The organism is Tepidimonas fonticaldi (assembly GCF_007556755.1).
GTDB classification, from domain to species: domain Bacteria; phylum Pseudomonadota; class Gammaproteobacteria; order Burkholderiales; family Burkholderiaceae_C; genus Tepidimonas; species Tepidimonas fonticaldi.
This window is the reverse complement of record NZ_VJOO01000005.1, coordinates 1-55732: the sequence shown is the minus strand read 5'-3', so window position 1 is coordinate 55732 and position 55732 is coordinate 1. Positions and strand designations below refer to the sequence as shown.

At 71.1% G+C, this 55732-nt stretch carries 53 protein-coding genes and 1 riboswitch; of the genes, 10 read left to right on the top strand and 43 right to left on the bottom strand.

Annotated elements, in window-relative coordinates:
* The first annotated feature begins 39 nt into the window (after window positions 1–39).
* The gene (locus Tfont_RS04210) at window positions 40–1500 is read left to right on the top strand and encodes a putative nucleotidyltransferase substrate binding domain-containing protein (protein ID WP_143968511.1); all 1461 of its coding nucleotides are present in this window, start codon (window positions 40–42) and stop codon (window positions 1498–1500) included.
* A gap of 39 nt (window positions 1501–1539) precedes the next feature.
* On the opposite strand, the gene Tfont_RS04205 is transcribed toward Tfont_RS04210, so the two are convergent.
* The 5 genes from Tfont_RS04205 to ppsA are packed head-to-tail and all read right to left on the bottom strand — an operon-like array spanning window position 1540 to window position 9533.
* The gene (locus tag Tfont_RS04205) at window positions 1540–3741 is read right to left on the bottom strand and encodes a 3'-5' exonuclease (protein WP_068609353.1); all 2202 of its coding nucleotides are present in this window, start codon (window positions 3739–3741) and stop codon (window positions 1540–1542) included.
* Window positions 3738–4112 (bottom strand): response regulator transcription factor, encoded by a 375-nt coding sequence (locus Tfont_RS04200; protein WP_143968510.1) that lies wholly within the window; start codon window positions 4110–4112, stop codon window positions 3738–3740. Before Tfont_RS04200 ends, Tfont_RS04205 begins: the two co-directional genes overlap by 4 nt.
* A 22-nt stretch (window positions 4113–4134) precedes the next feature.
* Window positions 4135–6879, bottom strand: a complete 2745-nt coding sequence (locus tag Tfont_RS04195) for an ATP-binding protein (protein ID WP_143968509.1) — start codon at window positions 6877–6879, stop codon at window positions 4135–4137.
* A gap of 22 nt (window positions 6880–6901) precedes the next feature.
* Window positions 6902–7111: a hypothetical protein gene (locus Tfont_RS04190; RefSeq protein WP_143968508.1), complete on the bottom strand. Its 210-nt coding sequence runs from the start codon at window positions 7109–7111 to the stop codon at window positions 6902–6904.
* Window positions 7112–7139: 28 nt separating this feature from the next.
* Window positions 7140–9533 carry a phosphoenolpyruvate synthase gene (ppsA, locus tag Tfont_RS04185; RefSeq protein ID WP_068609346.1) on the bottom strand — a complete coding sequence of 798 codons (2394 nt, stop codon included), beginning with the start codon at window positions 9531–9533 and terminating at the stop codon, window positions 7140–7142.
* A gap of 184 nt (window positions 9534–9717) precedes the next feature.
* Here ppsA and ppsR point away from each other — a divergent pair, with 184 nt between their 5' ends.
* On the top strand, window positions 9718–10536 hold the full coding sequence (ppsR, locus tag Tfont_RS04180; protein WP_143968507.1) for a posphoenolpyruvate synthetase regulatory kinase/phosphorylase PpsR: 819 nt from the start codon (window positions 9718–9720) through the stop codon (window positions 10534–10536).
* A gap of 24 nt (window positions 10537–10560) precedes the next feature.
* On the opposite strand, the gene Tfont_RS04175 is transcribed toward ppsR, so the two are convergent.
* From Tfont_RS04175 to cbiE, 20 genes are all read right to left on the bottom strand, one after another.
* Complete coding sequence (locus Tfont_RS04175; RefSeq protein WP_185974470.1) at window positions 10561–11439, bottom strand: lytic transglycosylase domain-containing protein; 879 nt, start codon at window positions 11437–11439, stop codon at window positions 10561–10563.
* A 56-nt stretch (window positions 11440–11495) separates the two neighbouring features.
* Window positions 11496–11855 carry a hypothetical protein gene (locus tag Tfont_RS04170; RefSeq protein WP_068609342.1) on the bottom strand — a complete coding sequence of 120 codons (360 nt, stop codon included), beginning with the start codon at window positions 11853–11855 and terminating at the stop codon, window positions 11496–11498.
* A 117-nt stretch (window positions 11856–11972) separates the two neighbouring features.
* The gene (locus Tfont_RS04165; protein ID WP_143968506.1) at window positions 11973–13826 is read right to left on the bottom strand and encodes a sodium:solute symporter family protein; all 1854 of its coding nucleotides are present in this window, start codon (window positions 13824–13826) and stop codon (window positions 11973–11975) included.
* 16 nt (window positions 13827–13842) lie between these two features.
* The gene (locus Tfont_RS04160) at window positions 13843–14103 is read right to left on the bottom strand and encodes a DUF4212 domain-containing protein (protein WP_068609338.1); all 261 of its coding nucleotides are present in this window, start codon (window positions 14101–14103) and stop codon (window positions 13843–13845) included.
* Between the two features lie 144 nt (window positions 14104–14247).
* Entirely contained in the window at window positions 14248–14835 is a 588-nt protein-coding gene (locus Tfont_RS04155; RefSeq protein ID WP_082955465.1) for a histidine phosphatase family protein, read from the bottom strand.
* 4 nt (window positions 14836–14839) lie between these two features.
* Entirely contained in the window at window positions 14840–15703 is an 864-nt protein-coding gene (locus Tfont_RS04150; protein ID WP_068609335.1) for an adenosylcobinamide-GDP ribazoletransferase, read from the bottom strand.
* A gap of 18 nt (window positions 15704–15721) precedes the next feature.
* Window positions 15722–16792 carry a nicotinate-nucleotide--dimethylbenzimidazole phosphoribosyltransferase gene (gene cobT / locus Tfont_RS04145; RefSeq protein WP_143968505.1) on the bottom strand — a complete coding sequence of 357 codons (1071 nt, stop codon included), beginning with the start codon at window positions 16790–16792 and terminating at the stop codon, window positions 15722–15724.
* Window positions 16793–16862: 70 nt separating this feature from the next.
* Window positions 16863–18332, bottom strand: a complete 1470-nt coding sequence (locus Tfont_RS04140; protein WP_143968504.1) for a cobyric acid synthase — start codon at window positions 18330–18332, stop codon at window positions 16863–16865.
* Window positions 18329–19429: an aminotransferase class I/II-fold pyridoxal phosphate-dependent enzyme gene (locus Tfont_RS04135; RefSeq protein WP_143968503.1), complete on the bottom strand. Its 1101-nt coding sequence runs from the start codon at window positions 19427–19429 to the stop codon at window positions 18329–18331. Before Tfont_RS04135 ends, Tfont_RS04140 begins: the two co-directional genes overlap by 4 nt.
* On the bottom strand, window positions 19426–20409 hold the full coding sequence (cbiB, locus tag Tfont_RS04130; RefSeq protein WP_143968502.1) for an adenosylcobinamide-phosphate synthase CbiB: 984 nt from the start codon (window positions 20407–20409) through the stop codon (window positions 19426–19428). Before cbiB ends, Tfont_RS04135 begins: the two co-directional genes overlap by 4 nt.
* Before the next feature lie 15 nt (window positions 20410–20424).
* Window positions 20425–21456, bottom strand: coding sequence for a biotin synthase BioB (bioB, locus tag Tfont_RS04125; protein WP_143968501.1), 1032 nt, complete (start codon window positions 21454–21456; stop codon window positions 20425–20427).
* An 89-nt stretch (window positions 21457–21545) separates the two neighbouring features.
* Entirely contained in the window at window positions 21546–22262 is a 717-nt protein-coding gene (gene bluB / locus Tfont_RS04120) for a 5,6-dimethylbenzimidazole synthase (RefSeq protein ID WP_143968500.1), read from the bottom strand.
* A gap of 8 nt (window positions 22263–22270) precedes the next feature.
* Complete coding sequence (locus Tfont_RS04115; protein WP_143968499.1) at window positions 22271–22915, bottom strand: vWA domain-containing protein; 645 nt, start codon at window positions 22913–22915, stop codon at window positions 22271–22273.
* Between the two features lie 17 nt (window positions 22916–22932).
* The gene (locus Tfont_RS04110; RefSeq protein WP_143968572.1) at window positions 22933–24069 is read right to left on the bottom strand and encodes an ATP-binding protein; all 1137 of its coding nucleotides are present in this window, start codon (window positions 24067–24069) and stop codon (window positions 22933–22935) included.
* A 5-nt stretch (window positions 24070–24074) separates the two neighbouring features.
* Window positions 24075–27827 carry a cobaltochelatase subunit CobN gene (gene cobN / locus Tfont_RS04105; protein ID WP_143968498.1) on the bottom strand — a complete coding sequence of 1251 codons (3753 nt, stop codon included), beginning with the start codon at window positions 27825–27827 and terminating at the stop codon, window positions 24075–24077.
* Window positions 27828–27842: 15 nt separating this feature from the next.
* Entirely contained in the window at window positions 27843–28910 is a 1068-nt protein-coding gene (gene cobW / locus Tfont_RS04100) for a cobalamin biosynthesis protein CobW (RefSeq protein ID WP_143968497.1), read from the bottom strand.
* Window positions 28911–28933: 23 nt separating this feature from the next.
* Window positions 28934–29503 carry a cob(I)yrinic acid a,c-diamide adenosyltransferase gene (gene cobO / locus Tfont_RS04095; protein WP_143968496.1) on the bottom strand — a complete coding sequence of 190 codons (570 nt, stop codon included), beginning with the start codon at window positions 29501–29503 and terminating at the stop codon, window positions 28934–28936.
* Window positions 29504–29530: 27 nt separating this feature from the next.
* Window positions 29531–30340 (bottom strand): precorrin-6A synthase (deacetylating), encoded by an 810-nt coding sequence (gene cobF, locus Tfont_RS04090; RefSeq protein WP_143968495.1) that lies wholly within the window; start codon window positions 30338–30340, stop codon window positions 29531–29533.
* A complete protein-coding gene (gene cobM / locus Tfont_RS04085; protein ID WP_143968494.1) occupies window positions 30337–31110 on the bottom strand; it encodes a precorrin-4 C(11)-methyltransferase in 774 nt (257 codons plus the stop codon). The genes cobF and cobM overlap by 4 nt, the downstream gene beginning before the upstream one ends.
* A complete protein-coding gene (cbiE, locus tag Tfont_RS04080; RefSeq protein ID WP_143968493.1) occupies window positions 31107–32324 on the bottom strand; it encodes a precorrin-6y C5,15-methyltransferase (decarboxylating) subunit CbiE in 1218 nt (405 codons plus the stop codon). Before cbiE ends, cobM begins: the two co-directional genes overlap by 4 nt.
* Here cbiE and Tfont_RS04075 point away from each other — a divergent pair.
* Complete coding sequence (locus Tfont_RS04075; RefSeq protein WP_143968492.1) at window positions 32323–33108, top strand: cobalt-precorrin-6A reductase; 786 nt, start codon at window positions 32323–32325, stop codon at window positions 33106–33108. The genes cbiE and Tfont_RS04075 overlap by 2 nt on opposite strands.
* A 41-nt stretch (window positions 33109–33149) precedes the next feature.
* Here the strand turns inward: Tfont_RS04075 and cobJ are convergent, their stop codons facing one another.
* From cobJ to Tfont_RS04010, 13 genes are read right to left on the bottom strand one after another with little or no spacing between them, the layout of a single operon-like run.
* Window positions 33150–33887, bottom strand: coding sequence for a precorrin-3B C(17)-methyltransferase (cobJ, locus tag Tfont_RS04070; RefSeq protein ID WP_143968491.1), 738 nt, complete (start codon window positions 33885–33887; stop codon window positions 33150–33152).
* Window positions 33884–34624: a precorrin-2 C(20)-methyltransferase gene (gene cobI, locus Tfont_RS04065; RefSeq protein WP_143968490.1), complete on the bottom strand. Its 741-nt coding sequence runs from the start codon at window positions 34622–34624 to the stop codon at window positions 33884–33886. Before cobI ends, cobJ begins: the two co-directional genes overlap by 4 nt.
* Complete coding sequence (locus Tfont_RS04060; RefSeq protein WP_221934262.1) at window positions 34624–35253, bottom strand: precorrin-8X methylmutase; 630 nt, start codon at window positions 35251–35253, stop codon at window positions 34624–34626. Before Tfont_RS04060 ends, cobI begins: the two co-directional genes overlap by 1 nt.
* Window positions 35254–35264: 11 nt before the next feature.
* A complete protein-coding gene (locus tag Tfont_RS04055; protein WP_143968489.1) occupies window positions 35265–36497 on the bottom strand; it encodes a precorrin-3B synthase in 1233 nt (410 codons plus the stop codon).
* A complete protein-coding gene (cobA, locus tag Tfont_RS04050) occupies window positions 36494–37291 on the bottom strand; it encodes a uroporphyrinogen-III C-methyltransferase (protein WP_143968488.1) in 798 nt (265 codons plus the stop codon). Before cobA ends, Tfont_RS04055 begins: the two co-directional genes overlap by 4 nt.
* Entirely contained in the window at window positions 37281–37958 is a 678-nt protein-coding gene (locus Tfont_RS04045; RefSeq protein WP_143968487.1) for an energy-coupling factor ABC transporter permease, read from the bottom strand. Before Tfont_RS04045 ends, cobA begins: the two co-directional genes overlap by 11 nt.
* On the bottom strand, window positions 37933–38859 hold the full coding sequence (locus tag Tfont_RS04040; protein WP_260682251.1) for an ABC transporter ATP-binding protein: 927 nt from the start codon (window positions 38857–38859) through the stop codon (window positions 37933–37935). Before Tfont_RS04040 ends, Tfont_RS04045 begins: the two co-directional genes overlap by 26 nt.
* The gene (locus Tfont_RS04035) at window positions 38856–39917 is read right to left on the bottom strand and encodes an iron chelate uptake ABC transporter family permease subunit (RefSeq protein WP_143968486.1); all 1062 of its coding nucleotides are present in this window, start codon (window positions 39915–39917) and stop codon (window positions 38856–38858) included. Before Tfont_RS04035 ends, Tfont_RS04040 begins: the two co-directional genes overlap by 4 nt.
* Window positions 39914–40876 (bottom strand): ABC transporter substrate-binding protein, encoded by a 963-nt coding sequence (locus Tfont_RS04030; protein WP_143968569.1) that lies wholly within the window; start codon window positions 40874–40876, stop codon window positions 39914–39916. The genes Tfont_RS04035 and Tfont_RS04030 overlap by 4 nt, the downstream gene beginning before the upstream one ends.
* Window positions 40876–41439, bottom strand: a complete 564-nt coding sequence (locus tag Tfont_RS04025; protein ID WP_068609296.1) for a bifunctional adenosylcobinamide kinase/adenosylcobinamide-phosphate guanylyltransferase — start codon at window positions 41437–41439, stop codon at window positions 40876–40878. The genes Tfont_RS04030 and Tfont_RS04025 overlap by 1 nt, the downstream gene beginning before the upstream one ends.
* Complete coding sequence (locus Tfont_RS04020; protein WP_143968485.1) at window positions 41432–42295, bottom strand: cobalamin-binding protein; 864 nt, start codon at window positions 42293–42295, stop codon at window positions 41432–41434. The genes Tfont_RS04025 and Tfont_RS04020 overlap by 8 nt, the downstream gene beginning before the upstream one ends.
* Complete coding sequence (locus Tfont_RS04015) at window positions 42292–43683, bottom strand: cobyrinate a,c-diamide synthase (RefSeq protein ID WP_260682250.1); 1392 nt, start codon at window positions 43681–43683, stop codon at window positions 42292–42294. The genes Tfont_RS04020 and Tfont_RS04015 overlap by 4 nt, the downstream gene beginning before the upstream one ends.
* 9 nt (window positions 43684–43692) lie before the next feature.
* Window positions 43693–45558 carry a TonB-dependent receptor domain-containing protein gene (locus tag Tfont_RS04010; RefSeq protein ID WP_143968484.1) on the bottom strand — a complete coding sequence of 622 codons (1866 nt, stop codon included), beginning with the start codon at window positions 45556–45558 and terminating at the stop codon, window positions 43693–43695.
* 78 nt (window positions 45559–45636) lie between these two features.
* Window positions 45637–45881, bottom strand: a riboswitch (cobalamin riboswitch).
* A gap of 35 nt (window positions 45882–45916) precedes the next feature.
* Between Tfont_RS04010 and Tfont_RS04005 the strand changes: the two genes are divergently transcribed.
* From Tfont_RS04005 to Tfont_RS03995, 3 genes are all read left to right on the top strand, one after another.
* Window positions 45917–46126: a DUF904 domain-containing protein gene (locus tag Tfont_RS04005; protein ID WP_143968483.1), complete on the top strand. Its 210-nt coding sequence runs from the start codon at window positions 45917–45919 to the stop codon at window positions 46124–46126.
* Between the two features lie 11 nt (window positions 46127–46137).
* Complete coding sequence (locus Tfont_RS04000) at window positions 46138–46500, top strand: cell division protein ZapA (RefSeq protein ID WP_143968567.1); 363 nt, start codon at window positions 46138–46140, stop codon at window positions 46498–46500.
* Window positions 46501–46807: 307 nt separating this feature from the next.
* Window positions 46808–47620 carry a sulfite exporter TauE/SafE family protein gene (locus tag Tfont_RS03995; RefSeq protein WP_143968482.1) on the top strand — a complete coding sequence of 271 codons (813 nt, stop codon included), beginning with the start codon at window positions 46808–46810 and terminating at the stop codon, window positions 47618–47620.
* Here Tfont_RS03995 and rraA read toward each other — a convergent pair.
* Complete coding sequence (gene rraA, locus Tfont_RS03990; protein WP_143968481.1) at window positions 47599–48102, bottom strand: ribonuclease E activity regulator RraA; 504 nt, start codon at window positions 48100–48102, stop codon at window positions 47599–47601. The two genes, Tfont_RS03995 and rraA, sit on opposite strands and share 22 nt — an antisense overlap.
* A 179-nt stretch (window positions 48103–48281) precedes the next feature.
* Between rraA and Tfont_RS03985 the strand changes: the two genes are divergently transcribed.
* Window positions 48282–48671 carry an SWIB/MDM2 domain-containing protein gene (locus tag Tfont_RS03985; protein ID WP_068609287.1) on the top strand — a complete coding sequence of 130 codons (390 nt, stop codon included), beginning with the start codon at window positions 48282–48284 and terminating at the stop codon, window positions 48669–48671.
* 98 nt (window positions 48672–48769) lie between these two features.
* On the opposite strand, the gene Tfont_RS03980 is transcribed toward Tfont_RS03985, so the two are convergent.
* From Tfont_RS03980 to Tfont_RS03965, 4 genes are all read right to left on the bottom strand, one after another.
* Window positions 48770–49945 carry a branched-chain amino acid ABC transporter substrate-binding protein gene (locus Tfont_RS03980; protein ID WP_143968480.1) on the bottom strand — a complete coding sequence of 392 codons (1176 nt, stop codon included), beginning with the start codon at window positions 49943–49945 and terminating at the stop codon, window positions 48770–48772.
* 117 nt (window positions 49946–50062) lie between these two features.
* Window positions 50063–50467 carry a hypothetical protein gene (locus Tfont_RS03975; protein ID WP_143968479.1) on the bottom strand — a complete coding sequence of 135 codons (405 nt, stop codon included), beginning with the start codon at window positions 50465–50467 and terminating at the stop codon, window positions 50063–50065.
* Window positions 50464–50943, bottom strand: a complete 480-nt coding sequence (locus Tfont_RS03970; RefSeq protein ID WP_068609283.1) for a DNA polymerase III subunit chi — start codon at window positions 50941–50943, stop codon at window positions 50464–50466. The genes Tfont_RS03975 and Tfont_RS03970 overlap by 4 nt, the downstream gene beginning before the upstream one ends.
* Window positions 50944–50965: 22 nt before the next feature.
* On the bottom strand, window positions 50966–52483 hold the full coding sequence (locus Tfont_RS03965) for a leucyl aminopeptidase (protein ID WP_143968478.1): 1518 nt from the start codon (window positions 52481–52483) through the stop codon (window positions 50966–50968).
* A 30-nt stretch (window positions 52484–52513) separates the two neighbouring features.
* Here Tfont_RS03965 and lptF point away from each other — a divergent pair, with 30 nt between their 5' ends.
* The 3 genes from lptF to Tfont_RS03950 are packed head-to-tail and all read left to right on the top strand — an operon-like array spanning window position 52514 to window position 55685.
* Window positions 52514–53617 (top strand): LPS export ABC transporter permease LptF, encoded by a 1104-nt coding sequence (gene lptF, locus Tfont_RS03960; RefSeq protein ID WP_143968477.1) that lies wholly within the window; start codon window positions 52514–52516, stop codon window positions 53615–53617.
* The gene (gene lptG / locus Tfont_RS03955) at window positions 53614–54723 is read left to right on the top strand and encodes an LPS export ABC transporter permease LptG (protein ID WP_143968476.1); all 1110 of its coding nucleotides are present in this window, start codon (window positions 53614–53616) and stop codon (window positions 54721–54723) included. Before lptF ends, lptG begins: the two co-directional genes overlap by 4 nt.
* Before the next feature lie 17 nt (window positions 54724–54740).
* Window positions 54741–55685, top strand: a complete 945-nt coding sequence (locus Tfont_RS03950) for a CysB family HTH-type transcriptional regulator (protein WP_068609275.1) — start codon at window positions 54741–54743, stop codon at window positions 55683–55685.
* Window positions 55686–55732 lie beyond the last annotated feature (47 nt).

Below are 55732 nucleotides of genomic sequence, written 5' to 3'. Positions count from 1 at the left end.
ATCGTAGCGGTTTTTGGCTCCGCCTGGGCCACCCTTGCCATGCACATCTCCCCTGACGAGCGACCGGTCGACGACTCCACCCCGCTGGCCACCCTGCCGGTGCGGGCCTTGCTGCGGCGCCCTCCGGTGACGGTGCCCCCCGATCTGCCCATCCAGGCGACCGCGCGGATCATGCGTGAGCACCGGATTTCGTCGGTGCTGGTGGCCCGCGACGGCGCCCTGGTCGGTCTGGTGACGGACCGGGATTTGCGCAACCGCGTGCTGGCCGAGGGGCTGGACCCGGCGCGTCCCGTGATCGAGGTCGCCACCACCGCGTTGCAAACGGTGGACATCGGGGACCATGCCTTCGATGCGCTGCTGCTCATGGCCCGCCTGAACATCCACCATGTGCCGGTGATGGACGGGCGCACGGTGGTCGGCATCATCTCCAGCACCGACCTGCAGCAGCAACAGAGCAACTCCGCCGTCAACCTGGCCGGCGCGATCTACCGGCAAGAGTCGGTGGAAGAACTGGTGGCGACGGCCAGCCGCATCGGCCAGCTCCAGCGGCAGCTGGCCGCCGCCAGCACCAGCGCGCACGCCATGGGGCGCATCGTTTCGGCCATGACGGACGCCCTCACCTCGCGCCTGCTGCAACTGGCCGAGGCCCAATACGGCCCGCCCCCCGTCCCTTATGCCTGGGTCGCCGCCGGATCGCAGGGGCGCAACGAACAGACCGCCAAATCCGACCAGGACAACTGCCTGGTCCTGGACGACCGCTACGACCCCGCAGCGCACGGCGCCTATTTCGAGGCGCTGGCGCGCTTCGTGTGCGACGGGCTCAACGCCTGCGGCTACGTGTATTGCCCCGGCGAGATGATGGCGGTCACCGACACCTGGCGGCAGCCGCTGGCCCGCTGGCGCGACTACTTCCGCACCTGGATCGAGCGCCCGGAGCCGAAGGCCCTGATGCTGACCTGCGTCTTTTTTGACCAGCGCTTCGTGCATGGCGAGCGCGCGCTGCTCGACACCCTGCGCGCGGAGGTGCTGCAGCGCACCCCGGGGCAGCGGATCTTTCTGGCGCACATGGTGGGCAACGCGCTGACCCATCAACCGCCGCTGGGATGGCTGGGGGGGATCAGCACCATCCGCCACGGGGAGCACGAAGGCACGGTGGACCTCAAGCACACCGGCATCGTGCCCATCATCGACCTGGCGCGCATTTACGCGCTGGCCGGCGGCATCCCGGCGGTCAGCACGCGTGAGCGCCTGCAGGCCGCGGCCAGCAGCGGCGAGATCAGCGCCGAGCGCACGCGCGACCTGATCGACGCGCTGGAGTTTTTGAGCAGACTGCGCATCCAGCACCAGGCCCGCCTGATGGCCAACGGCCAGGCGGCGGACAATTACCTGCGGCTGGACGAACTCTCCGAGCTCGAACGGCGCCACCTGAAGGATGCCTTCGGCGTGGTGAAGGACCTGCAGAGCGTGCTGGAAAAACGCTACCTCGCAGGGCGCTTCTGAGGGCCGGGGCAGCGTCCGCCCCGGCATCGGCCCCCGGCATCAATACGTCAGCCGGGCGTAGTAGGTGCGCTCGGCCGCGCGGCGCGCGTCGCCCAGGGTGTGGATGCCCTGCTCGGCCAGCAGTGGGATGAGGCGCAGCAACACCTCGGCCGTCACGAAGGCGTCGCCCAGCGCCGTGTGGCGCCCGATCACCGGGATGCCGAAGCGGGCCGCAATCTCCTCCAGCCGGTGCGACGTTTGGGCGGGATGGACCACGGCCGACAGCAGCAAGGTATCGAGCACCGGATGGTCGAACACCAGCCCGGTCACCCGCTCCTTGAGCTGCAAAAACCGCATGTCGAATGCCGCGTTGTGCGCCACCAGCACCGTGTCGCGGGCGAAGGCGTGGAAGGCGGGCAGCACCTGCGTGATGTCGGGCTGACCGGCGACCATCTCCGGGGTGATGCCGTGGATGGGGATGGACTCGCGCGGGATGGAGCGGCGCGGGTTGACGAGTTGCTCGAAACTCTCGTGCCGCAACAGCTTGCCGTTGACGATGCGGGTGGCGCCGATTTGGATGATCTCGTCGCCCTCGGACGGATTCAGGCCCGTGGTCTCGGTGTCGAAGACGGTGTAGGCCAGCGCCGTGAGCGGCACATCGTCCAACGCCTGCGCCGCGGGGGACTGGCGGAACAGGTCGAAGTCGTAGTACTCGGGCCGGCTCTCAGTGCGCACGAGGGGGGGCGCATCGGCCGGCTCCGCGGGCTCGATGGCCGGCAACAGCAGGCGAAAGAAGGCCTGGCCCGCCTGAGCGTCCGCCTCCACCCACAGGGCGCCGCCGTGGCGCTCCACCACATCGCGCACACTCGCAGCCAAGCCCCCGTCGCCCACGCGCATCGGGTCCAGCTCCCAGCCCATCAGACCGGCGATCGAGGCCTCGCCGGCCGGGGCGGCCCAGGCCAGATCCAGATGCGCCTGGGCGCCGGCCCGCCCTTGCGCGGCCGGGGCCGGCTGCAGCCGCAGGGTGACGGCGGCAACGCCCCCCTCCTCGTGCAGCCGGCGCGCCAGATAGAGCACGGCCTGCATCAGGGCAAAGCTCTCGATGCGCAGCCAGATCTCGCCATCGACGGGCCCCACGCCCACCTGCAGCCCTTCGACATCGGCCAGACGGCGCTCGATCGCCACGATCAGGTCGGCGCCCAGCATGTCCTCCATCGGCCACTGGCTGCCCCATTGCGTGGCGCCATCGGCGACCAGGCGCTGCACCCGGTCGCCCAGGGCCTGGACCTCGTCGCGCACCACGCCGAGCAGCCGCTCGCGCAGCGCGGGGTCGGCGTCGGGCAACTCCAGCACCTCCAGCGCCGCGCGCACATTGGCCAGGGAGCGGCGGCTGCCTTCGGTCAGGTCGAGCCAGAGCCGCTCGCGCGCCGCCGCCTGCTCATGGTCCCGGGTGATGTTGTCGAGCACGAGGACGAAGCCGGCCAGATCCTGCTCGGTGCCCTCGGCGCCCTCCGCCTGCCGCACCGGGGCCACCTGCACGCGCAGCAACTGCCCGCCGCGCGTGGCCGTGACGAACTGCGCGCTGGGGTGCGCCGCCCCCCGGCGCAAGCGCTGGCGAATGCTCTCCAACGCATGCGCAATGACCGCCCGGTCGAACACCGTGTAGATGGATCGCCCCAAGCCGATCAGCTCCGCCCCGCCGGCCAGCGTGGGCGCCTGGGACAGGGCGCGAAATTGCCAGCGCGCCCGGTTGTTGTAGAGCAGAACGCGCCCGTCCAGGTTGCACACGACGACGCTTTGTGTCAGTTCCGACATCAGGGCGGCCAGGCGCGACTTCTCCTGCTCGATGCCGCGCGCCGCCTCGCGCACGCGCTCGTCCACCTGGGCGCGCCAGGCCTCGCGCTGCTGCACGAGCTGGTTGAACAACTGGGCCACCCGGCGCACTTCCGCCGGGCCGCGCTCGCGCAGGGCGGGCGCGCCCTGCGCGGTCAACAGCACCTGGGCCTCCTCGGCCAGCCGCCGCCAGGGGTGCACGCCGACGTCGAACGCCTTCTGCAGCCCCCAGGCGATGGCGGCCATGCCGAGCAGCCACATCAGCAGCACGAAGCCCCAGCGGTCGCCCAGCAAATCGAGCATGCGCGCGCGCGCCTCGACCTCCAGGGTGACCGCGATCAGCCCCACCGTGACCGCCAGCCACGCGAGGGACACGGCCGCGGCACCGGCCAGCAGCCACCACAGGCGCGGGTCGATGCGCCGCCTCACCCCTGCGCTCCCATCAGTTCGCGCACGCGGCGCACCAGCTCCTGCGTGGAAAAGGGTTTGGTCAGATAGGCATCCGCGCCGAGCGCCAGCCCCTTGGCGACATCGGTGTCCCGCCCCTTGGCGGTGAGCATGACGATGCGCATGCCGGCCAGTGCGGCATCGGCCCGGATGGCCTGGCACACGTCGAAGCCGCTCTTGCGCGGCATCATGACGTCGAGCAGCACCACATCCGGCCGCCAACGGCCAGCGAGGGCCAAGCCTTCCTCCCCGTCGCGGGCCACCTGCACCTCGTAGCCCTCGCGCTTCATCAGAAACTCGAGCGAGATCAGGATGTTGGGTTCGTCGTCCACGATCAGCACGCGCTTGCCCATGGGGGCGTCTCCTCGATGGTTCTCAGGGGCCGGCCTGCGGCGCCGGGGGCGGCAGCGGCAGGTCGAAGCCGAAGCAGGCACCCTCGCCGGGCGTCGATCGCAGCCACATGCGCCCGCCCAAATGCTCCACGATCCGGCGGCTGATCGGCAAGCCCAGGCCGGTGCCCGTCGGCCGGTCCAGCGCATCGCCGCCCTGGCGAAATTTCTCGAAAATCACCGCCTGCTCGGCCGCGGGCACCCCCGGTCCATTGTCGTGCACTTCGACGGTGACTTGGCGCGTGCCATCGTCGGCCAGCGTCGGCACGACGCGCACCCGCACTTGCCCCGTCTCGGCCGGGACGAACTTGGCCGCGTTCGACAGCAGGTTCATGAGCACCTGCTGCAGCCGGTCGGCATCGGCGCGCACCGGCAGCGGACCGGGCGGCAGCTCCAGCGCCAGCCGCGCCCCGCGGTCGCGCAGCAAGGGCTCGGCCGCTTGCGCGGCCCGCTGCACCACCGCCACCAGGTCCACATCGGCCACGTCCCAGACGGCATGCCCCGATTCGATTTTGGCCAGATCCAGCACCTGGTTGACCAGCCGGGTCAGGCGCTCGGTCTCGGCCACGACGATGTTCAGGAACTGCTCGCGCTGTGCCACATCCATGCCGGGATCGTCGCGCATGATTTCCGACAAGGCCCTGATCGAGGTCAAGGGCGTGCGCAGTTCATGCGTCACCGACGACATGAAGTCGTCTTTCAGGCGGTCCAGCTCCTGCAGCCGCTCGTTGGCCGCGCGCAACTCCGCCGTGGCGCGCTCCAGCGATCGGGATTTCTCCTCCAGCGCGCGCGACAGGGCCCGCAGCCGCCCGGTCTCGCGCAGGATGTCGAGCACATCCTCGACGCGCAAGGGCTGCTCCTCCACCACCGAGGCCACCAGGCGCCGGGCCGACGCGCTGCCCACGGCCCCTGCCAGCTGCGTCTCCACCCAGTGGACCAAGGCCGCATCGGGCGGCAGGGCTGCCACCGGCACCCCACGCGCGCGGGCCTGTTCTTCCAGCAGCGCACGCGCGCGCTCGGCCCCCAGCACCCGCGCCAGCACCGCCTCCAGCGCCGGCAGGGAGGCTTCGCCGCGCCAGAACACGGGGCGGTCCTCCCCGCCGGTGCGCTCGAACACATCGACGAACAGCAGCGCCTGGCTGGTTTCGGCCGCCCCGGGCCGGCGCGCGAGCGACACGCCGACGTACAGGCCGGTGTTGACCAGCAGGCTCCAGAACAGCGCGTGGGTCAGCGGATCGAACCCCCGCAGCCCCAGCAGGGCTTCCGGCCGCAGCCAATCCACACCGAGCAGCCCCTCGGTGACGAAGGTGGCGGGCAGCCACCCCGATTTGGCGAGGGACGGCAGCATCAAGGTGTAGGCCCAGACCACGAAGCCGCCCAGCAGCCCGGCCATGGCCCCGTCGCGGCTGGCCCCCTTCCAATACATGCCGCCCAGCAGCGCGGGGGCAAACTGGGCCACGGCGGCAAAGCTGATCAGGCCGATGCTCACGAGCGCGTAGGCATCGCCCGCCACGCGGTAGTACCCATAGCCCAACAACAGCAGCCCCAGGATCGCCCCGCGGCGGATGCGCAGGATGGGGCGCGTCAGATCGGCCGGAGCGCGGCCCTGCGCGGCGTGCCGCAGCCACCAAGGCAACACCAAGTCGTTGCACACCATGGTCGCCACCGCGATGGTCTCCACGATCACCATGCCGGTGGCCGCCGACAACCCCCCGATGAACGCCAGCAGCAACAGCGCCTCGGCCCCGGCGGCCTGCGGCAGCCGCAGCACGAAAATCTCCGCCTCGGAGGCGCTGCCAAACCACAACAACCCGGCCAGCGCGATCGGCAACACGAACAGGTTGATCAGCCACAGATAGAGCGGAAACACCCAGGCCGCGCGGCGGATGTGCCGCTCATCCACCGCCTCGACCACCATGACCTGGAATTGGCGCGGCAACAGCAACACGGACAGGCCGGCCAGCACCGTCAAGGCCAGCCAGCTCGACCAGGCGAAGGCGCCGGCGTCGCCGAGTGTGAGCAGCCGCGCCAGCTCCGGCACCTGGCGGGCCCGCGCGACGATATCGCCCCAACCATCGAACAGCCCCCAGGTGACATAGGCCCCCACGGCCAGAAACGCCACCAGCTTGACCAGCGACTCGAGGGCAATGGCGGCGACCATGCCCTCGTGCCGCTCGGTGCTGTCCCAATGGCGCACGCCAAAGGCGATGGTGAACGCCGCCAGCCCCAGCGCCAGGTAGAAGGTGCTCTCGCGCCACCAGGGGGGCGCACCGATGCCGTGCGCCGCCCCGTCGGTCACCACCGCATAGGCGACGGCAATGCCCTTGAGCTGCAGGGCGATGTAGGGCACGATGCCGACCACCGTGATCAGCGTGACCAGCCCGGCCAGGGCGGGGCTTTTGCCGTAGCGGCTGCCGATGAAATCCGCGATGGTGGTGATACGGTAGGTGCGCGCGATGCGCACCATCTTGCGCAGCACGGCCCAGCCCAGCACCATGGCCAGCGTCGGCCCCAGGTAGATCGGCAGGAACCACAGACCGCCGCTGGCGGCACGCCCCACGCTGCCAAAGTACGTCCAGGCGGTGCAATAGACCGCCATCGACAAGGCATAGACCCACGCGCTGCCGATGGCCGAGCGCCCTTGGTGCGCCCGGCGGTCGGCCCAATGGGCCACGCCGAACAGCACCCCCAGATAGGCGAACGCAGCGGCGATGACGAGCGCGGGCGACATCGACCGACTGCGCCACCGGGCGTCAATCCGGCGCGCGCTCCATGAGCCAGGCGAGGACGGCGATCAACGCCGCCCACACGGCGAACAGGGCCAGCACGAACGGAGCGGCGCCCCCCGCGCGCTCACCCCAGAAGGCCCAGACCGCCAGCAGCGGAAAGTTGAACGCCAGCACGCCCAGCGCAAACAGGGCCCACAGCCGCGGCTCCTCGGGGGACGGGTCGGGCGGTGGCATGGCGGGGCGCTGCCGGGAAGGCGGTGGATCAGTCCCCGGCCGCCAGCCGGTGCCAGGTGTCGATCACCGTGTCCGGGTTCAGCGAGATCGAGCTGATGCCGCGCTCCATCAGCCAGCGCGCGAAGTCCGGATGGTCGCTGGGCCCCTGGCCGCAGATGCCGATGTACTTGCCCTGCGCGCGGCAGGCCGCGATCGCGCGCTCGATCAGCGCCAGTACCGCCGGGTCGCGCTCGTCGAAGTCGTGCGCCAGCAGCTCCAGTCCCGAGTCGCGGTCCAGCCCCAGCGTGAGCTGCGTCAGGTCGTTGGAGCCGATCGAGAAGCCGTCGAAGAACTCGAGGAACTGCTCGGCCAGCACCGCGTTGCTCGGGATCTCGCACATCATGATGAGCTTGAGGTCCTGCTCGCCGCGCTTGAGGCCCATCGAAGCCAGCAGCTCGGTGACGCGCCGGGCCTGCGCCAGCGTGCGCACGAACGGCACCATCACCTGCACGTTGGTCAGGCCCATCTCGCCGCGCACGCGCTTGATCGCCTCCACCTCCATCGCGAAGGCCTCGGCGAACTCGTCGCTGATGTAGCGCGCCGCGCCGCGGAAGCCCAGCATCGGGTTTTCCTCGTCCGGCTCGTAGCGGCTGCCGCCGATCAGCTTGCGGTACTCGTTGCTCTTGAAGTCCGACAGGCGAACGATGACGGGCTTCGGCCAGAAGGCCGCGGCGATCGTGGCCACACCCTCGGCCACCTTGTCGACGTAGAAGGCGCGCGGGCTGGCGTGGCCGCGCGCGGCCGACTCCACCGCGCGCTTGAGGTCCGCGTCGACGTTGGGATAGTCGAGGATGGCCTTCGGGTGCACGCCGATGTTGTTGTTGATGATGAACTCCAGCCGCGCCAGGCCAACGCCGCCGTTGGGGATCTGCGCGAAGTCGAACGCCAGCTGCGGGTTGCCGACGTTCATCATGATCTTGACCGGCAGCTCCGGCATTTCGCCGCGCTTGACCTCGGTGACTTCGGTCTCCAGCAGTCCCTCGTAGATGTGGCCGGTGTCGCCCTCGGCGCAGCTGACGGTGACGAGTTGGCCATCCGTGAGCGTCTCGGTGGCGTGGCCGCAGCCGACCACCGCCGGGATGCCGAGCTCGCGCGCGATGATGGCCGCGTGGCAGGTGCGCCCGCCGCGGTTGGTGACGATGGCGCTGGCGCGCTTCATGATCGGCTCCCAGTTGGGGTCGGTCATGTCGGTGACCAGTACGTCGCCAGGCTGCACCTTGTCCATCTCGGCGGTCGAGTGCACGATGCGCACCTTGCCGGTGCCGATCTTCTGGCCGATGGCGCGGCCGCTGGCCAGCACCGGGCCCTTGGCCTTGAGCTTGTAGCGCAGCTCCACCTGCCCCGCGGCCTGGCTCTTGACCGTCTCCGGCCGCGCCTGCAGGATGTAGATCTGGCCGTCGACGCCGTCCTTGCCCCACTCGATGTCCATCGGGCGGCCGTAGTGCTGCTCGATGACCAGCGCGTAGCGCGCCAGCTCCAGCACCTCGGCATCCGTCAGGCTGTAGCGGTTGCGCTGCTCCACCGGCACGTCCACCGTCTTGACCAGCTTGCCGCCGGCGGCCTTTTCCTCTGGCGTGGCAAAGACCATCTGGATCAGCTTGCTGCCGAGGTTGCGGCGGATGATGGCGTGCTTGCCGGCCTTGAGCATCGGCTTGTGGACGTAGAACTCGTCCGGGTTGACGGCACCCTGCACCACCGTCTCGCCCAGGCCGTAGCTGGCGGTGATGAACACCACGTCCGCAAAGCCGCTTTCGGTGTCGATGGTGAACATGACGCCCGAGGCACCCAGGTCCGAGCGCACCATGCGCTGCACGCCGGCGGACAGCGCCACCTCACCGTGCGCGAAGCCCTTGTGCACGCGGTAGCTGATCGCGCGGTCGTTGTAGAGGCTGGCGAAGACCTCCTTGATCTTGTGCAGGATCTGCTCGATGCCGACGACGTTGAGGAAAGTCTCCTGCTGGCCGGCGAAGGACGCATCCGGCAGGTCCTCGGCGGTGGCCGAGGAGCGCACCGCGTAGCTGGCGTTCAAGCCCCCGTCCAGGCGCGCGTAGGCGTCGCGGATCGCGGCCTCCAGCTCGGGCGGGAACGGCTGCGCCTCCACCAGCGCGCGGATCTCGGCACCGGTGGCCGCCAGCGCCTTGACGTCGTCGGCGTCGAGGCTGGACAGCATCGCATCGATGCGTGCGTCCAGCCCGCCGTGCTTCAAGAACAGGCGGAACGCATGCGCCGTGGTGGCAAAGCCCGTCGGCACGCGCACGCCCTGCGGCAGCTGCGAGATCATCTCGCCGAGGCTGGCGTTCTTGCCGCCGACGATCTCGACGTCGGCCATGCGCAGCTGCTCGAACGGCACGACGAGCGCATCGGGGGGAAAACGATTGGACATGGTTGAAGACTCCACGATGTTGAAAAACCGGTCCCGCAGCCGGTGGGCGCTTGCTTGTCGTTGTTCGTGGCCCCCGCGGCCCCCGGTGCGGACGGCCGACACCGACCATCGCACCGAGTCGCGATAATGTGTCGATTGTAAGTTCCCGCTCCCGCGCCGGCACAGCCCGGCCCGCCAATCGACCATGCCCAACCGCACCGCTTTCTTCGTCTCCGACGGCACCGGCATCACGGCCGAAACCTTTGCCCGCGCCATCCTGACGCAGTTCGAAATCGACCCCAAGTGCGTGCGGCTGCCGTTCATCGACGACGCCGACAAGGCCCACCAGGCGGTGCGTCAGATCAACCACGCCGCGGCGGTGGACGGCCGGCGGCCGCTGGTCTTCACCACCGTGGTCAACATGGAGGTGCTCCAGGTGCTGCAACAGCACTGCCAAGGCATGCTGATCGACATGTTCGGCACCTTCATCGCGCCGCTGGAGCACGAGTTGGGCATGAAGTCCAACCACCGCGTCGGGCGCTTTTCGGACGTGACCAAGAGCCGCGAGTACCACGACCGCATCGAGGCGATCAACTTCACCCTGGAGCACGACGACGGTCAGACGAACGACAACCTGGAAAAATCCGACGTGATCCTGGTCGGTGTCAGCCGCAGCGGCAAGACCCCGACATCGCTGTATCTGGCCATGCAGTTCGGGCTCAAGGCGTCCAACTACCCCTTGATTCCCGAGGACTTCGAGCGCCGACAGTTGCCCCCGGCCCTGCTGCCCCACAAGAAAAAGCTGTTTGGCCTGACCATCGATCCCCAGCGCCTGAGCGAAATCCGGCACGAGCGTCGCCCCAACTCGCGCTACGCAAGCCTGGAAAACTGCCGCTACGAGGTGCGCGAGGCCGAATCGCTGATGCGCCGCGCGGGCATCCGCATCCTCTCGACCACGCACAAGTCGATCGAGGAGATCGCCACCATCATCCGGCAGGATTTGGAAGAGCCCGCCGCGCGCTGAACCCGTCGGCCGCGGCAGAGCCGGTCACAGGGGGCCAGGGCGGGGATGGCGCGTGGCCCGGTAAAAGTGCAGGATGCGCTGCACATAGGCCCGCGTCTCGGGGTACGGCGGCACGCCCCCGTAGCGGTCCACCACCCCTTCGCCCGCGTTGTAGGCGGCGCACACCAGGGCCACGTCGCCGTCGAAGCGATCGAGCAGCCAGCGCAGGTAGGACAGGCCCCCGCGCACGTTCTGCTCGGGGTCGAACGGGTTGCGCACGCCAAAGCGCTCGGCCGTGTCGGGGATCAGCTGCATCAGCCCCTGGGCGTTGCGAGGCGAGACGGCGCGCGCCTCGAAATTGGACTCGGCCCGCGCAATGGCCAGCGCCAGCCGCCCGTCGACGGCAAACCGCGGCGCCAGGCGCTGGATGAGCTGGGCATGGCGGCGCTTGTCCGGCGGCAGCGCCGCCACGAAGCGCTCCACCACCTCGTGCGGGACGGCCTCGGCCTGCTCGGGCGCTGGCGGATCGAAGCGCGGCGGCTCGCCCCCGGTCAGACAGGCGGGCAGGTCATCGGGGCGGCCTGCGCCAACGCGGGTGGCCGGGGCGTCCGCTGCGCTCGACGGCCCTTCCCGCGCCAGGGGCTGCCGCTCCAGAAGCCCCTGCGCCTCGCGATGGCCGATCTGCGCGGCCTGGCGCAGCAGCGCCCAACCCTCGGCCTCGCCGGCGGGATCGCGGCGCTCGCGCAGAGACAGCGCCCCCAGCCGGTAGTAGGCTTGGCCGCTGCCGAAGCGGGCGGCGTCGCAGTAACGCGCCGCCGCCGTCGCGGGATCGCTCGCCCGCTCGGCCGCCCAGCCCTCCTCGATCCAGCGCGACAGTTGGGGCGGCTCATCGGTCCACGCTGGCGGGGCGACGTCCGTCCACACCTCTGCCCTCGCCCAGGCCGTCGCGCCCAACCCCAGCGCGGCGACCCACCGCGCCGTCAGGAACGCCGGGCGCGCGACTTGGGCTGGCCGATGCCGTGTGCGTGGCGGGCCAGGGCAAAGGACAGAAAAATCTTCATCCACAACGTCGTTCCGGCGACCGCCACCCAGGCCTGGTACTCCAGCCACCCCATCAGGACCGCCACGATGACGCCAACCAGCACGCCGCCGCCCACCAGGTTGATCGTCATCTCGTAAGGGGCCCACCGCTCGGCGTCGGCCGGGGGCTCGCCCTTCTTCAGGGCCACCTCGGAGAAATCGCGGCGCACCAGAATGCGCCACGCCCGCCGCAGCCAAAAGAATGCCACGGGAAACAGCGCCAGGAAAAACAGAATCTTGATCGGATAGATGCTGACCATTGCGTCCTCATCAAAAAAGCCCCGCCGGCCGGGCCGGCGGGGCTATTGTCGTCGGGCTCGCGGGCAAGCCGCCCAGCGGACCGCGGCGTCGGGCGCGATGCCCGACGCGCATCGCGTTCAGTGCGCCACGGCCGAGCCCGCGCCCTTGGGCACGCGGACCGACTCGACCAGGTCCTGAATGTGCGCCGGCACCGGCTTGGACACCGCGCTGACCGCGAACGCCACCACGAAGTTGACGATCGCACCGACGGTACCGAAGGCTTCCGGCGTGATGCCGAAGAAGCTGTTGGCGCCGCCGATCAGGTCCAGGTACTCGGTGCCCTTGACGAAGAAGATGCCCTTGTGCGCGAACACATAGAACAGCGTCACGAACAGGCCGGCGAGCATGCCCGCCACGGCGCCGGAGCCGGTCACCTTCTTGCTGAAGATGCCCATCATCAGCGCCGGGAAGATCGTCGAGGCGGCGATACCGAAGGCCAACGCCACGGTGCCCGCGGCGAAGCCCGGCGGATTCAGGCCCAGGTAGCCGGACACGATGATCGCGCCCGCCATGGCGATCTTGCCGGCCAGCAGCTCGTTCTTCTCGCTGATGTTGGGGTTGATGGCGCCCTTGATCAGGTCGTGCGAGATGGCCGACGAAATCGCCATCAGCAGACCCGCCGCAGTGGACAGGGCCGCGGCCAGACCACCGGCGGCGACCAGCGCGATGACCCAGTTCGGCAGCAGCGCGATTTCGGGGTTGGCCAGCACGATGATGTCGGCGTTGACGGTCAGCTCGTTGCCCTTGAGGCCGGCCGCTTCGGCCTTGGCCTTGACGGCCGGGTTGGCGGTCTTGTCGTTGTAGAACTGGATACGGCCGTCGCCGTTCTTGTCCTCGAACTTCAGCAGGCCGGTCTTCTCCCAGCGCTTGAACCAGTCCGGACGCTGCTCATAGGGCAGCGCGGATTCGGCCGCGAACAGATCCGCATTGGCCTTGACGCGCTCGGCGTTCACGCGGATGCCACCGGCGGGATCCGGCTCCACGCCGACCGCGGTGTTGACGGTGCCGATCAGGTTGAGGCGCGCCATACCACCGACCGCGGGGGCCGTGGTGTAGAGCAAGGCGATGAAGACCAGCGCCCAGCCCGCGGACGAACGGGCGTCCGAAACCTTGGGCACCGTGAAGAAGCGCACGATGACGTGCGGCAGGCCGGCCGTGCCGATCATCAGCGACACGGTGTAGAAGAACATGTTGAGCTTGTTGCCCGCCACCGCGGTGGTGTATTCGGCAAAGCCCAGGTCCTTGACCACCTGGTCCAGCTTGGCCAGCAGCGCGACGTCCGTGCCCTTGAGGTCGGCCCCCAGGCCCAGTTGCGGCAGGACGTTGCCGGTCAGCGCCAGCGAAATGTAGACAGCCGGCACCAAGTAGGCCAGGATCAGCACGATGTACTGCGCCACCTGGGTGTAGGTGATGCCCTTCATGCCGCCGAACACCGCGTAGGCGAACACGATGGCCTGCCCGATGTAGATGCCGGTTTCGCTGGATACGCCCAGGAAGCGCGAGAACGTCACGCCCACGCCGGTCATCTGGCCGATGATGTAGGTGATGGACGCCACCAGCAGGCAGATCACGCCGACGTTGCGCGCAGTCTGCGAGTAGTAGCGGTCACCGATGAACTCCGGCACGGTGAACTTGCCAAACTTGCGCAGGTACGGCGCGAGCAGGCAGGCCAGCAGCACGTAGCCGCCGGTCCAGCCCATCAGGAACACGGCGCCGCCGTAGCCCATGTTGGCGATCAGGCCGGCCATCGAGATGAACGACGCCGCGCTCATCCAGTCGGCCGCGGTGGCCATGCCGTTGGTCACGGGGTGCACGCCGCCGCCGGCGACGTAAAAGTCGGAGGTGCTGCCGGCGCGCGACCACACCGCGATGCCGATGTACAGCGCGAAGGTCGCGCCAACGACCAGATAAGTCCAGAGTTGCAAACTCATGGTGCGTTCCTTCGGATCAGTCTTCGGCCATGCCGAACTTGCGGTCGATGTCGCCCATCTTCTTCGCGTACCAGAAGATCAGCGCGATGAAGATGTAGATGGACCCCTGTTGCGCGAACCAGAAGCCCAGCGGATAGCCGCCGAGCTTGATGCCGTTGATGGCATCGGCAAACAGGATGCCTGCCCCGTAGGACACCAGGAACCAAATGACCAAGACCTTGGTCAACAGGCCCAGCGTCGCGGACCAATAGGCCCGGGCGTTGCTGTCAAGGGACATGATGGATCTCCTCGGATACACATGTAGGAATTGGCGGTGGACGCCGCCGGCCGGAACATCGCTCGGGTTTGCGCAATGTTGCTGGGCGCAATATCTGGAGGAATGCTTACAGCGGCCTGATAATTCCGAGGAAGATGGCCAAAACTAGGGTAAATCCCAACCTTCGCGGGTATCCGGAAGCGCCACGCAGACCCATTGCCCAGGGGCCGGGGCCTTGCGCGGCCAATGCCCGGCGTCCGGGGGCACGGCGGCGCTTCCCCATTGCAGGGTGTATCGGACGGCGCGGATCACCCCCGCGTGGGTAATCCAGACCTGGTCGTCCACACCGTCCGCCATCGCGGTGCGCAGGGCGTGCCGCACGCGGCGCAACAGCATCCGCACGGACTCGCCACCGCCGGGGCGGTAGTCGGTAAAGTCCGCCGCCCAGGCGTCGAGTTCGGCGCGCGGCACGTCGTCCCAGAGGAGGCGCTCCCACGCGCCGAAATCCAGTTCGCCCAGGTTGGGGTCCACGACGGGTGCCGCGAGACCGGGGCGTCGCGCCTGCAGCGCTTGGGCAAGCTGGCGCGCCCGAATCAGCGACGAGACGCGCCAGCCAAAACGCGCCGGCAGCACGGCGTCCAGCCGCCGGGCCGCCTCCACCGTGGCCACCGGATCGGCGGGAATGTCGCTCGCGCCGTAGCAAACGCCCGTCGGCAACGCGGTGGCGGCATGGCGAACGAGCCACAAGCGCACGGCCTCAGCCCCACCCCCGGGCCTGCAAGCCCAGCCCGACCGCCAGCCCCAGATAAAAGGCCAGCTCCGTCATCTGCTGGGTGGCGCCCAGCGTGTCCCCGGTAAAGCCCTGCAGGCGTCGCCGCAGCCAGCGGCGCATGGCCACCAACATCCCCCCGGCTGCCGCGACCGCCGCGCCCCACGGCGCGGACGGCAACAGCCCCGTCACCAGCGCCATCGCAGCCGCCCACCAGCCCAACCCCACGATCCCGGCGGACACACCGATCGCATCCGCCAGCGGCTTGGATTTGGAACGCGGCGTATCCCCCACATGCGGCAGGGTGCGGATGATCCACAGCGGGGCCAGCCGCGACGTGACATGGGCGGCGAACAGCCCAGCGGCCGCCAGCGCGGTGCCGTGCTGGGCCAGCAGCGCCAGCAACCCCACTTTGGTCAGCAGGGCCAGCACCAGCGCCACCGCCGCGTAGCTGCCGATGCGCGAGTCCTTCATGATGTCCAGCGCCCGCTCGCGCTCGACCACGCCGCCCAGGGCATCGGCGGTGTCGGCCAACCCGTCCTCGTGAAAGGCGCCCGTCAGAGCGACGCTCGCGGCCGTGGCCAGGGCCGCCGCCACCCATGCCGACGCGGGCTGGGCGGGCAGCAGCCACAGGGCCGCGGCACACACCAAGGCGCTAGCCCCGCCGACCAGCCACCCCACCCCCGGAAAATGCGCCGCACTGGCGCGCAGCATCGCCGGCGAATAACCGACCCACGCCGCCAGCCGCCCCGTGATGGGAATGCGCGTAAAAAACTGCAGCGCCAGCAAAAAATGCCGCACGCCGGTGGCCAGAGCGGCCAGGGGGCGTGGAGGCGTCTGCGGTTCCGCCATGCGGCTCCTCCGGGCGTGTCAGGGGGTGGTGGGCGCCGGATCCGGCGCGGCCCGCGCCACGCCGGCGGCGCCGAAACTGGCCATCTCGCGCAGGATGGCGCAGGCCGACACCAGCAGCGGCCACGCGAGCGCGGCACCCGACCCCTCCCCCAGCCGCAGGCCGAGGTCCAGCAGCGGCTCCGCCTTCAGATACGCCAGCAGCAGCGCGTGGCCGCGCTCGCCGGAGCGATGCGCGAACACGCAGCGCTGCAAGACGTGCGGACGCAGCCGCGCCGCCACCAGCACCGCGGCGGTGGTGATGAAGCCGTCCACGACGATGACGCGGCGCTCGGCGGCGGCCCGCAGGATGGCGCCGGTCATCGCGGCGATTTCGAAGCCGCCCAGCGCCGCCAGCGCCGGCAGCGGCTCGGTGGCCTGCGCGTGGCGCGCGAGCACCCGGCGCAGCACGTCGATCTTGCGCTGCACACCGGCGGCGTCCAGCCCGGTTCCGGCGCCGGTGCAGTCCGCAATGTCCAGCCCCGTCAGGCGGCTCATCAGCAGCGCCGCGGCGGAGGTGTTGCCGATGCCCATCTCGCCCAGCAGCAGCACGTTGCCGGGCAGGCGGCGCACGAGGTCGATACCGTGCTGCAGCGCCTGCGCGCATTGCGCGTCGGTCATCGCGGGCTGCTGCAGCGCGTCCGCCGTGCCCCAGGCGACCTTCGCGTCCACCAGGCCCGCCCGCGGCGCGAAGGCATGGCGCACGCCGCAGTCGACCACCGTCAGCGCCAGGCCGTGCTGGCGCGCCAGCACGCTGACCGCCGCGCCGCCGGCGAGAAAGTTTTCCACCATCTGCCAGGTGACGTCGCTCGGGTAGGCCGACACGCCGTGCGCAGCCAGCCCGTGGTCGGCAGCAAAGACCACCAGTTGCGGCGCGCGCAGCGCCGGGGCCTCGGTGCCAAGGATCAGGCCGAGCCGCTGCGCCAGCGCCTCCAGCCGGCCGAGCGACCCGAGCGGCTTGGTCTTGTCGTCCAGCAGCGCCTGCAGGCGCGCGGCCAGCGCCTCGTCGTGCAGATCCGCCACCACGGGCAGGTCGTTTGTGGTCGGTGTCATCGCAGTGGTCTCCTCGTGCAACGGGGAAAGGAAAGGGATATCGGCGATCGCCAAGGAATGGGGTGGGCCGTCATGGGCCGGCCAGCGCGGCCAGCACGCCGGGGGCGAAGTGCGCCTCGACCAGGCCGGCGAGGTCGTCGAACACGTCGGCCAGCGGCCGGGCGCGCGCGCCGAGCAGCGCGCGCAGCGCGGCCTCGTCCTCGAACAGGCCGTGCAGGTACAGGCCCAGCACGTTGCCGGCGGCGTTGCACCACGCCAGCCCCGGCAGCACCTCGTGCGCGATCTCCCCGCGCGCCACCAGCGCCGGATGCGGCACGGTGCGGCCGTGGTGGATTTCGTAGCCGCGCACCGTCACGCCCGCCAGTGCCGCCCAGGCCCCCGCGGGCACGGCCCCGAAGGTCGCCGTGGTGCGGCGCACGGTCTTGGCGCGCTCGAATTCCGTCACCAGCGGCAGCAGCCCAAGGCCCGGCGCGTTGCCATCGACACCATGCGGGTCCACGAGCGCCTCGCCCAGCATCTGCAGCCCCCCGCAGATGCCCAGCACCGCCCCGCCGCGCGCGGCGTGCGCGGCGATCGCGGCATCCAGCCCCTGCGCGCGCAGCCAGGCCAAGTCCGCCGCCGTCGCCTTGGAGCCGGGCAGGATGATCCAGTCCGCCCCGGCGCAATCGGCTGGGGTGCGCGCCCACACCAGCCGCACGCCGGCGGCGTTCTTCAGCGGCTGGAATTCGTCCAGGTTGCTGATGCGCGGGTAGGCCACCACCGCCACCGTGCTACGCACCGGCCCGCCCCCCCGCGTCGCGCGGTCGTCGAACACGCCGTCTTCCTCCGGCAGGCCGTGGCCCCAGCGCAGCGGCAACGTGGCCACGGTGGGCACGCCGGTGAGCGCCTGCAAGCGCTGCGGCGCCGGGGCCAGCAGCGCCGCGTCGCCGCGGAACTTGTTCAGCACGAAGCCGCGCAGCGCGTCGCGCAGGTCCGCCGGCAGCAGCGCCCAGGTGCCGTAGAGGTGCGCGAACGCCCCGCCGCGGTCGATGTCGGCGATCAGCAGCGCGCGCGCCTGCGCGTGGCGCACCGGCGCGAGGTTGACGATGTCGGTGTCCTGCAGGTTGATCTCCGCCGGGGAGCCGGCACCCTCCATCACGATCAGGTCGTGCTCCGCACGCAACTCGTCCAGCGCCTGCCGCACCACCGGCCAGACGCGCGGGGAGCGCTCGCGCCACCGCAGGGCGGTCAGCTCGGCATCGACGCGACCCAGAAGCACCACCTGGCTGCGCGTGTCGGCCTCGGGCTTGAGCAGCAGCGGGTTCATCCGCACGTCGGGCTCGACGCCGGCGGCCAGTGCCTGGAAATACTGCGCGGCGCCGATCTCGCCCTCCCCACCCTCGGGTGTGGCGACGACGCGCGCGTTGTTGCTCATGTTCTGCGCCTTGAACGGCGCCACGCGCAGACCCTGGCGCGCATACCAGCGGCACAGCGCAGTGGCAAGCCAGCTCTTGCCGGCGCCGCTGCTGGTGCCCCAGACCATCAGGCAGCGCGCGGTCATCGCGGCGCCCTCCGCCGGGCTGCTGCGGGGGCGCCCGCCAGCGCAGGCGCGTCCAGCGCTTCCGCGAGCGCCTGCAGCGCCTGCGGCGGCTGTGCCGACAGGCGCCACCAGCCCGGCAGGCCGAACGACGCCGCATCGCGCAGCTTGACGCCGCGCGCGCGCAGCGCCGCCGCGTCGAGCGGCTGCGGCGGGCGGGCGCAGGCGAAGGGCGTGACACTTGCAGCGACTTCCCAGCCGCGCGCCTGCAGCGTCTGCACGAGCGCCGCCTTCCACTGCGCCAGCGTCCCCAGGGTCGCCTGCAACCAGCGCTGCGTCGAAGGCTCGATCCAGGCGGCCAGCAGCGCCACGCCGTCCGCCCCGATCGGCCACGACGGCGCCAGCGCCTGCAGCTCGGCGAGCTCGCCCGGCCCGGCGTCCTCCGGCGCGATCACGTAGGCCGCGCGCACGCCGGTCAGGCCCAGCGCCTTGTTGGGGCTGTAAAGCTGCCAGCAGCGCGCGCGCTGCCGCTCGGTCAGCGCCGGCTCGCCCTGCAGCCGCAGCGGTGCGTAGGCCAGGTCCAGCGTCACCGGCGCCCCGGCGGCCAGCAGGGCCTGGGCCGCGGCGGCATCCTCCGGCTGGCCGAGCGGGCTGCCGGGGTCGCACAGCCAGCCGGCGCACGCCAGCGCCGGGCCAGACGCGTGCGCCAGACCCCAGACCCGGGCGGCGTGCGCGTAGTCGCCGTAGCCGGGCACCGGCCACCAGAGGGGACCGTACCCACGCCGCGCGCACCAGGCGGCGAAGCGCAGGATCCACTCGCTGCCGCTGGCGGCCAGCAGCACTCGGTGCGGCGCCACGCCGTGCCAATCGGCCAGCCGACGGCGCAGCTCCGCGTACGCGGGGTCAGGGTAGTGACGCCGCGCCGCCGCCTGCACGCGCGCCCAGGCCTGCGGGCACGGCCCGCAGGCATTGGCATTGGTGGAAAAGTCCCACGGCGGCACACCGTCGGCGTCGGGGCCGCCGTGCGTGCGCGGCGGCGACCCCGCAGGCGACTGCGTCGTCCCCGGAGCCGGTTCGGTCACGCCGGCTTCGGCGGCCAAGTGTTCCAGCCGCTCTTTCATGACGGCCTCCCGAGCATCGCCACGCCCGCCAGACCCGCCACCAGCAGCGCGCCCCACCCGGCCACCGCGCGGTCGCACCATGCCAAGGCACGCGCGGTGTCCGCAGGCTGCGGCAGCCGCCCGGCTTCGTTGAGTGCATACACCCCGGGCTTGGTGAGCCGCACCCCCAGCCGCAGCGCCAGCGCCCCCATCGGCCAGCCGCCGTTGGGCGACGGCGTGCGCCGCGCCTGCGCGCGCAGCGCGCGCCACGGCACGCTTCGGCCGGAGGCGGCCAGCAGCAGCACAGCGGTCAGCCGTGCCGGCAGCCACGACAGCGCATCGTCGGCCCGCGCGGCCCAGCGCCCGGCAAAGGTCCAGTCGCGCCCGCCGCGCACGCCGCGGTATCCCCACATCGCATCGGCGGTGTTGGCCCAGCGGTACAGCGCCGCGCCGGGCAGGCCCGCGAGCGCGAACCAGAACAGCGGCGCCACCACCGAGTCGTTGACGTTTTCCGCCAGGGTGGACAGCGCCGCCTGCCGCACGCCGGCCTCGTCCAGCGCCTGCACGTCACGGCTGACCAGCCGCGCCACCTGCGTGCGACCGGGCTGGAGCCCCCGCGCCAGCGCCGCTTCGACCGCGGCCACCTCCTCGCGCAGCATGCGCCAGGCCAGCAGCGGCTTGAGCAGCAGCCCAAGCGCCAGCCCCTGCACCCACCACGGCGCATGGCTCAGCAACGCCTGCGGCACCCACGCCAGCGCCACCACCCCAGCAGCCCCGAGCGTCCACGCCAGCATCCCGGCGGCAAACACGCGCGCCGGCGGCACCGGCGCGCCCGGCATCGGCGCCACGCGTCGCCCCAGCCTCTCCAGCACCCAGCCCATGGCAACGACCGGGTGCAGCCGCGCCGGCGGCTCGCCGAAGCGCGCGTCCCACGCCAGGGCGACCGCAACCGCCAACGCCAGCGCGCCCGCCGGCGGCCATGCGAGCGCTGCCTGCTCCATCGCCGGGAGTGCCTCTCAACCTGTCACCGGCACTGCTCGCGTGTGCAGGCCCAGCCGCGCCAGCAGCGCGCGGTCGGCCTCCACGTCGGGATTGCCGGTGACCAGCAGCTTGTCGCCGTAGAAGATCGAGTTGGCCCCGGCCAGGAAGCACAGCACCTGCGTCGATTCGTCCATGTCGCGCCGGCCGGCCGACAGCCGCACCTTGGCCCGCGGCATCGTGATGCGCGCCACGGCCACCGTGCGAACGAACTCCAGCGGGTCGAGGTCGGGCTGGTCCGCCAGCGGCGTGCCGGCCACCTTGACCAGATGGTTGATGGGCACCGACTCCGGGTAGGGGTCGAGGTTGGCCAACTGCGCGATCAAACCGGCACGCTGCAGCCGCGACTCCCCCATGCCGACGATGCCACCGCAGCAGACGCGGATGCCGGCTTCGCGCACGTGCTGCAGCGTGCGCAGGCGATCCTCGTACTCACGCGTGTGGATGATGGCGCCGTAGAACTCCGGCGCCGTGTCGAGGTTGTGGTTGTAGTAGTCCAGGCCCGCCTTCCCCAACGTCTGGGCCTGCTCGGCGGTGAGCATGCCCAGCGTGCAGCACGCCTCCAGGCCTTCTTCCTTAACGACGCGCACCAGCTCGGCGACCTTGTCCAGATCGCGGTCAGTCGGCGCGCGCCACGCCGCCCCCATGCAGAAACGCTGCGACCCGGCCTGCCGGGCCGCACGCACGGCGGCCCGCACGTCCTCGGGCGACATCAGCTTGGTGGCCTTCACGCCGGTCTCATGGTGCACCGATTGCGGGCAGTAGGCGCAGTCTTCCGGGCAGCCGCCGGTTTTGACCGACAGCAGCGTGGCCAGCTCGATTTCAGCCGGATCGTGGTGCTGGCGGTGCACCTGCTGCGCCTGAAACAGCAGCTCCGGCAGCGGCAGCTCCAACAGCGCCAGCACAGCCTGCGGTGTCCAGCGCGCTGGCAGCGGCGCTGCGGCCGCGCGCGCAGGGCTGAAAGTCGATTCACAAGCTTCAGGGGATACAGCCCGTGGTACCTCAATCATGCCTCAAAACTCCTTCATGCCAACGCCAACGACCCTGAGCCCATCCGCTCAACGTGGCGGCGATCCTGAACCGCTGCGCCGTCCCGCCCTCATGCGGCGGGCGCATCGTCGCGCAGCGGTAACGTGCTGGGCTGCGCCCAGCGGTTTTCAAACACCACCTCGCGCAGCGGCAGGCGCTGAGCCCAGCGCTCGCGCTGCAGCATCGACTCATCATAGAACAACTGCACCGGGCCCAGGCACAGCAGCGCCAGCGGACGCGACCCTGGCGGACAACCCAGCAGATCGGCCACCTGCTGCGGGTCGAAGATCGAGACCCAGCCCATGCCCAACCCCTCGGCGCGCGCAGCAAGCCACAAATTCTGGATGGCGCAAGCCACGGAGGCCACGTCCATCTCCGGCAAGGTGCGCCGGCCAAAGACATGTCGCTCACGTTCAGGCATCAGCACCACGGCCCAAAGCTCGGCGGCCTCCAGAATGCCTTCCACCTTCAGGCGCGCAAACGCCTCCCCGCGCTCGCCAAGCGCCTCGGCGGTGCGTGCCCGCTCCTGCTGCACCAGATCGTGCAAGCGTTGACGTTGCTCCGGTTGCGTGATGCGGATCCAGCGCCACGGTTGCATGAAGCCGACGCTGGGCGCCCAGTGCGCCGCGCGCAGCAGCCGCACCAGCACGTCGGGCTCCACGCGACCGCCGGCAAAGTGGCGCATGTCGCGCCGCAGTTCCATGGCGCGATAGATCGCCGCGCGCGAAGCGGGGTCAAAGGCGTGTTCGGCAACCTCGGGTTGCGCATGGGATGAGAGCGCAGACATGGCACGTTTCAGTTCCAATCGTTCAACGCCACGTGGTGGGCTTGCCAACGCTGCGCCCACTGGCGAGCCTGGCCAAGCGCGGGGCGATCGTCGTCGGCGTCCACCACCACACAGACCTCCAAAGCCGGGCGCGGCGGCGCCTGCCGCACCCGCCCGTCGGTAATCAGCCACAGCACCTGCCGCGCGCGCCCGCCTGTGCGCCGCGCCCACGCCAGCGCCAGCGTCTCGGCGCGCTGCAGAGCCGCCGCCAGCGGGGTGCCGCCGCCTCCTCCCACCGCGCGCACGGCCACCCCCAAGGCGCGCCGCGCTGGCGCGGGCGGCTGCAGCATCTGCACGCCCTGCCCGACAGCCAGCAGCAGCGCCACATGCTGGCCGCAGCGCGCGGCGCGCTGCAGCAGCGCCAGCGCCACCGCCTTGGCGCGTGCCAGACGCCCACGGCGCAGCATCGACCCGGAAGCATCCAGCACGATGACGTGCAGGCACGCCGGCTCGGGCGCTACGGCGCGCCAGACCAAGTCGGCGGCCCGCAGCGGACGGGGCCCCTTGCGCGCCAGGGTGGCGAGCCAATCCAACCTCACTCGCGCGGCACCATCGCGCCGGTCAGACGCCTGGGCATGGTCCGTCCACAACAGCCCCGGCGCGACGGGCGGCATGCGCGCGCCGGCGGGGCCTAGGGCTTTGGGACAGGCCAGCCTCCCGGCGCCTGGCCCAGCGGCGGCGCGATGCCGACCGGCTGCGGTGGCAAGACGCCCCAGTCAGCGTCACCCGCCGCGGCATGGCGTGGGGGGCTCTGGCCTTGCGGGTGGCCGACTTGCGGCCCAGATCCATCGGACGGCGCGGCAGATGTGCGCTGCGGCGGCGCCGACGGCCACGGTGGCGTGATCGCGCTGCTTGTATCCTGAGCGCTGGCCGCCGCCAGGCCGCCGCGCCGGTGCGCCAGCGCCCACGGGGCCACCGCCTGCAGATCGGCCAGCTCAATGGCGGTCTTGCCGTGCCAGGCCGCATGCGCGCGCGCTGCCTTCAGCAGCGTCAAGTCGCCGCGCAAGCCATCCGCGCCGCATTGCAGCGCCAGCGCGCAGGCTTGCGCGATGATTTCCTCCGACCAAGCCAGCGCCCCCAGCGCCTGCCGCGCGCGCTGCAAGCGCTGCTGCAGCGCCTGCTGTTGCGCTTGGTAGCGGACGACAAACGCCGCCGGGTCGGCCTCGAAGGCCAGCCGCGCGCGCACGATGGCGGCGCGCGCGGCCGCCGCGCTTGGGTTGCTCAGTTCGACGCAAAGGCCAAAGCGATCCAGCAGCTGCGGGCGCAGCTCCCCCTCCTCCGGGTTCATCGTGCCGATCAGCGCAAAGCGCGCGGCGTGGCGCTGCGAGATGCCGTCGCGCTCCACGGTGTGCACGCCGCTGGCGGCGGCGTCCAGCAGCACATCGGCCAGCGCATCGGGCAAAAGGTTCACCTCATCCACGTAAAGCACCCCGCCGTGCGCGCGCGCCAGCAGCCCGGGCCGCCAGGTGATACGCCCGTCGCGCAGCGCGTCTTGCAGCTCCAAGGTGCCAACAAGCTGCTCCAGCGTGGCCCCCAGCGGCAACTGCACGAACGGGGCGCCAGGCAGCAAGTCGGCCAGCGCGCGCGCCGCGGTCGATTTGGCCGTGCCGCGCGGGCCGCGGATCAGCACGCCGCCGATTGTGGGGTCGATGGCCACCAGCAGCAGCGCCAGCTGCACATCCGGCACGCCCACCAGCGCCGCAAAAGGATAGCGCGGCATCTCCAGAGAAGGGTTGGGTGACGGAACCGTGGTCGAATGGGTTTCCATGGCCGTCACGTTGGCGGTTGTTCCCATCGCTCCTCCAACTCCAGCTGCAGTTGCTGCAGGCGCTCTTGCTGCGCTGCCGAGGGCGTCCAAAGCCCTTGTTCGATGGCCTGCCCCAAGCGCTGCGCCATGCGGCGCAACGCCGGCAGGTTGTACTGACGCAAGAAGCGCTGGTTGGCCTCGTCGAACACCAGCGTTTCGGCAACCAGATCGAGCTGGTGCGGCGCCACCCCTTGGCCCAGCGCCACCCAACCGAGCAGATGCTCCAGCGTGGCGGCCATTTCGGCCGCGCCGGCGTAGCCATGCGCCTGCATGGCCTGCAGCCAGCGCGGGTGCGTGACACGCGCGCGCACGATGCGCGCCAGCTCTTCCCGCAACGGGCGCACCCGCACCGCCGTCGTGCTGCTGTCGGCGTGATAGACCGCGAGCGCCTGTCCACGCAGGGCTTGCGCGGCGGCGGCCATGCCGCCAAGGTATTCGACAAAGCCATCGATATCCAGCGCATCGTGTTCACGGTGATCCTGGATTTGCGCCGCCAGCTCAATCTGCGCCAGCCGCTGCGTCCACGCCGCCGGCGCCGCCACCCCATGCGCTCCGCGACCGTAGGCGTAGCCGCCGCTGCCGAGATAAGCGCGCACCAGCGCGTCCTGGTCGAGCGCGGCATCGGTCTGCGCCAGCTCGCCGATGCCGGCGCCATACGAGCCCGGGCGCGGACCGAACAAGCGCCAACTGGCCTGGCGCTGCGCTTGCGCGGCATCCAGCCCTTGCGCGCGCAGCGCTTGCGCCTCGCGCTGCACGCGCACGCGCACGGGGTTGAGCTCGTCGGGCTCGTCCTCGGGCGGGATCGCAGCCACCGCTTGCACGGCGGTGTCGAGCAAATCGATCAAATGGGCAAAGGCGTCGCGGAACAAGCCAGAGACCCGCAGCGTCACATCCACGCGCGGATAGGGCCGCAACGACGCCGGCAGCACCTCCACTTCGACCACGCGGCCGCTGCCGTCGGCCCAGCGCGGCCGCGCCCCCAGCAAGGCCAGCGCGGTGGCCACATCCTCGCCGCCGGTGCGCAAGGTGGTGGTGCCCCACAGCGACAGGCCGATCGCGCTGGGAAAGACGCCGTGATCCTGGGCGTAACGCTCAATCAAGCGCGCGGCGATGCGCTGGCCGCTGTCCCAGGCCGCCGGGGTCGGCAGGCTGCGCGGATCGGCAGCATAAAAATTGCGCCCGGTGGGCAGCGCATCGACGCGCCCGCGCGACGGCGCTCCGCTGGGCCCCGGCGGCACAAACCGGCCGCGCAGTCCACGCAGCAGCTGCGTGGTCTCGTTGGGCCCGCAAGCATCCAGGCGCGGCGCCAGCTCCTGCCACGCCGCTTTCAAGACCTGCTGGGCGCGCGGGCCAGCTTGGCGCTCGGCCAGCGCCGGATCTTGCAGCCACGCCAAGGCCAACTGCTGCAACCGCTGGCGCGTGTGACCAGCGTGACGCCACGGCCCGTTAGGGTCGATGCCCTGTAGCAGCGGCGGGCGCGGCCCGCGCCAGGGCTCGGCGGGGTCGGCTTGCAGCGGGTCGAAGCCGTCCAGACCAAAGTCCTGCGCCATGGTGCGCAGCAGGCTGTCGTCCTGCGGGCGGCTGCCGCGCGGCTGGCGCAGCAGGGCCAGCAGGGTTTGCGCGCGCGCCACCCCCTGGGGCGACGTGCCCCAAACGTGCAAGCCGGCGCGAAGTTGGCTTTCCTTGATTTCGCAGAGGTAGGCGTCCAGACGTTGCAGCCACTGCGTCAGCACCGCCGCATCCTGCGGATCGCCTTGCAGGCCCAGCTCCTCGTGCACGCCCAGCCGCAAGGTTTCTTCCACGATCGCGTGGCGCAGCCGACGCGCACGGGGGGGATCCAGCGTCAGCGCGTCGTAATACTCCTCCACCAGGCGCTCCAGCGGGCGCAGCGTGCCGCTGTCTTGCGCGTCGGCCAGCGGCGGCATCAGGTGGTCGATGATCACCGCCTGTGTGCGCCGCTTGGCCTGCACGCCTTCGCCCGGATCGTTGACGATGTAAAGGTAGAGGTGCGGCAGCGGCCCCAACAAGCGCTGCGGCCAGCACAGCGGGCCCAAGGCCACGCTTTTGCCCGGCAGCCATTCCAGGTTGCCGTGCGTGCCGACTTGCACGATGGCATCCGCCTGCCAAACCTCGCGCAGCCAGAGGTAGAACGCCACATAGGCGTGCGGCGGCGCCTGCTCGGCGTCGTGGTAGGCGGCGCGACGTTGCCGCGGGTCGCGCGGCGGCTGCAGGCCGATGAACACTTGGCCCAGCCGGATGCCGGGGATCATCAGCCGGCCCGCGCGCGCCATCGGATCGTGCTCGGGCACTCCCCAATGCTGCCGCAGCGCCTGCACCAGCGCCGCCGGCCAGCCCGCCAGCATGCGCTCGTAGTCGGCCAGCGCCAGGCTCTGCCAGGCCGGGCGCACGGCGTTGTCGTCGAAGGCGTGCGTGACGCCGCTGCGCAGCCAGCGCATCAGCTCCTCGCCGTCGCGCGGCAGCGCGGGGCCGTCGCCCAGGTCGTAGCCGTCGTGATGCAACGCCTGCAGCAGACGCACCACCGAGGCCGGCCCATCCAGCCCCAGCGCCATGCCGATGCGGGCGTCGTCGCTCGGGTAGTCGGTCAGCACCACGGCCAAGCGCACTTGAGCGCGCGCCCGGCGGCGCAGCCGGCACCAGCGCCCGGCGAGCTCGGCGACCCAGTCGATCGCCTCGGGGTCGGCAGCGTAGCGAATCAGGTCGATTTGCGTGCGGGGGTCGTGGCGCTGCACCGCTTTGAAGCTGATGGCGCGTGTGGCGATGCGCCCGTCAAGCTCCGGCAGCACCACTTGCATGGCCATGTCGCGCGGCGGCAGACCGTGCGGGTCGTCCTCCCATTGCTGTCGCGTCACGCCCGCGGTGACGAGCTGCAGCACCACAGCATCGCCCGCCAGCGTCTGGCCATCTTCCAACCCGAGGGCAAACGCCGTGGCGTTGAGGACCACGTCCACGCCGCCGGCCTGCGCCAAGTCGTGCAGGCGCTGGCGCACCTGGGGGTTTTTCAGGCTGTCCACGCCCCAAGCGCGCGCGCGCAGCCCCCGCGCATGCAACGCCCGCAGCATGGCATCGAACGGCTCAGTGTTGCCGGCTTGCACGTGGGCGCGGTAAAAGAGCAGCAGCGCCTGCGGCGCGTCGGGCGCCACCGGCGGCACGTCCACAACCCAGTGCTCCACGATCGGCGGCAGCGGCTGCGGCGGCGTGCAGGGCTGATTCAAGCCAAGGGCGCGCTGCCCGATCAGCGCCCAAAAGCGCGCGGCGTTGGCGGCCCCGCCGTAGCGCAGCGCGCGCCACAGCGTGCGCGCGTCGTCCCAGTCGGCGGTGCCCTGCGCCAGCAGTTGCGGGTCGTCTTGCCCGTCGCCGGAAAACACCGCCAGCCATTGCCCGCGTTGACGCGCCAGCGCCGCGCAGCGCTCCACCAGGTAAGCCCAGTCGTGGTAACCCCCCAAGTGGTCGATGACCACGGCGCGCGCGTGCTGCAGGACGTCCTCGATATAGAAATCCACCGTCGCCGGCTGGCGCAGCGCCATCAGGTTGGCCAGCCGCACTTCGGGGTAGTCCGGCGGCAGCGCCGCCGCCAGCAGCGTCAGCGTGGTGTCGGCGGCGCTGAGCACTACCACTGGCGCGGGGGTCTGCGCCAGCCGCACGACCGCGCCGCTGGTGTCGTCGAGAAAACCGCCGGCGCGGGTGGCCAACAGGTGCATGCGTCTGACTCCAGCTTACGCGGCGCACGCCGCCAGCAACCTGGCTTGACGCAGATCGGCGCGCAGCGCCGCCTCGTCCAGCCCTTGCCCGATGCAAACCAAGACGCTGCGGCGCGGCTCGTCCGTGCGCCAAGGGCGGTCGAAGTGGCTGTCCAGCCGCGGACCCACGCCTTGCACCACCAGCCGCAGCGCCGCCTGTGGCAGCGCCACGAAACCCTTGATGCGCAGCAGGCCGTGGCGCGCCACCAGGGTTGAAAGCGTTTGCAGCAGGTGCTGCCGGTCGCGCACGTCCAGCGCCAACGCCACCGATTGAAAGGCGTCGTGGTCGTGATCGTCGTCCTCGTCGTCGTGGTGGGTGCGGCGGCCCTCGATCACCTCCTCCACCGCGCGGCCCAAGCCCAGCAGCACCTCGGGCGGCACCTGGCCGTGCCGCGCCACCACGGTCTGCACCGCCACCGGCGCGCACGCCGCCACCCGCGCTCGCACGCGCTGCAGCGCATCGGCATCGAGCTGATCGGCTTTGTTGAGCACGACCAAGTCGGCGGTGGCCAGCTGATCCTCGAAGAGCTCGGCCAGCGGCGTATCGTGGTCAAGTTCGGGGTCGGCGCGGCGCTGGGCATCGACGGCTTGCGGGTCGTGCGCAAAGCGGCCTTCGGCCACCGCCGGCGCATCCACCACGGTGACGACCGCATCGACGGTGAAAGCATGCCGGATGGTAGGCCACTGAAACGCCTGCACCAGCGGCTTGGGCAGCGCCAGGCCGGAGGTCTCGATGACCAGGTGGTCGATCTGGCCGCGGCGCTGGGCCAGTTGCTCCATCACCGGGGCAAACTCTTCTTGCACCGTGCAGCACAGGCAGCCGTTGGCCAGCTCGATGACCTGACCGTTGTCCGCGCCGGTCTCATCACAGCCAATGCCGCAGCCTTTGAGCAATTCGCCGTCGATGCCGAGCTCGCCAAACTCGTTGACGATGACGGCGATGCGCCGCCCCTGCGCCTGGGTCAAAAGGTGGCGCAGCAGCGTGGTTTTGCCAGCGCCAAGAAAGCCGGTAACGATGGTGGCGGGGATTTTGTTGAGGTTCATGACGTGTCGTCCTCCCAAGCGTTTCAGTCCTCGATGCCGCGCTGCGCCGGCACGCCGGCGTCAAAGTGGTGCTTGTGCTTAACCATTTCGGTGACGGTGTCGGCCAGGTCGATGAGCTCCTGCGGCGCGTGGCGGCCGGTCAGCACCACCGTCGTCGCGGGCGGGCGCTGGCGCAGCACGTCCAGCACCCCCTGCAGCGGGATCCAGCCGTAGCGCAGCGGGTACATGATTTCGTCGAGCACCACCATGAAGTGCTCTCCAGCGCGGATCACCGCCTCGGCGCGCGCCCAGCCTTGGCGCGCCAGCTCGGCGGAGTGCTCCAGGTCACGGCTTTTCCAGCTAAAGCCATCCCCCAGCCCTTCGATCGGAATGCCGAGCTGCTCGAAGACGCGGTGCTCGCCAAAGCGGGCGCTGGGCACTTTCATGAATTGGAAGATCTTGACGGCCTTGCCGCGTCCGTGCGCGCGCAGCGCCAGGCCAAAGGCCGCGGTGCTTTTGCCTTTGCCATGACCGGTGTGCACGATGATGAGGCCGCGGCGCGGGCCTTGCGGCTTGGGGGTGCTGCGCTGCAGCGGGGGGGTGAGCAATTCCATCGGTTCAAGCTCCCAAGGTTGCGGAGGTCAGCAGTCATCGACGCCGCAGCGCTTAAGCAGGTAGATGTCCAGAATCCAGCCGTGTGCCTGCCGCAAGGCCGCGCGGGCGCGCGCGATGCGCGGGCCGGCTTGCGCCAGCGGGCCGCTGTCCAAGGTCTGCTGCGGCAGCCCGAGGTAAGCGCCCCACCAGATGTGCCAGGCGTGCGGGTCGGGCAACGCCTCAAACGCCGTGCCGCCATCAAGCATGACGGCCAGCGCCGGCACGTCCGCAGGGCAGCCGTGCTGGCGCAGCCACCGTCCTGAAGTGATCAACACCGGGCTAGCCAGCTCATTGAGCGGCACGGCATGCGCGGCGGCAAGCGCCTGCAGGGCGCTGATGCCGGGCACCACCTCCCATTCAAGCGGCAGCTCGCGCGCCACACGCTGGGCGATGCGCATCGAGCTGTCGAATAAGGCCGGATCGCCCCAGATCAGCACACCTGCTTGTCCGCCTTGAGGCAGGTGCTCACGCAGCGCTTGCGTCCAGGCTCGGGCCAGTGCGTCGTGCCAGCGCCGCACAGCGTCGAGATAGCGCGGTGTGTCGGCGGCATCGGCGCCTTCACGCGAGGGCACGGCGTAGCGCGCCACGCGCGGACCGCCACCCGCCTCGGCGTCGAAGTCGGGGCGCACCGTCTGCAGCAGGCGCAGCCGCGCCGCGGCCAGCTCGGCCTTATCTTCGCCTTTGTCCGGCAGCAACAACAGATCGACGCGGCGCAGCGCCTGCTCGCCCTGGAGCGTCAGGTGCGCAGGGCTACCCATGCCCATGCCAATGAGGCTCAACCGCCAGCGCGGACTCATGCAGCATCCTCCGCGGACGTGGCCCGGCGATAGCGGCGCTCGTAATCCGGCGCATACAGGCGGCTGCGGCCAAAGCCGTCTTGGGCCAGATTGCGCCCGACCAGGATCAGCGCGGTGCGCTCCAGCCCACCCTGCGCGGCCTGCACCAGCTCGCCCAGCGGCGCGCGCACGATCCGCTCATCCGGCCAACTGGCGCGCCAGACCACTGCTGCCGGGCAGTCGCCGCCGTAGTGCGGCAGCAGTGTCTGCACCACTGGCTCCAGCACGTGGATGCTCAGGTGGATCGCCAGCGTGGCCCCGGTGGCGGCCAAGACCTCCAAACGCTCGCCATCTGGCACCGGGGTGGCGCGCCCGTGGGCGCGGGTCAGCACGACCGTTTGGCTGCCGCCGGGCAAGGTCAACTCGCAGCCCAAGGCCGCCGCCGCGGCAGCAAAGGACGGCACTCCAGGCGTGATCGTGTACGGAATGCCTTCGGCCCGCAGCGCGCGCAACTGCTCTGCCATCGCCGACCACACCGACAAGTCGCCCGAGTGCAACCGAGCCACGTCCTGCCCGCGGGCGTGGGCGGCGCGGATTTCGTCCAGGATCTGCTCCAGCGACAGCGGCGCGGTGTCGATCACGCGCGCCTGCGGCGGGCAGTGCGCCAGCACCTGCGGCGGCACCAACGAGCCGGCATACAGGCACACTGGGCAGCGGGCGATCAAGTCGCGCGCGCGCAGCGTCAGCAGGTCGGGAGCGCCGGGCCCCGCGCCGATGAAATGCACGGTCATGTCGCATTCCCTCCAACTTCGACGGACGGCGCCTGCCACACCCATTGCCACTGCGGCCGCCACGGCACGAAGCCCTGCTGCGGCCCGAGCGGCTGCGCCTCCGCCAGCGCGATCTGCCGCAGCTGGCCGCCGTGGCGCTCGTGCAGCTGCGCCAACAAGGCTTGGGTGGCGGTGGTCACCGCGTTGACGACGACCCGGCAGCCCGCCGGCAGCCGCAGCCGCAGCGCCTGCCACAGCGCCGCATCCATGCCGCCACCGATGAACACCGCCTGCGGCTCGGGCAGTTGCGCCAGCGTCGCCAAGGCGTCGCTCGACCAGACGCGCAGGCGTGGGGTTAGGCCGAAGCGCTCGGCGTTGCGCTGCACGCGCTCGGCACGCACCGCGTCGCGCTCCACCGCCTCGGCCACACCGCCAGCCAGGCACCACTCGATGCTGATTGAGCCGCTGCCGGCACCCAAGTCCCACAACCGCTGCCCAGGGCGCGGCGCCAGCGCCTGCAGCGTCAACGCCCGCATCGGCGCTTTGGTGAGCTGGCCGTCGTGCTCGAACAGCGCATCGGGCAAACCGACGCAGGCGGGCAAGCCTTCCGGGCCATCGTGCAAGTCCAGCGCCAGCGCCAGCGGCGCTTGCAGGCCAGCTGGCGCGCCGTCCCGGATCGAGAAACGCTCGATGCGCTGCCGCGGCCCGCCCAGCCGTTGCAATGCCCAGGCGGTGCTGGCGCCAAAGCCTTCTTCGCGCAGCAGCACCACCGCTGCCTGCAACGCCGCCTCGTCGCGCAGCAGGCACAGCAGGCGCCGCCCCCGCCCCAAGTGCGGCCACAGCGTGCGCAGCGGCTGCGCGTGCAGCCCCAGGCAGCGCACCTCCTCCAACGGCCAGCCCAAAGCGCTGGCGGCCAGGGTGAACGTCGAGGGTGCCGGCACGGCCTGCCACTCGTGGCGCGGCAACGCGCGCGCCAGCACGCTGCCGGCGCCAAACCAAAACGGATCGCCCGAGACCAGCGCCACCACCGGCTGGCCGCGCCAAGCCAGCAGCGGGGCGATGTCAAACGGCACCGGCCACGGCTCGGCGCGCTCCGGCTCGATGCCGGCCAGCGCCAGATGGCGCGGCCCGCCAAAGACGCGCCGCGCTTGCGCCAGCAATCGGCGGCTAGACTCGCTGCAACCCTGCAGACCGTCTTCGCCGATGCCGATGATCGACAACCACGCTTCAGCCATGCACGTCCTCCTGCTTGGCGGCACCACCGAAGCCTCGCGCCTGGCGCAGGCGCTGGCCCGCGCTGGCGTGCCTGCGACGTTTTCCTACGCCGGGCGCACCGCGCAGCCGATCGCGCAGCCGCTGCCAACCCGCGTGGGCGGCTTCGGCGGCCCCGAGGGGCTGGCCGCCTATTTGCGCGAGCAGCGCATCACGCACGTGATCGACGCCACGCACCCCTTTGCCGCGCAGATGAGCCGCCACGCCATTGAAGCCTGTGCGCAGGCCGGCGTGCCGCTGCTGGCGCTGCAGCGCCCGCCGTGGCGCCCCGGCCCCTGCGACCGCTGGCACCGCGTGCCCGACCTCGACGCCGCCTTGCACGCGCTGCCGGCCACGCCAAGCCGGGTCTTTCTGGCCATCGGGCGCCAGCACGTGCAGCCGTTTTTGCGGCGCACGCCGCATTGGTATCTGCTGCGCATCGTCGAGCCGGGGCTTGAGGTGCCGCCGCAGCGCGGCGCGGTGGTGGTGCAGCGCGGCCCCTACACGCTGCAGGGCGACCTGGCGCTGCTGCGCACCCACTGCATCGAGTGGGTCGTGGCCAAAAACTCCGGCGGCGAGGGTGGGCAGGCCAAGCTGCTGGCCGCCCGCGCCCTGGGCCTGCCGGTGCTGCTGATCGAGCGCCCGGCGCTGCCGCCGCGGCCCATCGCCGAAACCATCGCCGAGGCGCTGCGGTGGCTCGGGCTGCCCGCGCACGAGGACTTCGACACCCCAAGGGCCGCCCCACGCGCAGACACTCCACCGGTTTGAGCCGCGCCGATGCAGCCCCCGACATCCCCTGCCCCGCTGCATCAATCGGCCCTCCGCGGGGTGTAGAGGTAGCGCCCCACCGTGCGCGTGGCGCGGCTACCGACGATGACCAGCGTGCGCATGTCGGCCATGTCCGGCTGCACCTGCGCCAGCGGCAGGTGCTGCACCGATTCCTGCGGCGTGAAGACCGCGCGCGCCAACCCCACCCAGCGCTGGGGCTCGCAGTGCTGGCGCAGCACCGCCAGCGCGCGGGCAAAGCCTTCAGGCCGGCTGCGCGAGCGCGGGTTGTAGAGCGCCAGCACCAGGTCGGCCTGCGCCGCCAGCGCGAGCCGGCGCTCGATCACTGCCCACGGCTTGAGGTTATCGCTCAGGTTGATGGCGCAAAAGTCGTGGCCCAGCGGCGCGCCCAGGCGAGCCGCCGCCGCCAGCATCGCCGTCACCCCGGGCAGCACGCGCACGTCCAGCTGCTGCCAAGCCGGCTCGGCCTCCATGGCCTCGAACACCGCGGCGGCCATGGCAAACACCCCCGGGTCGCCGGAGGAGACGATCACCACCCGCCGCCCCGCCTGCGCCAGCCGCAGCCCGTGACGCGCGCGCTCGAGTTCCTCGCGGTTGTCGCTGGCGTGATGGGCTTGATCCGCCCGCCGCGGCACGCGCGCCAAGTAAGGGCCGTAGCCCAGCACGTCGGTGGCCTGCTCCTGCGCCTGCTGCACTTGGGGCGTGACCAGCGCCGCATCCCCCGGCCCCAGACCGGCCACACACAGCCAGCCGCCGCTCATCCTTCAATCTCCGGCCGGCGGCCCTGCCCCGGCACCAGCACCAGGGCGAAATACGGGCAAGGCGCCCGCTCATCCACGCTGGCCAGCGGCTGCACCTGCTGCGCCTCCATGGTGCCTTCCTGCACCAGCCATGCCCGCGCCAGCAAGTCGGCTCGCTGAAGCGCCCGCCGCACCCGCCCGAGGTGGCGGCCCACTTTCATCACCACCAACGCATCGGCCTGCTGCATGCGCCGCGCCAACTCATCCTCGGGCAGCGTGCCCATCAAAACGGTCAACACGTCATCACCCCAGGCCATCGGCTGGCCGCAGGCCGACCAGCAACCGACCATGCCCGGCAACCCCGGCACCACCTCCACCGGCACGCGGCCACGGCGGCGCAATCTTTCATACAAATGCATGAACGAGCCGTAGAAAAACGGATCGCCCTCGCACAGCACCACGACGTCGTCCTGCGCGGCCAACGCTTCCAGTCGCTCGACCCATTGGTCATAAAACCGGGCCAGCAAATCGATGTAGGCCGGGCTGTCAAACGGCAGCTCGGTGGTGACGGGATACTCCATCGCGTGCTCCACCACCTGCGGCGCGAGCCAGGCTTGCGCGATGCGTCGCGCACGGCCGGGGCGGCCACGCTTGCGAAAGTAGGCCACCTGACGCGCCTGGGCGAGCCAACGCTGGGCGCGCACCGTCACCAAATGCGGGTCGCCCGGCCCCAAACCGACGCCGACGATTCGTCCCATCAACGCTCCTCCTCGCTGGCCAGTGCGTTGAGCGCTGCCGCCACGATGGCCGAGCCGCCCAGCCGCCCGTGCACCGTCAGCGCCGGCGCGGGCGGCTGCGCCATCAACGCCGCTTTGGACTCCGCCGCCCCGACGAACCCCACCGGACAGCCCAAAATGGCCGCTGGGCGCGGGCAGGCGGGCTCGCGCAGCATTTCCAGCAGGCGGAACAAGGCCGTCGGCGCATTGCCAATCGCCACCACCGCGCCAGCCAGATGGGGCCGCCACAGCTCCAGCGCCGCTGCGCTGAGCGTGGTGCCCAGCCGCTGCGCCAGGGCACCGACCTGCGGGTCGTGCAGCGTGCACAGCACCAGGTTGTCGGCGGGCAGACGCCGGCGCGTGATGCCGGAGGCCACCATCTGCGCGTCGCACAGAATCGGCGCACCGCAGCGCAGCGCGGCGCGCGCCGCCGGCACCAGATCGGGCGTGAAAGCCACGTCCCTGGCCAGCTCCACCAGGCCGCAGGCGTGGATCATGCGCACCACCACGGGCTCTTGCTGGGCATCGAAGCGCCCCAGGTCGGCCTCGGCACGGATGATGGCAAACGAGCGGCGGTAGATCGCCGCACCGTCGCGCTCGTAATCGTCCAACACCCCTGTCGTCATCGTGCAACCCCCCCCTCTTCCGATCGCTGCCAATCCTGCCGCCCAACATTACGGCGCATCGCGTCGATGAGCGGTTCAACTTCGTTGAAATGCGCATCTGCCGCGACATCAGCCCGACCCCACCCGATCCAATCCCAGCCTTCGGGGCGCACGCGCACGGTGGGCGCCGGATGGGGATGCGCGCAGCCCTTGGCGCAGCCGCTGACATGCAACCAACCGTCCGGCGGCAGGTTGGCTGCCAACAAGCCGGCCAATCGCAGCGTGTCACCGGCGGCCTGCACGCAGCCGGGGGCGCCGACGCACGCCGCCACGCGCAGCCGCGGATCCGTCGCTTCGGTGATCCACGCTTCATCCTGGGGAGCCCGAGCGTGGCGCTCCAGCAACACGGCCCGCCACGGCGTCAGCCGCAGCGGCGCCAGCTGCGCCAGCCTCGTCCACGCCGCGGCGCTGAGTCGCCCCCAAGGCGCGGCCACCCAGGCCACCCCTGGCGGCAGCACGGCCCACCATGCGAACGCATGGGGCCCGGCATCGGGCTGCACCCCAGGCGCAAGTTCGCTTGCGAGCCGGCGCCGTTGCGCCATCCAGGCCGCCATGCGCCGCGCAGCGCCAGGACCCTGAGCGCGCTGGGCAAACCATGTCGCCAGCGCCATGGCTTCCTCGGCCGCACGCTCCAGCGGCACCGCCAAGCCATACGGGCTGCCGTCGGGTCGCACGAGCGCCCAGCCGTCTTGCGACACCTCGATGCGCACGTCGGCGCTGGCCTTGCGCAGATAGGGGCGCTGACCCAGATCGACGGCAAAGCCGAACTTGGCTGGTAGCTGCGGCGCCTCGGGCTGGCGCAGCCGCTGCAGCAGCTGCCGCGCCACCCGGTGCGTGGCATCGCCTGGTTGCCAGCACGGCTGCACCAACACATTGCGCCGCGCCTCCTGCGTGGCGTCCTGGTCCAGCAGGCCCAGCGCCCGCAGGCCGCGCAACAGTGCGGCGTGCTGCTCCGGCTGCACCCCGCGCCACTGCAAATGAGCGCGCTGGGTCAATTCGATGACATCGAGCCGCTGCGCCTGCATCAGGGCCGCCAACCCCTCGGCCTGCCGCCGCGACAACCGCCCCAGCGGCACGCGGATGCGCAGGATCCAGCCGTCGCCCGACGGCATCGGCCGCCAGGCTCCCGGGCACCAGCCACGGCGCAGCGCCTCTGGAGTTCGGCCAGTTGCGAGCGTGCTCGTGCTCATCGCCCCGACGCCTCCACGGTTGCCGCCACGTCCGTCTGCTCCGCCTGATAGTGGGGGCTCAACGCCACCGTCGGGCCGATGATCAACAGCCCGGGCCGCGGCCCATAGGGCGGGGCTTGGCTGGCCAACACCTGCAGCGGACGGGCCAACACGGTTTGGGTCGGGCGCGTGCCATCCAGCACCAGCGCGGCTGGCGTATCCGGCGCCAGTCCATGCGCCATGAGGCGCTCGGCGATGCACGCCAGCCGCGCCACGCCCATGTAAAACACCAAGGTCTGGCCGGGGCGGGCCAACGCCGCCCAATCGTAGGCGCCGTCGCCGCGGTCTGCGTGCCCGGGCAAGAAGATGCACTGGCTGGCCAGTTCCCGTTGCGTCAGCGGGATGCCAGCGGCGGCGCCGCAGCCCTGCGCGGCGCTGACCCCAGGCACGACCTCAAACGGCACCGCCGCGGCGCACAGCGCCTGCATCTCCTCGCCGCCGCGGCCAAAGATGAAGGGATCGCCGCCTTTGAGCCGCACCACGCGCCGTCCGGCGCGGGCGTGCGCCACCATCAGCGCGTGGATGTCGGCCTGCGGCAGCGTATGCCGACCGCGCGCTTTGCCGACGTCGTAGCGCAGCGCCCGCGCCGGGATTTCGGCCAGGATGTCGGCGCCGATCAGGCGGTCGTGGATGACCACTTCGGCGCGACGCAGCCGATCCAGGGCGCGCAGGGTGAGCAAATCCAACGGCCCAGGGCCGGCGCCGACGATCGACACCCACCCCGGCGCCATCGGCACCGCAGCCTCAAGCAGCATGGTAGAGCCGGCGCTGCACCGCCACGCTGCGCTTCAGCGCGTGCAGAGCTTTGGCTGCCGCCAGCACCGCCAGGTCGATCAGCGGCTCCGCCACGATCACCGCCACATACGCCGCGCCAAACGCGCCGATGTTGGCCAGGTTGTCCGCCTCGAGGCCATGACCATACAGCGCCCAGAACGCCACCCAAGCCACGATGCCGCCCTGATAGGCCACGGACAGCTTGAGCGCCTGCGCGTAGCGCAGATCGACGCAGGCCACCTGCTGCGGGATGACCCGCTGCGCCAGCGCCGCGGTGGCATACAGCGGCACCAACAGCGTGGTGACGTTCATCCCGTATTGCGGCAAATCCGCCGGCGCAAAAAACAGCCCTTGAATCAGCAGCCCGCCAGCCAGCCCCAAGGCAGCTGGCGCCACCCCGAACAGCAGCAGCAACGTGGTGCCCAGGATCAGGTGCACCTCCGAGACGCCGACCGGATGGTGCGGCAGCACCTCGAAAAAGCAAAACACCAGGGCGGTGGTCAACAGCGAGCGCAGCAGCAAAGCCTGCGCCCCCTCCTGTCGCAGCATGTCCCAAGCCAGCTTGCCAGCCCAAGCCACCGCAGCGGTGCCGGTGGCGTAACCGAGTAACGCTTTGCTGCCTTCAACAACTCCGGGTTCGATGTGCATGACAGACCTCCTCACAGATGAATGCGCCCGGGCGGGCGCGGGGGGCCGAGGCGACCTCACCGCCTTCGGCAAAAACGGGCTCCTTGGGCAGCACCACCCAACGCGCCGACACGCCATCCGCGCCGGCGGCGCCGGCGTCCAGCGGCCGCACCGCGATGTGCTGCCCGAACACCTGCTCCAGCGCGCGGTGCGTGGCCGGATCGTCCGCCGGCCCTTGATGGCGCACGCGGCCGGCGTCCAGGATCAGCAGCTCGTCGGCGTGCAGCGCCATGTTGAGCTCGTGCAGCACGGTCACCACCGTCTGCCCCTGCCGCGTGAGCCCACGCACCAGCGCCAGCCAGTCGGCCTGGTGCGGCGGATCCAGGTGCGCCAGCGGCTCGTCCATCAGCAGAATCGGCGCCTGCACCGCCAGCAGACGCGCCAGCAGCACGCGCTGGCGCTGCCCGCCCGATAGCTGCGCAAGCGGCCGCGCGCGCCAGTCCCACGCCTGCGTCAGGCGCAGCGCCTCTTCGACCGCGCGGCGGTCGGCGGGGCTGGGCGCGCCGAGCCACGGCTGGTGCGGCAGGCGGCCCAGCATCGCCACGTCCCAGGCGGTCAGGTCGTCGCCGCCCGGCTCGGCCTGCCCGAGCCACGCCACCGTGCGGGCGCGCGCCCGGCGCGGCCAGTCCTGCAGCGCCCGCCCCAGCAGCTCGACGCGCCCGCCCTGCAGCGGCAGCAAGCCCGCCAGCGCCTTCAGCAGCGTCGATTTGCCCGCGCCGTTGGGGCCGACGATGCAGGTCCAGCGCCCGCGCGGCAGCGCCGCCGTCACGCCGTGCAGCACGGGGTGGCGGCCCAGCCGGACGCTGACCGCCTGCGCGGCCAGCGCGACGGGGCCGTTGGCATCCACCGCGGTGTGCATCATGCCCCCTGCCCCCGCAGCCGCCCGCGGTGCATCAGCCACAGCAGGTAGCCGCCGCCCAGCACCGCGGTCAGCACGCCCACCGGCACCTCCTGCGGCGCCAGCCACCCCCGTGCCAGCGTGTCGGCCGCCAGCAGCAGCGCGCCGCCCATCGCGGCGGCCAGCGCCATCAGCCAGCCGTGCGTCGTCGGCACCAGTGCGCGTACCAGGTGCGGCGCCGCGAGTCCCACGAAGGCGATCAGCCCGGTCTGCGCCACGGCGCTGGCGGTGGCCAGCGCCAGCACCGCCACCAGCGCCAGACGCAGCGTCGCCAGCGGCATGCCGAGGCTCGCGGCGGTGGCCTCGCCGAGCGCCAGCGCGTCCAGTGCGCGCGCCAGCAGCGTCGCCGCCGCGGTGCACAGCGCAGCGGCGGCCAGCATCAGCCCCGCCGAGGGCCAGCCGACGAACGCCGTGGAGCCGAGCAGAAACGCCTGCATCGCCTGCAGCGCATCCGGCGCCAGCAGCAGCACGGCCTGCGTGCCGGCCCCCAGCACCACGCCGACCACCACCCCCGCCAGCAGCAGCCGCAGCGTGTGCTGCACGCCGCGCGCCAGCGCCAGCGTCAGCAGCACCGCCGCCAGCGCCCCGACGAACGCCGCCCCGGTCAGGCCCAGCCGCACCCACAGGCTCGACGACAGCACGCTCCAGCCGGGGGCGCCCGCCCCTCCAAGCATGCCGGCCGAACCGCCCAAGGCCACCAAGGCGAGTGCCACTGCCAGCGACGCCCCCGCCGCGCTGCCGAGCAGGAACGGGTCGGCCAGCGGGTTGCGGAACAGCCCCTGCGCCACCGCGCCCGCCACCCCGAGCAACGCCCCGGCGGCCCAGGCGCCCAGCGCGCGCGGCAGCCGAATCTCCCACACGATCTGCGCGGCCAGCGCCGCCTGCCCCTCGTTCGGCGGCGATGCGAGCAACGTCCACACCGGCTCCAGCCCCTGGCTGCCGACGCTGACCGCCAGCGCCAGCAGCCCCGCCGCCGCCGCGAGCAGCGCGAGCAACACCCCGGCGGCGCGGCGCGCGTTCACGGGCGTCCTCCCGCCACGGCGGCCGCGGCATGACCCGCGGCAGCGCCCGTCGCCTCCCCCTGCGCGCCGCGGCCGGCGGCGGCGCGCGCCAGGCAGTCGGCCATCAGCCGCGCCGCCTCGGCCATGCGCGGGCCGGGGCGCACCAGCACGTCCGACTGCGCGGCGTCGAACGCACACACCCGCCCCTGCCGCACCGCGCGCAGCCGCGCCCAGCCGGGCCGCTGCGCCAGCGCCTCGGCGGCGCGGCTGCTGACCAGGATCACGTCCGGGTCGGCGCGCACGACGAACTCCGGGTTCAGCTTCGGAAAGGGGCCCAGCGCTGCCGGCACCACGTTGCGCGCGCCGAGCCGCTGCAGCGTCTGGCCGATAAACGACACCTCCCCCGCCGCGTAGGGCCCGGGGCTCACCTCCACATACACGCGCAGCCCGCGCGCCGCCGGCGGCAGCGACTGCGCCGCCGCCGACACCCCCGCGTCGATGGCGCGCCAGACGCGCGCCGCATCCGGCACCTCCAGCAGCGCGCCCAGCGCCAGCAGCACGCGCTGCACGTCGGGGTGCGTGCGCGGCTCCAGCGCCACCACCTTGAGCCCCAGCGCGCGCAGCCGCTCGATCGCGCGCGAGGAGGTGGCCAGCAGCACCACGTCGGGCCGCAGCGCCACGATCGCCTCGATGTTCGGATCCAGCCCGCCGCCGACGCGCGGTACGCCCGCGAGCGCCGGCGGCCAGTTGGTGTAGCGATCCACCCCCACCAGCCGATCGCAGCGGCCGAGCTCGCACACCGCCTCCGACAGCGACGGCAGCAGGCTGACGATGCGCTGCGGCGGCTGCGCCAGCCGCACCTCCACGCCGTGGTCGTCGGTGATGCGCACCTCGGCGCGCGCGGGCCAGCCGGCCAGCAGCGCGGCGGCCAGCCCCAGCGCCCCCGCCCATCCGAGCCGCGCAAGCCGCCTGAACCCCATCATCCCGACCCCTTCACAGTGAGCGGGCAGCCCGCCACCATCAGCGTGACGCGCTCGCAGCAGGCCGCCACGCGCTGGTTCAGCGCGCCCAGCGCATCGACGAAGGCGCGCGCCTCGCTGCCCAGCGGGATGACGCCCAGGCCGATCTCGTTGCCGACCAGCACCACCGGGCCGCTGACGGCCTGCAGCGCCTGCTCCAGCGCCTGCATCGGCGGCTCCAGCGTCTCCAGCTCCACCGCCGCCGCCCGCCCCGGCGGCCACGCCAGCTGCGTCAGCCACAGCGTCAGGCAATCCACCACCACCAGCGCCTGTGGCGAGCTCTGGCGCTCCAACGCCTGCGGCAGTTCCGCGCCGGTCACCTCCAGCGTCTCCAGCCCCGGCACGCGCGCGGCGCGCTCGCGCCGGTGGCGCTCGATGCGCGCGCGCATCTCGGCGTCGCGCGGCTGGGCGGTGGCCAGCAGCACCGCGCGGTGGCGCGCATCCGCCGCCAGCCACTGCGCCGCGCGGCCTTCGGCCCAGCGCGACTTGCCGCTCTTCTGCCCGCCCAGCACCAGCTCACGCATCGCCACCCTCCCGTGGGAGCTCGCCCGCCGCCGCGCGGCCTGGCCCGTCCATCCACGCCAGGATGATGCGGTGCAGCTGCGCCACGCCATCCGTCAGCGCCGCCGGGCCGGGCTGCAGGATGTCGGCGCTCTTGATCTCGTGCAGCTGGCCGTCGCGCACCGCCGGCACGTCCTGCCAGCCCGGCCGCGCGGCCACGCGCTCGGGCCGGAATTTCTTGCCACACCACGAGCCGATGATGAGATCGGGGGCGCGGCGCACCACCTCCTGCGGATCCGGCAGCACCCGGTCCTTGCCGAGCGACTCGCGCGCGCGCTCCGGGAAGATGTCCTGCCCGCCGGCCAGCTCGATCAGCTCCGACACCCAGCGGATGGCGGTGATCGGCGGGTCGTCCCACTCCTCGAAGTACACCCGCGGGCGGCGCGCGCCCTGCTGCAGGCGTTCGTGCACCGCCTCGCGCATCGCGGCGTGCTGCGCCCGCATCGCCTCCAAGAGCCGCTCACCCTGCTGCGCGCAGCCGACCAGCGCCGCCACCTGCCACAGCATCGCAAAGATCTCCTCGACGCTGCGCTGGTTGAACACCGTCACCGCCACGCCCGCGCGGATCAGCGCCGCGGCGAGGTCGGCCTGCAGGTCCGAAAAGCCGAACACGTGATCCGGCCGCAGCGCCAGGATCTTGTCGATCTTGGCGTTCAGGAAGGCGCTGACGCGCGGCTTTTCCTGCCGCGCCTGCGGCGGGCGCACCGTGTAGCCGCTGATGCCGACGATGCGGTGCTGCTGCCCGAGCAGGTAGAGCCACTCGGTGGTCTCCTCCGTCAGGCAGACGATGCGCTGCGGGCCGAAGTCGGGCCGGGTCATGCGGCGGTCTCCTGCACCATCACCGAGGCTGGCCCCTCCTGCGGCAAGGGCAGAAACAATTGCGCCGCCGCCTGCGGAGCCGAAGCAAACCAGGCGTGAAAGTAACTCGCCCGGACCGGCCCGTGGCGCCAGATGGCCTCAGGCCGGCCATGCGCCCGCGCCGGGGTGGTGTGCGCCGCGGGCGCAAGGGCAGTCTGCGTCTCCGAGTAGTGAAAGGTATGCCCGCGCAGCTCGCCCCAGGGTGTCGCCCACGCATGCGGCCCCAGCGCCACGAGCCGCGCGCGCATGACGGCCTCGCCCGGCAGCAGCCCCCACATCGGCACGCGCCGCCCGTCGGCCAGGGTCAGGCCCTCCAGCAGCGCCAGCATGCCGCCGCACTCCGCCCACACCGGGCGGCCCGCCTGCACGTGGCGCTGCACGCTGGCGCGCGTGCGGCCCGCGGCAGCCAGCGTGTCGGCGTGCAGCTCGGGGTAGCCACCCGGCAGCCACAGCGCATCGGCGTCGGGCAGCGGCTCGTCCGCCAGCGGCGAAAAGAACACCACCTCCGCCCCCAGCGCCTGCAGCGTCTCCACGTTGGCGGGGTAGATGAAGCTGAACGCCGCATCGCGCGCCACCGCGACGCGGCGCCCGGCCAGCCACGGCTCCACCACGGGCAGTTCGGCCGGCACCTCCAGCGCCACCGCCCAGCGCTGCCATTCGGACCCATCGAGCTGGCCCAACGACGTGCCCTCCAGCGCATCGGCCAAGCGATCCAGCCGGACCAGCGCATCGGGCAGCTCACCAGTCTGCGTCAGGCCGAGGTGGCGCTGCGGCAGGGCAAAACCTTCGTCACGCGGCAGCGCTCCCCACCAGGGGCCGTCGCCGTCGCGCAGCGCCGCTTGCAGCATCTGCGCGTGCCCCGTGCCGGCGACGCGGTTGGCCAGCACCCCTGCCCACGGCAGCCCCGGCCGGTAGTGGCGCAGCCCGTGCACCAGAGCGCCGAAGGTGCCCGCCATCGCTCCGGCGTCCACCACCGCCAGCACCGGGATGCCCAGTCGCTGCGCCAGTTCGGCGGCGCTGGGCTCGCCGTCGTAGAGGCCCATCACCCCCTCGATCAGGATCAGGTCGGCCTGCTGCGCCGCGCGCGCCAGCCGCGCGCGCACGTCGGCCTCGCCGTTCATCCAGAGGTCGAGGTTGTCCACCGGGTGGCCGCTGGCTCGCTCGAGCCATTGCGGGTCAAGAAAATCCGGCCCGCACTTGAACACCCGCACGCGCCGCCCCTGGCGCGCGTGCCAGCGCGCCAGCGCCGCGGTGACGCTGGTCTTGCCCTGACCGGAGGCCGGGGCCGCGATCAGCAGCGCGGGGCAGCGCATGGCGGCAGCGTTTACAGCGGCGGTCACCGGGGCCATGACCCGGCCTCAGCGTGGGGCCCAGGTCAGGCCGACGAACACCGTGCGGCCCGCCGTGGCATAGCCCAGCACCGATTCGTAGGCGCGATCGGTCGCGTTGTCGATGCGCGCGAGCAAGCGCCAGTCGCGCCCCAGCGGCCGCTCGGCCGTCAGGTTGAGCAGGGTGTACCCAGGCAGCCGCTGGGTGTTGGCCGCGTTGTTGTAGCGCTCGCCCACGTATTGCACCTCGCCACCCAGGCGCCAGCCGGCCAGCGCGGTGTCGGCCGTCAGGGTCGCCCGCGACCGCGCGCGGCGCGCCAGCCACTTGTCCGTCAACGCATTCTTGGGTCGCATCACGTCCCACGAGCCGCCCAGGTTGACCGCACCGACCCGGGTGCCGCCGCTGAACGTCACCCCCGTGATGCGGGCCCGCCCGACATTGCCGTAGCAACCGGCGTACGTTCCCACGCCGTTGACGCACGGCCCCGGCCCACTCACGTAGTCGATCAGGTCGCGCACGCGGTTGCGGTAGACCACCACGGCCAGGCGGTCCGTGCCGGATTGCCAGTGCACACCGGCCTCGACGTTGTGCGCGGTCTCGGCCTTCAGGTCCGGCGTGCCGTAGATGCTGAAGCGCTGAAACAGCGTCGGCACCCGGAACGCCGTACCCGCCGACGCCGTCAGGCGCAGCGTGCGGCTGACGTCATAGCCATAGGCCAGCAGCCCGGTGGACTGGCCGCCGAATTCGCTGTCGTCGTCGTGGCGCGCATTGACCTGCAGGTTGTGCGGCCCCGACCGCCAGCCGTAACCCACGGCCAGGGCGTTCTGGTGGCGGTCGGTGCGGGCCGGCGTGGTGCTGCGGTTTTGCAGCGCATCCTCGCGCCGCTCCAGATCGACCGTCATCAGGCCCTGGCCCAGCCGCACTTCGTTGCGCAGCAGCGCGGTGGTCACGCGCGTCTCGGTCAGGTACGGCGACGGCGTCGTCTCGTAGCGGTCGGTGCCGCGGGTCAGACTGGCGCGGGTGGACCAGACATCGCTCCACTGCGCCGTCCAGTGCAGCCCGGCCGTGCGCAGGCGGTGCAGGCTCTGGTCGTCCAGCCCGGGCGTGAATCCGTCGTAATCGGCGCGCTGACGGCTGTCCAGCAGCGTCACGTCCAGTTTCTGCCCGGGGGCCACCTGCCAGCCAATGCGGCCGGACAGGTTTTCGTTGCGGTAGCCGTCGCGGTCCGGGTTGCCCAGCGGGCGGACATTGAAGCCGTCGCTGCGCTCGGTCCCCACGCCCACCGCATAGTCCACGCCCTCGGCGCCACCGCGCAGCGACACCCCGAGCGTGCGCGTGTCCTGACTGCCCAGCCCCACCCGCACCGAGGGGAAGAACCCGGCCTCGCCCTGCCGCGTAAAGATCTGCACGACCCCAGCCAGCGCGTCCGAGCCATAGATGGCCGCGGCCGGACCGCGCAGCACCTCGATGCGATCCACCTGCGACAACGGGATCGCATTCCAGGTCGCCCCGCCGGTGGATTGCGAATCGATGCGCACCCCGTCGATGAACACCGCGGTGAAACGGCCCTCGGCGCCGCGCAGGTAGACGTTTGTCGTCGTGGCCGGCCCGCCGTTGCGGCTGATGGTGACACCCGGCACCCGCGCCAGGACATCGGCCAGCGCGGCGGCGCCGCTGCGCTCGATCGTGTCGCGGTCGATCACCGTCACATCGGCGATCACGTCGGTGATGGGCTGCTGCGAGCGGGTGGCACTAACCACCACCGCCCCCAGGGACGGGCCGGCCCCAGCCGGGGTGTCATCGGCCGCATGGGCCAGGGGTACACACAACAAGGCACCCACCGGCAGGGCAGGTGCGAGCGCGGCCGCGGCGGCGCGCACGAGAGGCGTTTTCATGAAAGCACGAACCAAACGAACGTGTCCTCACCGCCTTCCCCGACGGTGCGTGGACGTCACAACCGGCCCGACCGCGTCGAGCCGATCACCGCGTTGGCCGGTATCCGGGCTGGTGGAAGCAACCTTCGCGGGCCTTCCCAGATGCCAGGCATCCAGTGACCGACGGGCGAAAGCGGGGTGCGCGAACCACACGCACCCGTCCACTTACCGTTGCGGGGGCAGCGCTGGTTAGGATCCGGCCGAGCGGCCGGCATCCCCCCAAGCTTCCCGTTTAACTGCGCCGCGAGAACCGCGGCGCGAGCACCAACGCCCCACATTGTATTTCGAACCCTTGCGCGACCCCTACAATTCGCGGGTCATGACGCCTGCGATCATTGAAGAGCTCGCCCAGCGGCTCGAACGGCTGCTTTTGCGGCATCAGGAACTGCTGCGCACCCAGGCCCTGCTGCAGCAGGAGGTCCAGCGCCTGGCGCAGGAGCGCGATCACCTGCTTGCGCAATGCGCGGCCGCCCGGCAGCGCCTGGACGCCGTGATCGCCAGTGTCGCCGCCGAGGAGGACGCCCCATGAGCAAACCGGGCATCAAACAGGTCGAGGTCCAAATCATGAGCCAGACCTACCTGCTGGCCTGCCCCGTGGACGGCGAAGAGGCGCTGCGCGAGGCGGTGGCCAAGGTCGACGCCGCCATGTGCCGCATCCGTGACGCGGGCAAGGTCAAGGCACGCGACCGCATCGCCGTGCTCGCCGCGCTCAACATCGCCTTCGACGCCTCGCACCGGGATCCCTCGCTGGCCTTTCGCAACTCGTCCTTCGGCACGGCCGAAGGGGGCGACACCCCCACGGCCGACGCCGCGCCGGCTCTGTCGGCCGAAGCCGACGAGGCCCTGCGCCGGCTGATCGCGCGTATCGACGGCGCGCTCGCGGCCGACGACCAGTTGCTTTGATGCCCGGAGGCGACGGCCCCCTGGGTGCGCCTGCGCGGTATGCCGTCGCACGATCGGCCTGACACCGGCGTACAATGGGGGCGTCTGTCAACCGCCGGGCTTTATATTCCTTGAACCAATGCTCTTTGAGCCCGGGCTTGGTACATCGTGCAGTGGGCGCGATCGTCTCGCGTCAGACGAACCCGAAGCTGCGCTGCCCTCGCCCACCTGAACCCCCGCGTTCAGGATGCCGGCCCGGCGGCTTGGCAGACACCTCTTCGCCCACCCCCGGCGCCGTCCTGCGCGCTGGCACCGCTGCGCTGTTGGCATGCTCGACCCCCTGCTAATCGCCGAATTGGCCGCTCTGGGCCTCGTGACCGGATTTTTTGCGGGGCTGCTGGGCATCGGCGGCGGCATGCTCCTCGTGCCCTTCATCACCTTCATTCTGAGCCACCGCGGCATCTCGGCCGATCTGGCGGTCAAGATGGCCATCGCCACCTCGATGGCCACCATCGTGTTCACCTCCATCTCCAGCGTGCGCGCGCACCATCGGCGGGGCGTCGTGCGCTGGGATCTGGTGGCGCGGCTGGCACCGGGCATCGTGCTTGGGGCCGCGCTGGCGGGTGCGGGGGTCTTTCGCATCGTGCAGGGGCGCTGGCTGGCCTTGCTGTTTGCCGGGTTCGTCGCCTTTTCGGCCACGCAAATGCTGCGGGGGAGCAAACCCTCGGCGCACCGCAGCCTGCCCGGCCCGGGCGGACAGTTTGCCGCTGGCGGGCTCATCGGATTTCTGTCCGGCCTGGTCGGCGCGGGCGGGGGCTTCATCAGCGTCCCGTTCATGACTTGGTGCAACGTCGCCATGCACCAGGCGGTCGCCACCAGCGCGGCGCTCGGCTTTCCCATCGCGCTGGCCAACGCCGTGGGCTACATCTGGTCGGGCGCCCAGGTGGCGGGCCGACCCGCAGGGTCGCTGGGCTTCATCTTTTTGCCCGCGCTGGCCGTCATTGCCAGCGCCAGCGTGCTCATGGCCCCGGTGGGGGTGCGCGTGGCCCACGCGCTGCCCGTCTCCACCCTCAAACGCGTCTTTGCGCTGATTCTGTACGGCCTGGCGGCCGCGATGACTTACGAGGCGTGGAGCGGTTGAGCCGCGACGACGATGCCGTCCGCATCGGCGTATAGCCAGTCACCCGGGCGCACCCAGACGCCCTGAATCTGGACGGCCACATCGCGCTGGCCCTGCCCCCGCTTGTCGGTGGGCAGAGGCATGGCCGCCAGGGCGCGGATGCCGACAGGGGCCGCCGACAGCTCGGCCACGTCCCGCACGCAGCCATCCACGACCACCCCGGCCCAGCCGTTGCGCGCCGCCGCGGCCGCCAGATTGCCCCCGACCAGCGCGCGCCGCAACGACGCCCCGCCATCCACGACCAGCACTCGACCCAACCCGGGCTCGTCCAGCGCGGCTTTGACCAGGCTGTTGTCCTCGTGGCATTTGACGGTGCTCACCGGGCCGCCGAAATGGCCGCGCCCGCCAAAATCCCGAAACACCGGCGGCAGCACGCGGAATGCGCCGCTCGTGTCGCCCTTGTGGGCATCGCACAGATCGCAGGTGGAAAACGCGGTCGTCATGGGCCTAAGCAATGCGGAAGTCGATTCAGTCCGCATCATAGGTCATGGCCCAGGCCCCACCGGCGTCGGCGCGGCGCAACGACCACCCCCTCCCCGACGCGGGAAAACCCCGCCCAGACGCCAAAATGCCCGCTGCGCTCTAGAATAACCAGGGGTTTGCGTATACGATGCGTTCATCCATGCGAGCGCCAGGCGCTCCGTGGCGAGCTTGCAACCAACCGAAGGAACCCTCCATGGCCACTGCGAAGAAAGCTGCCACCGCCAAGTCTGCCCCCGCGGCCAAGACCGCCCAACCGGCTGCCAAGGCCGCCGCGCCGAAGCGCACGCCCAACGCGGCGTTCATGAAGCCGATGACGCCGAGCGCCGATCTGGCGGCCATCGTCGGTGCCAAGCCGCTGCCGCGCACCGAGGTGACCAAGAAGGTGTGGGAGTACATCAAGAAGAACAAGCTGCAGGACGCCACCAACAAGCGCATGATCAACGCCGACGCCAAGCTCAAGGCCGTGCTCAAGAAGCCCCAGGTGTCGATGTTCGAGATGACCAAGCTCATCAGCGCCCACCTGTCGTGAGCTGAGATCTTTTGCCGCCGGCCGGCCGCGCGACGCGACGGCCCAGCCAACAAAAAACCCCGCCTCGGCGGGGTTTTTTGCGCGGGAGCGAAGCGCGATCAGCGGATGACCGCGATCTCCGAACGCTGGCCACCCTTGTAGGTGTACAGCGTCAGGGCGCCGTTCTTGATGTCACCCTTCTCGTCGAACTCGATCTGGCCCGTCACGCCCTTGTAGCTGATCGACTTGAGCGCCGGCAGGTACTTGGCCGGATCGGCCGAGTTGGCGTTTTGCATGGCCTTGACCATCACGTTGACGGCGTCGTACACGTACGGGGCGTACACCTGGACGTCCATGCCGAACTTGGCCTTGTAGTCGGCGCGGAACTTATCCATCGCGGCCTTTTGTTCGCCCTCGACACCACCGGCCTCGGCGCAGTAGACCTGCTCGTCGGCCATGCCGTCGCCGGCCAGCTTGGGCAGCTCGCTGGTGCAGATGCCGTCGCCACCCATGAACTTGGCGTTGATGCCCAGCTGCTTCATCTGCTTGAGCATCGGGCCAGCCACGGCGTCCATGCCGCCGAAGAACACCACGTCGGGCTTCTTGGCCTTGATCTTGGTCAGGATGGCGTTGAAGTCGGTGGCCTTGTCGTTGGTGAACTCGCGGTCCACGACCTCGCCGCCGGCGGCTTTGACGCCCTTCTCGAACTCGTCGGCCACGCCCTGGCCGTAGGCGGTGCGGTCGTCGATGACGGCCACCTTCTTGGCGCCCAGCTTCTCGATCGCGTACTTGCCCAGCGTGCCGCCCAGGTGCGTGTCATCCGCCACCACGCGGAAGACGTTGTTGAAGCCCTGGCGGGTGTACTTCGGGTTGGTGGCCGACGGCGAGATCTGCGGGATGCCGGCCGCGTTGTACAGCTGCGACGCCGGGATGGTGGTGCCCGAGTTCAGGTGACCGATCACGCCATTGACCTTGGCGTCGACCAGCTTCTGCGCGGCGGCCGTGCCTTGCTTCGGATCCCCCGCATCGTCTTCGGCCAGCAGCTCGAACTTGACCGGCTTGCCTTCGATCTGGATGCCGGCGGCGTTGAGCTCGTCGATGGCCATGCGGGCGCCGTTTTCGTTGTCCTTGCCGAGGTGCGCGATCGGGCCGCTGGTGGGACCGACGTGACCGATCTTGACGACCAGCTGCTCGACAGCCGGGCCTTGCGCCGCAGCGGGCTTGGCTTCTTCCTTCTTGCCGCAGGCAGCCAGAGCGATGGCGGCAGCAGCGACGATGGCCAGTTTATATTGCATTTGCATGGTGACCCTTGTCAGACGAAATGGTTGAACGGTTTGCGCAACACGGAACTTTTCGCGCAGGCCTTTACGATACACGAAAAACGTCAGATCAGATGAGGGCGTCTGAAAGGGTCAATCGCGGGTTGACCCTAATGCATCACCCAACGCTTCGCGGACATGATCCGCGATTTCATCGCGCAATATCGCGGCAATCACCGCGGCACCGGCACTCGACTGCGCCAGCATCCAGGCCTGCAGCGCATCCGCAATGCGCCACTCCAATTCAGGCAAAAAGCGTGCCATCACGCGGTCGGTGATCGTGTCCACCAGCGCCTCGGTCGGCGGGGCGGGTGCCGCGGCCTCGGTCGCCATCCCATCGGTCGCCGCCTCGGGAACCGAACGAGGCACCGGTGCTGAAGACGCGGGGGGCACGAACGGCGGCGCGGACGGCGCTGGGGCCGGAGCCACCGACAGCCCCGCCACCACATCGGTGAGCGTGGGGACGACCGGCGGCGGCTGACGGCCGGGCGGTGTCATGCCCCCACCCCGGCCGGTGCCGGCGCAGACCGTTGGGCCCGATCGTGCGCGACCGGGCTCACACCCATCCCCTGGTAGCGGCGCCAGCGCTGCCGCGCGGCGGCCTTGTCGGCCTCGTCGGACGAGACCACCTCCACCACGCGCGCAAACCGCACCCCGTCGGCCTCCAGCACGCTGGGCCATTCGGGCTGGGCATTCACGAGCACGCCGCGCTCGCCCGCCAGGGGATCGGCGGGCCCGGCGATCACGACGGGCGATCGTTTGCGCAGCAGCTCGGCCGCGTCGGCGCGAACATGGGGGACGAAGTCATCGACCGGCAGCGTCCACAGCGCCTCGTCGAGGCGCGCCACCTCGTCCGGCGCGACCACCACCCACACCCGCGCCCCCGCCGCGTAAGCCTTGGCCAGCAGACGGCAGAGGTAGGTGCTGCGCGCTGGCCAGGGGGCCGGCACGTTCAGGTGAAACGCCACGTCCATGGCGGCATTCGCATTCAGGGGGTCAATGGGCGGCGCGCCGGCTGCGCTTGGACGGGCGGGTCGAGCGGTCCGGTTGGCCCTGGGTCTGCGCCCGCGCCGCCTCGTCGAGCAGATAGCGCACCAGCAGCGGGACGGGCCGCCCCGTGGCGCCCTTGTCCTTGCCGCTCTTCCAGGCGGTGCCGGCGATGTCCAGGTGCGCCCACGGTACGTCCTTGACGAAGCGCTGCAGAAACTTGGCCGCGGTGACCGCACCTGCCGCCCGACCGCCGACGTTGGCCACGTCCGCAAAGGACGACTTCAGCGCCTCGCCGTACTCCTCGTCGAGCGGCATGCGCCAGCAGGGATCGGCCGCCGCATCGCCGGCCTCGAGCAGGGCGCGCGCCAGCTCGTCGTCGTTGGCGAACAGGCCCGAGCGCACCTGGCCCAGCGCGATCACGCAGGCCCCGGTCAGCGTGGCGATATCGATCACGGCACGCGGCTGGAAGCGCTGCGCGTAGGTCAGCGCGTCGCACAGGATCAGACGCCCCTCGGCATCGGTGTTCAGAATCTCGATGGTTTGACCGCTGAGGCTGCGCACGACGTCGCCCGGCTTGACCGCGCGGCCGCCCGGCATGTTTTCGCAAGCCGGGATCAGGCCCACGACGTTGAGGGCCGGGCGCAGATGGGCCAGCGCCTCGAACGTGCCCAGCACGCTGGCCGCGCCGCCCATGTCGAATTTCATTTCGTCCATGTCCGCCGCGGGCTTGAGCGAGATGCCCCCCGTGTCGAACGTGATCCCCTTGCCGACCAGCACCACCGGCGCGACCGACTTGGCCGCCCCGCGGTAGTGCAGGACGATGAAGCGCAGCGGCTGATCCGACCCCTGCGCGACGGCGAGGAAGGCGCCCATGCCCAGCTTGGCCACCTCTTTGGGGCCGAGCACCTCCACGGCGATGCCGCGGCCTTGCAGGGCCTTGGCCGCCTCCGCCAAGTCCGCCGGCGTGGCGTGGTTGGCGGGGCGGTTGGCCCATTCCTTGGCCAGCTCCTGCCCGCGCACGATGGCCACGGCCTCGTCGAAGGTCGATTGCACCCCCTCGCGGTTCGCCACCCCCACGGTGACGGCAGCCAGGGCACGCGGCTGCGGCTCGGACAGCGTGGTCGTGTAGCGGTAGCTCGCCTCGGCCACGGCCAACACGGCGGACCGCACGGCCAGCGGCGGCAGCGCCCCCAGTTGCAGGACCAGACGGCGCACCGGCGAGCCGCCCTTGAGGGCACCGAACGCGGCCGAAACCGCCTGCCGCACCCGGGGCGCACTGCCGTCGCCGCAGCGCACCAGCACGACGCGCCGCGGCCGCACGCCAGGCAGCCGGTGGGCGGCCAGCCACTGTCCGGGCTCGGCCTTCAGATCGCCCTCGGCCAGCGCCTGGCGCGCCCAGAGGGTCAGCGGATCGGCCTGGGCGGCATCCCCGCCGTCGCCGGCATCGGGCCACAGCAGGATCAGCGCATCGGCCTCGGTGGAGGCGGCTTCGTGCGCCGTGAGCGTCTTGAGTTGGAAGTCCATAATGCGGGCTGTCGTTTCGAACCACCGTCGATGTTATTCGAATCCTCGATCCGCCGCGAACTGGCGCGCAGCTTCGGCGCCGCGCTGGTCGTGATGCTGACCGTCGTCATCACCATGATGCTGGTGCGATCGCTCGGCCAGGCCAGCCGCGGCGAGGTGGACCCGCAGACGCTCGTGCTGTTTTTGACCTACGGCATGCTCGGGCAACTGGGCCCCGTGCTGACCGTCGCGCTGTTCGTCGCGGTGGCGGGCACGCTGTCGCGCATGTACCGCGACAGCGAGATGGTGATCTGGCACATGAGCGGGCTGGGGCTCGGGCGCTTCATTCGTCCCGTGGTCCGGTTTGCGTGGCCCATCTGGGTCGCGATCGCCGTCCTGATGGCTTTTGCCGCGCCGTGGGCGCAGCAGCAGCGCGACGAGATGCGCGCGCGCTACGAGCAGCGCGGCGACCTCGAGCGCATCGCGCCCGGACAGTTTCAGGAGTCCAGCGGCGGGCGCCGGGTGTTTTTCATCGACCGCGACACGCAAAATGGCCGCGAGGGCCGCAATGTGTTCGTCGCCAGCGTCGAGCGCGACGGCAGCGAAAGCATCGTGTCGGCCCGCGCGGGCCGCGTGGTGACGGTGGACGGGGTGACCTATCTGGTGCTGGAGGACGGCCAGCGCCTGTGGCGGCCGGCCCAGGACAGCCACGAGGCGTTGCAGGTCAGCGAGTTCGAGCAGCACTGGGTGCGGGTGCACGGCGCCAGCGCCACGGCGGGCGACGTCAGCCGGCGCGGTGCGCTGCCGACCTGGGTGCTGCTGCGGGACGGGTCGCCCGCCAGCCGCGGCGAGCTGGCGTGGCGCGCCGGCATGGTGATCAGCGCCATCAACCTGGCCCTGCTGGCCATCGCCGTCGCGGCCACCAATCCGCGCGCGGGCAACAGCGGCAATCTGCTGTTCATGCTGCTGGCCTTCGTCACCTACTACAACCTGCTGAGCGCGGGCAGCGACTGGATCGCCCGCGAACGCGTCGGCGCCCTGTCCTTCATGCTGGCGCTGCACGGGGGCGTGGCCCTGGGGGCGCTGCTGTGGATGGCGCACCGCGAACACCCCTGGACCCTGCGGCTGCGCCGCCGCGCGGAGTCGCCCGCATGAAAACCGTCCGGCGGCTGATCTACGGCGAGGTGCTGGCGGCGGTGGCGTTCGTGCTGCTGGCCTTCCTGGCGCTGTTCTCGTTCTTCGACCTGATCGACGATCTGTCGTCCCTGGGCCGCCCGTCGCTCGTGCGCCCCGGGGACCAGTACGACATGACCGACGCCCTGCTCTACGTCGGCCTGCTGCTGCCCAGCCGCTTGTACGAGCTGATGCCGATCGCGGTGCTGATCGGCACGGTGTACGCCATGGCCCGGCTGGCCCAGGGGTCGGAATTCACCATTTTGCGCACCAGCGGCCTGGGGCCGGGGCGGGCCCTGCGGCTGGTGGCGGTGCTGGGCGTGGGCTTCGCGGTGCTGACCTTTGCCGTGGGCGACTACCTGGCCCCGGCGGCCGAGCGCCAAGGCCAATTGCTCAAGGCGCAGTTTCGCGGGGGGATCAGCATCGGGCAGACCGGCGCCTGGCTGCGGGAGCGCACGCAGGACACGCACACCTCGGTGAATGTGCGGGCGCTGTCCCCCGATGGAGAGCTGCGCGGCATCCGGCTGTTCGTCTTCGACGCCCACGGCCGCGTGCGGGAGACGGTTCGAGCAGCGGCCGGCACCATCGACGCGCAAACGGGCGTCTGGCACCTGCGGGAGGTGGAGCGCCAGCGGTTCGACGACGCGCAGCACACCCGCCGCGAAGCGCTGGCCACGCTCGACTGGCCCTCCTCCCTGAGCGCGGACATGCTCAACGTGGCCCTGCTCAAGCCCCAGCGCATGCGCACGCTGGACCTGTTCAACTATGTGCGGCACCTGGAGGCCAACGAACAGACCGCCCAGCGCTACGAGATCGAGTTCTGGCGCAAGCTCTTCTACCCGCTGAGCTGCGTGGTGATGGTGGTGCTGGCGCTGCCGTTCGCCTATCTGCACTTCCGCAACCAGGGGCTGTCGGCCTATGTGTTCGCGGGCATCATGATCGGCATCAGCTTCTTCCTGATCAACAGCGTGTTCGGCCACATCGGCAACCTGCACGGCTGGCAGCCCTGGCTGGCCGCGGGGGCGCCGTCGGCCCTGTACTCGCTGCTGTCGCTGGCCGCCTTTGGCTGGCTGGTGCTGCGCCGCTGACGCGTTGGAGGTCGTGCGTGAATCTGCATCAGTTTCGCTTCGTGCAAGAGGCCGTGCGCCGCAACCTCAACCTGACCGAGGCGGCCAAGGCCCTGCACACCTCGCAGCCGGGCGTCTCCAAGGCCATCCTGGAGCTGGAGGACGAACTCGGCATCGACATCTTTGCGCGCCACGGCAAGCGCATCAAGCGGCTGACCGAGCCCGGCCGGCAGGTCGTGCGCAGCATCGAAATCATCCTGCGCGAGGTGCAAAACCTCAAACGCATCGGGGAGCATTACGCGGCCCAGGACAGCGGCACGCTGTCCATCGCCACCACGCACACCCAGGCGCGCTATGTGCTGCCCGCGCCGGTGGTGCGGCTGCGGCAGGCCTACCCCAAGGTCAGCATCAGCCTGCATCAGGGCTCGCCCGATCAGGTGGCGCGCCTGGTGCTCGAAGACGGCGCCGACATCGGGATTGCGACGGAATCGCTGTCGCACTACGACGATCTGGTCACCCTGCCCTGCTACGAATGGCAGCACATGCTGGTGCTCCCCCCGGGCCACCCGCTGCTGGAGCGCGAGCGCATCGGGCTGGAGGACCTGGTCGCGCAGCCGCTCATCACCTACCACCCCACCTTCACCGGGCGCACACGCATCGACCAAGCCTTCGCCCAACGCGGCCTCACGCCCCAGATCGTGCTGGAAGCCATCGATTCCGACGTCATCAAAACCTACGTCAAGCTGGGCATGGGTGTGGGCATCGTGGCTGAAATGGCCGTCCAGGGCGAGGAGCGCACGCCGGATCTGGTGGCCCGGCCGGCGGGCCACTTGTTCGGCCAGAACGTGGCGCGGGTGGCGTTCAAACGCGGTGCGTACCTGCGCCAGTTCGTGCTGCGTTTTGCCGAGTTTCTCAGTGACCGCCTCTCGCGCGACCTCATCCTGCGCGCGATGGAAGGCGGCGGCCACGACTACCAACTGTGATGCCCCCGACGCCAGCGCCCCACCGACCATGAACGCCCCCATTGCCC

Excerpts from the sequence above, each read along its gene's own strand:
- Tfont_RS04210 (WP_143968511.1), top strand. The coding sequence starts at position 40 with ATGCACATCTCCCCTGACGAGCGACCGGTCGACGACTCCACCCCGCTG.
- Tfont_RS04200 (WP_143968510.1), bottom strand. The coding sequence starts at position 4,112 with ATGGGCAAGCGCGTGCTGATCGTGGACGACGAACCCAACATCCTGATC.
- Tfont_RS04195 (WP_143968509.1), bottom strand. The coding sequence starts at position 6,879 with ATGTCGCCCGCGCTCGTCATCGCCGCTGCGTTCGCCTATCTGGGGGTG.
- Tfont_RS04190 (WP_143968508.1), bottom strand. The coding sequence starts at position 7,111 with ATGCCACCGCCCGACCCGTCCCCCGAGGAGCCGCGGCTGTGGGCCCTG.
- ppsA (WP_068609346.1), bottom strand. The coding sequence starts at position 9,533 with ATGTCCAATCGTTTTCCCCCCGATGCGCTCGTCGTGCCGTTCGAGCAG.
- ppsR (WP_143968507.1), top strand. The coding sequence starts at position 9,718 with ATGCCCAACCGCACCGCTTTCTTCGTCTCCGACGGCACCGGCATCACG.
- Tfont_RS04170 (WP_068609342.1), bottom strand. The coding sequence starts at position 11,855 with ATGGTCAGCATCTATCCGATCAAGATTCTGTTTTTCCTGGCGCTGTTT.
- Tfont_RS04165 (WP_143968506.1), bottom strand. The coding sequence starts at position 13,826 with ATGAGTTTGCAACTCTGGACTTATCTGGTCGTTGGCGCGACCTTCGCG.
- Tfont_RS04160 (WP_068609338.1), bottom strand. The coding sequence starts at position 14,103 with ATGTCCCTTGACAGCAACGCCCGGGCCTATTGGTCCGCGACGCTGGGC.
- Tfont_RS04150 (WP_068609335.1), bottom strand. The coding sequence starts at position 15,703 with ATGGCGGAACCGCAGACGCCTCCACGCCCCCTGGCCGCTCTGGCCACC.
- cobT (WP_143968505.1), bottom strand. The coding sequence starts at position 16,792 with ATGACACCGACCACAAACGACCTGCCCGTGGTGGCGGATCTGCACGAC.
- Tfont_RS04140 (WP_143968504.1), bottom strand. The coding sequence starts at position 18,332 with ATGACCGCGCGCTGCCTGATGGTCTGGGGCACCAGCAGCGGCGCCGGC.
- Tfont_RS04135 (WP_143968503.1), bottom strand. The coding sequence starts at position 19,429 with ATGAAAGAGCGGCTGGAACACTTGGCCGCCGAAGCCGGCGTGACCGAA.
- cbiB (WP_143968502.1), bottom strand. The coding sequence starts at position 20,409 with ATGGAGCAGGCAGCGCTCGCATGGCCGCCGGCGGGCGCGCTGGCGTTG.
- bioB (WP_143968501.1), bottom strand. The coding sequence starts at position 21,456 with ATGATTGAGGTACCACGGGCTGTATCCCCTGAAGCTTGTGAATCGACT.
- bluB (WP_143968500.1), bottom strand. The coding sequence starts at position 22,262 with ATGTCTGCGCTCTCATCCCATGCGCAACCCGAGGTTGCCGAACACGCC.
- Tfont_RS04115 (WP_143968499.1), bottom strand. The coding sequence starts at position 22,915 with ATGCCGCCCGTCGCGCCGGGGCTGTTGTGGACGGACCATGCCCAGGCG.
- Tfont_RS04110 (WP_143968572.1), bottom strand. The coding sequence starts at position 24,069 with ATGGAAACCCATTCGACCACGGTTCCGTCACCCAACCCTTCTCTGGAG.
- cobN (WP_143968498.1), bottom strand. The coding sequence starts at position 27,827 with ATGCACCTGTTGGCCACCCGCGCCGGCGGTTTTCTCGACGACACCAGC.
- cobW (WP_143968497.1), bottom strand. The coding sequence starts at position 28,910 with ATGAACCTCAACAAAATCCCCGCCACCATCGTTACCGGCTTTCTTGGC.
- cobO (WP_143968496.1), bottom strand. The coding sequence starts at position 29,503 with ATGGAATTGCTCACCCCCCCGCTGCAGCGCAGCACCCCCAAGCCGCAA.
- cobF (WP_143968495.1), bottom strand. The coding sequence starts at position 30,340 with ATGAGTCCGCGCTGGCGGTTGAGCCTCATTGGCATGGGCATGGGTAGC.
- cobM (WP_143968494.1), bottom strand. The coding sequence starts at position 31,110 with ATGACCGTGCATTTCATCGGCGCGGGGCCCGGCGCTCCCGACCTGCTG.
- Tfont_RS04075 (WP_143968492.1), top strand. The coding sequence starts at position 32,323 with ATGCACGTCCTCCTGCTTGGCGGCACCACCGAAGCCTCGCGCCTGGCG.
- cbiE (WP_143968493.1), bottom strand. The coding sequence starts at position 32,324 with ATGGCTGAAGCGTGGTTGTCGATCATCGGCATCGGCGAAGACGGTCTG.
- cobJ (WP_143968491.1), bottom strand. The coding sequence starts at position 33,887 with ATGAGCGGCGGCTGGCTGTGTGTGGCCGGTCTGGGGCCGGGGGATGCG.
- cobI (WP_143968490.1), bottom strand. The coding sequence starts at position 34,624 with ATGGGACGAATCGTCGGCGTCGGTTTGGGGCCGGGCGACCCGCATTTG.
- Tfont_RS04055 (WP_143968489.1), bottom strand. The coding sequence starts at position 36,497 with ATGAGCACGAGCACGCTCGCAACTGGCCGAACTCCAGAGGCGCTGCGC.
- cobA (WP_143968488.1), bottom strand. The coding sequence starts at position 37,291 with ATGCTGCTTGAGGCTGCGGTGCCGATGGCGCCGGGGTGGGTGTCGATC.
- Tfont_RS04045 (WP_143968487.1), bottom strand. The coding sequence starts at position 37,958 with ATGCACATCGAACCCGGAGTTGTTGAAGGCAGCAAAGCGTTACTCGGT.
- Tfont_RS04040 (WP_260682251.1), bottom strand. The coding sequence starts at position 38,859 with ATGATGCACACCGCGGTGGATGCCAACGGCCCCGTCGCGCTGGCCGCG.
- Tfont_RS04030 (WP_143968569.1), bottom strand. The coding sequence starts at position 40,876 with ATGGGGTTCAGGCGGCTTGCGCGGCTCGGATGGGCGGGGGCGCTGGGG.
- Tfont_RS04025 (WP_068609296.1), bottom strand. The coding sequence starts at position 41,439 with ATGCGTGAGCTGGTGCTGGGCGGGCAGAAGAGCGGCAAGTCGCGCTGG.
- Tfont_RS04020 (WP_143968485.1), bottom strand. The coding sequence starts at position 42,295 with ATGACCCGGCCCGACTTCGGCCCGCAGCGCATCGTCTGCCTGACGGAG.
- Tfont_RS04015 (WP_260682250.1), bottom strand. The coding sequence starts at position 43,683 with ATGGCCCCGGTGACCGCCGCTGTAAACGCTGCCGCCATGCGCTGCCCC.
- Tfont_RS04010 (WP_143968484.1), bottom strand. The coding sequence starts at position 45,558 with ATGAAAACGCCTCTCGTGCGCGCCGCCGCGGCCGCGCTCGCACCTGCC.
- Tfont_RS04005 (WP_143968483.1), top strand. The coding sequence starts at position 45,917 with ATGACGCCTGCGATCATTGAAGAGCTCGCCCAGCGGCTCGAACGGCTG.
- Tfont_RS03995 (WP_143968482.1), top strand. The coding sequence starts at position 46,808 with ATGCTCGACCCCCTGCTAATCGCCGAATTGGCCGCTCTGGGCCTCGTG.
- rraA (WP_143968481.1), bottom strand. The coding sequence starts at position 48,102 with ATGACGACCGCGTTTTCCACCTGCGATCTGTGCGATGCCCACAAGGGC.
- Tfont_RS03985 (WP_068609287.1), top strand. The coding sequence starts at position 48,282 with ATGCGAGCGCCAGGCGCTCCGTGGCGAGCTTGCAACCAACCGAAGGAA.
- Tfont_RS03980 (WP_143968480.1), bottom strand. The coding sequence starts at position 49,945 with ATGCAATATAAACTGGCCATCGTCGCTGCTGCCGCCATCGCTCTGGCT.
- Tfont_RS03975 (WP_143968479.1), bottom strand. The coding sequence starts at position 50,467 with ATGACACCGCCCGGCCGTCAGCCGCCGCCGGTCGTCCCCACGCTCACC.
- Tfont_RS03970 (WP_068609283.1), bottom strand. The coding sequence starts at position 50,943 with ATGGACGTGGCGTTTCACCTGAACGTGCCGGCCCCCTGGCCAGCGCGC.
- Tfont_RS03965 (WP_143968478.1), bottom strand. The coding sequence starts at position 52,483 with ATGGACTTCCAACTCAAGACGCTCACGGCGCACGAAGCCGCCTCCACC.
- lptF (WP_143968477.1), top strand. The coding sequence starts at position 52,514 with ATGTTATTCGAATCCTCGATCCGCCGCGAACTGGCGCGCAGCTTCGGC.
- lptG (WP_143968476.1), top strand. The coding sequence starts at position 53,614 with ATGAAAACCGTCCGGCGGCTGATCTACGGCGAGGTGCTGGCGGCGGTG.